We start from the raw sequence: 56,719 nt of genomic DNA, 5'->3' as shown, positions 1-56,719 counted from the left end.
GACCGGTGCCCGCCGGGTGGACCGCGGTCGGCGAGCCGGCGTCCCGGGAGGACTGCCTGGCCCGGATCGGCGAGCTGTGGACCGACATGCGGCCGGCCAGCCTGCGGGCGGCGATGGACGGGTCCCAGCGGTGATCGTCTGCGGCATCAAGGTCTCCCACGACGGCGCGGTGGCCGTGCTCGACGGGCAGCGCCTGCTCTTCAGCGCCGAGATGGAGAAGCTCGGCAACGGCCGGCGCTACAGCGCGCTCGGCGACCTCGACCGGATCTCCGCCGTCCTGGCCGAGCACGGGCTCACCGTCGCCGACGTGGACCGCTTCGTGGTCGACGGCTGGTGGTCGGAGGGCGACGGACCGACGCTGATCGACACCCTGTCCGGCGGCAGGCCGGTCAGCGTCGCCACCGCGCCGTACGCCGCCGACCCGTTCGTCCCGGCCCTGCCGGAGCGGTACACGTTCGACGGCATCCCCGGCAGCCCACTGGCCGGGGGCTACAGCAGCTACCCGCACGTGAGCCACCACCTGTACGCCAGCTACGGCAGCGGTCCGTTCGCCGGCCGGACCTCGCTGGGCCTGGTCTGGGACGGCGGCACGCTGCCCCGGCTGTACCTCGTGCGCCCCGGCCGAACCGTGACCGGCGAGTACCTGGGCCCGCTGTTCGGCCTGGTCGGCGACATGTTCACGTACTTCTGCCTGGCGCTGGAGCCGTTCCACCGGTCGCTGGACGGGCTCACCGAGGTCCAGGTCGTCGAGCACCACCTCGGCACGGCGGGCAAGGCGATGGCCTACGCCGGCCTGGGCGCCGCGGACGAGGACGTGCTGGCGGCGCTCGACAAGCTCGTCGCCGAGCTGGGCGCCGACCTGATCGGACCGGAGGTCGGCACGATGCTGGCCGCCCGCTGCACCGAGCTCTTCCCGTCGCGTTCGGCCGCCGACCTCATCGCCTCCTGCCAGGAGTTCATCGGCCGAACGCTGGTCGGCGCGCTCACGGACGCGGTGGCCCGGCTCGAACTGCCCGAACCGCTGCCGATCTGCCTGGCCGGCGGCTGTGCGCTCAACATCAAGTGGAACAGCATGATCCGCTCCAGCGGGCTGTTCACCGACGTCTGGGTGCCGCCGTTCACCAACGACTCGGGTGCCGCCCTCGGCACCGCCCTCTGCGAGGTGCTGAGCCGAGGGGGCGGGCCGGAGCTGGAGTGGAACGTCTACTCGGGACCGGCCGTCCGGCCCAGCAGCCCGGCGCCCGGCTGGTCGGCCCGGCCGTGCGACGAGCGGCAGTTGGCCGCGTTGCTGCACACCACGGGCGCGCCGGTGACGGTGGTCGACGGGCGGGCCGAACTCGGCCCGCGGTCGCTCGGCAACCGCAGCATCCTCGCCGCTCCGGTGTCTCCGGCCATGAAGGACGAGATGAACCGGATCAAGCACCGGGAGCCGTACCGGCCGGTCGCGCCGATCTGCCTGGAGTCGGAGGCGTCGGCGGTCTTCGACCCCGGCGGCGCCGACCCGTACATGCTCTTCGACCACCGGCTGCGGCCCGGCTGGGCGGAGCGGGTGCCGGCCGTGCTGCACCTCGACGGGACGGCCCGGCTGCAGACCGTCCGGCCGGACACACCGCACACCAGGGTCGGCCGGGTGCTGGAGGAGTACCACCGGATCAGCGGGATCCCCCTGCTGTGCAACACGAGCGCCAACCTGTCGGGACACGGCTTCTTCCCCGACGTGGCCACCGCCACCGCCTGGCGCGGCACACCGTACGTGTGGTCCGGCGGGATCTTGTACACCGACGAACGAAGGACGAACAGTGTCTGAGTCAGAGCAGACGACCGGGTCGCCGGTCCGCGCCTACAACGAGTGGGACCCGCTGGAGGAGGTGATCGTCGGCACCGTCGACGGCGCGCACTTCCCGCCGTACGACACCGCGACGGCCGCGCCGCTCTCGCCGGAGCAGCGCGCGGTGTTCCGGGAGAACGCCGGCAAGCCGTTCCCGGCCGATCGGATCGCCGCGGCCCGCGACGAACTGGACCAGCTCGTCGACATCCTCAAGAACCACGACGTGCGGGTGCGCCGACCGGACCCGCGCGACCACGGCCGGTCGTACGGCGCGCCGGGCTGGACCAGCACCGGTCTCTACGACGCGATGCCGCGCGACCTGCTGCTGGTGATCGGCGAGCAGATCATCGAGGCGCCGATGGCCTGGCGGTCGCGCTACTTCGCGAGCTCCGCCTACCGCCCGCTGCTCAAGGAGTACTTCCGCGGGGGCGCCCGGTGGTCCGCCGGCCCGCGCCCGGAGCTCAGCGAGGAGCTGTACGTCGAGGGCTGGACCGACCAGCCGGAGGGCGAGCCGTTCCGGTCGGTGATCACCGAGTTCGAACCGACCTTCGACGCGGCCGACTTCATCCGGTGCGGCCGGGACATCTTCGTCCAGCGCAGCCACGTCACCAACATGATGGGCATCGAGTGGGTGCGCCGGGAGATCGGCGACGAGTACCAGGTGCACGTCGTCGAGCTGGCGGACGACCACCCGATGCACATCGACGCGAGCCTGATGCCGATCGCACCCGGCAAGCTGCTCGTCCACCCCGACCGGGTGGTCGAGGTGCCGCGCCAGTTCAAGGACTGGGAGGTCCGCCGGGCGCCGGCGCCGGTCATCCCGGACGGCCACCCGCTGTACATGACCAGCAAGTGGATCAACATGAACATCCTGATGCTGGACGAGACCCACATGGTGGTCGAGGCCGAGGACCGGCCCATGCAGGAGCTCGCCGAGAGCTGGGGCATCACGCCGGTCCCCTGCCCGTTCCGGAACTTCAACACCTTCGGCGGCTCGTTCCACTGCGCCACCACGGACGTGCGCCGGCGCGGTGAGCTGCGGTCCTACTTCTGAGTCCGGGACATCGTCGCGATGCCGGTCGGCGCCTCCGTGGGTCGCCGACCGGTTCGAGCACCGAGGGCGAAGGACCGGGAAGGCGAGATGACAGATCAGAGGACGGCCGGGCGGTTCAAACAGCTCCGGCGATCACGGGCGTTGCTGCTCGCGGGCTTCCGCGCCCACCCGGGCCCGATCGCCTGGGGACTCGTCGGCTCGTTGCTGTACGGCACGAGCCTGGTCGCCTGGTCGGTGGCGCTCGGCGCGCTGTGCAACGACGTGGTGATCCCGCGGTTCGACAACGGCCACGTCGCCACGGGCACGATCCTCGCCGTGCTGGTGGCGGTGGCCGCCGTCGGCGTGGTGCAGGGCGCCGCGGGACTGATCCGGCGCTGGACCCTCGTCGTGACCAGGGCGCGCTTCGACGCCACCCTGCGGAACGCCGTCGTCCGGCGCTACCACCGGCTGCCGATGACGTACCACCAGGCCCATTCGACCGGCCAGAAGCTGGCGCACGTCACGACCGACGCGGAAGCGGCGGCGGAGCTGCCCGCCCGACTGCCGGACGTGCTCGGCATGTTGGTGCTGTTCGTGGTCGCCGTCGGGTGGGTGCTGGTGGTCGACCCGGTGCTGGCCCTGGTCGGCGGCATGATGATCCCGGCGCTGCTGCTGGTCAACTCGGTCTACCAGAAACAGGTCGAGGCGCCCGCCGAGGCGGTCCAGGAGCGGCTGGGCCGGGTGACCGAGGTCGCCCACGAGAGCTTCGACGGCGCGGCCCTGGTGAAGATGCTCGGCCGGGGCCGGGCCGAGCGCGACCGCTTCGCCGCCGAGGCGGCCGGTCTGCGCGACGCGAAGATCAAACTGGCCGTCCGCGAGTGGATGCTGGACTCGCTGGTCGAGTCGATCCCGACGGCCACCTCGCTGGTCATCGTCGTCGTCGGGGCGTTCCGGGTGAACAGCGGGGCGATCACGGTCGGCGCCCTGGTCAGCTTCGTCAACGTGTTCGCCATGCTGGTGGTCCCGGTGCGCACCATCGGCAACGTGCTCGGCGACGTGCCGCGCATGCTGGCCGGGTACGCCCGGGTCCGGGCGGTGCTCGACGAGCCGCTGCCGCCGGCCGCGGCGGATCCGCAGCCGCTGCCGGACGGCCCGCTCGACGTACGCGTCCAGGACCTCTCCTTCACCTACCCGGGCGGCGCGGCGGCGCTGTCCGGAGTGAGCTTCCACGTGCCGCCCGGCACCACCGTCGCGATCACCGGCGGTACCGGATCGGGCAAGTCCACGCTGCTGCTGGCGCTCACGGGCCTGGTGGCGCCGACCGGTGGCACCGTGCTGCTGAACGGGGCCGACCTGAGCCGGATCGGCCAGACCGACCGGGTGGCGGCCATCGCCGCCGCCTTCCAGGAACCGTTCCTGTTCGCCGGCTCGCTCGCCGGGAACGTGCTGCTCGACTTCGACGACTCCGCCTCCACCGCGGCCGATCCGCGGCTGGACGAGGCGCTGCGCCTGGCCCGGGCGACCGCGCTGGTGGACGGCCAGCCGAACGGGGCGGACACACCGGTCGGCGAGCGCGGAGTCACGCTCTCCGGGGGCGAACGGCAACGCATCGCGCTGGCACGGGCGTTGGCCCACCGCCCGCGGCTGCTGCTGCTGGACGAGGCGACCTCCGCCGTCGACGCCACCACCCGACAGGAGATCATGAGCGGTCTCGCGACCGGCCTGACCTCCACCACGACGATCGTCGTCACCACCAGCGCCGTGACGCTGGCCCTCGCCGACTCCGTCGTCTACCTGGAGCAGGGCCGGGTGGCCGGTGTCGGCCCGCACGCCGACCTGCTGCGGATCGGCGGTTACGACCGGTTGATCCGGGCCTACGAGCGAGAGCGGGTGCAGGCATGACCACGATCGACCCGGCCGACCCCGAGAGCGTCACGGGGTCGACGACCGCCGTGATCCGCCGCGGCCTGGCGGCCATCCCCTCGATCCGGCAGGGCCTGGGGCTGACGGTCGTCCTCGCCCTGCTCGGCGGGATCGGCCGGCTCGCCGTGCCGGTGCTGATCCAGCAGGTCATCGACCGCGGGCTCAGCACCGGCCACATCGACGGCGGCCGGCTGCTGGGGCTCGGCACGGTGGCCGCGCTGGTGGTGGTGCTCACTGCGGTGGTCAACTGGGCGAGCCTGGTGCGGCTGGCGATCGCCAGCGAACGCGCGCTCTACGACCTGCGGGTCCGCGTCTTCACCCGGGTGCACCGGCTGAGCGTTGCGTACCACTCGGCCGAGGCCCGGGGAAAGCTGGTCTCCCGGGTGACCTCCGACGTCGAGACCCTCAGCATGTTCCTGCAGTGGGGCGGCATCGCCTGGCTGGTGAACGGCGCCATCATGCTGGCCGCCCTCGCCGGCATGGCCTACTACGACATCGTGCTGACGGTGATCACGGTGGTGCTGACCGTGCCGCTGCTGATGCTGGTCCGGACGGTGGTCGGCCGCCTCGGCCCCGCGCACACCGCGGTCCGGGTCCGGGTCGCCGAGCTGCTCACGGTGGTCTCGGAGACGGTCCAGGGCGCCGCCGTCATCCGCGCGTACGGCGTCGAGGAGCCGAGCCTGCGGCGGACCGCGGCCGGCATCCACCGGTGGCGGGACTCGAAGATCCGGGCCGGGTACCTGGGCAGCGTGCTGATCTCCCTCGCCGACCTGTTCTCCGTGGTCGTCGTGGTCGGCGTCGTCGCGGTGGGACTGGCGATCGGCCCGTCGACCGGGCACAGCGCCGGCGAACTGGTCGCGTTCATCCTGCTGGTGACCCTGTTCATGGCGCCGATCACGGAGTTCACCCAGGTCATCGACTTCACCCAGAGCGCGGTCGCCGGGTGGCGCCGGGTGCTGGCCCTGCTCGACATCGCCGACGACCTCGCCGAGCCGGCCGAGGGGCGGCAACTGCCGCCCGAACCGCCCGGCGTGGTCGTGGAGAACGTGGTCTTCGGCTACCCGGGCGCCGGCCGGACGCTGGACGACGTGTCGTTCGAGGTGCCGGCGGGCCGCCAGGTCGTGCTGGTCGGTGCCACCGGATCCGGCAAGACGACGCTGACGAAGCTGATCGCGCGGCTGGCCGACCCGGACCGGGGCCGCATCCTGATCGGCGGCGTGGACGTCCGCGAGATAGCGACCGAATCGCTGCGCTCCCGCGTGGTGGTCGTGCCGCAGGAGCCGTTCCTCTTCGACACCACGGTGGAGGAGAACGTCCGGTTCGGCCGCCCGTCCGCCACCCGGGCCGAGATCGAGCGCGCCTTCCGCGACCTGGGCGCGGAGGCGTTCCTCGACGGACTGGCGGACGGCCTCGACACCCCGGCGGGGCAACGCGGGGAGAGCCTGTCCGCGGGGGAGCGGCAGTTGGTCGCCCTGGCCCGCGCGCACGTGGCCGACCCGGCCTGCCTGATCCTCGACGAGGCCACCTCGGCGGTGGACCCGGAGATCGAGCTGACGCTCATCGAGGCGCTGCGCCGGCTGACCGCTGGGCGCACCTCGGTGACCGTCGCGCACCGGCTGGCCGTCGCCGAGCTGGCCGACGAGGTGATGGTGCTCCAGGGCGGTCGGCTGGTGGAGCGCGGGCCGCACGGGGACCTGCTCGACGCGGGTGGCGTGTACGCCGGGCTCTACCGCGACTGGCAGCAGGCCACCGTCGACAGTGCCCCCGCCTGACCGCTCGGACCCCCGTTCTGGTGACAAGACTCGCCGCTCGGGCCCGCATACGGTGGGTCCGATCGGCCCCGCATTCCTCCTGCTTCCAGGTGGCCCACACCGGCAGGAATCGTTGGCGAAAGGACGAGAAGGTGGCTGAAAGCACCAGCGGAACGCCATTCCAAGGCTTGACGGCCGAGCAGGTGAAGTTCTTCCAGGAGAACGGCTTCATCGGACCGTTCGACCTCTACGAGGAGGACGAGGCCAAGCTCCTCTGGAATCAGGCCATGATCGAGATGGTCACCTCCCAGAACAAGCCGCACGACTCGAACATCATCAATTACGACCGCCATCTGGACTGCGACACCCTGTCCCGGCACATCGCCCATCCCACGGTCGTGCACAAGCTGCGCAGCCTGATGGACCAGGACATCATCTGCTGGAAGACGAACATCTTCGAGAAGCAGCCGGGCGAGCAGGGAACCGGGTGGCACCAGGTCGAGGCGTTCACCGTCTTCGAGTCGGAGACGGTCGCCTACCCCTCGCTGCGCTACACCGAGGAGAGCACCGCGACCACGCAGGAACTGACCGTGTGGACCGCGTTCTCCGAGGCGGACGAGGAGCACGGCTGCCTCCGGTTCATCCCGGGCAGCCACAAGCGGTGGTACTACGACGAGACCAAGCCGATGTCGCGCAACGTGGAGAGCAAGTCCCACGACTTCTTCGGGTACGACTACTCGGAGCTGCAGCTCGACAAGGACTGGGACCCGGACGCCGGTGAGATCGTCACCGTGCCGATGAAGCCGGGGCAGTTCGTCATCTTCCTGGCCAAGTGCATCCACGGCTCGCTCCCGAACGTCAGCGACTCCAAGCGGCTCGGGCTCGCCACCCGCTACGTGTCGCCGTCCGTCCGGGTCTACGAGCACATCGACGGCCTCAGCGGGTTCGGCGACGAGATCAGCCTCGACTACCACGGCAGTGTCCTGGTCTCCGGCGAGGACCGGTGGGGCCACAACCGCATCCACGCCGAGAACCTGAACGGCTTCCCGTTCCCGAAGGTCGACTGATGAGCAACGACGAGTACCGCCGCAAGTTCGCCGACTTCCTCGCCACGCAGCCGATGACCAGCGGCATCACGTACGAGCAGGTGGCTCGGGCGAGGACGCGCGACGAACTGGGAATCAGCTCGCTCAACATGGTCCTGGTCCTGGTGAACTACATCGAGAAGTTCACGAACAACACCGTGACCATGCGCCCCGAATGGGTTTCCCTGCTGGGCGAGGTCGACGGAATCGTCTCCGTGCTCGAACAGATCGACGCGAGCGCGGCGGTACCGAACCGGGCCTGACGCCCGGGAAGCAGAGGCCGGCGCCGGCATTCCACCATCCGCTCGGTAGATCGAAGGAACCATGATCTCGGATCTCGAAAATGTCGGCATCGGCTCGTTCGCGTGCGCCTTCGGCGACCTGGAGAACAAGCCGCAGGACATACCCGATTTCGACGACCTGTGGCAGACCGTGTCGTTCGGCACGGATTTCAACGACATGGGCTGCACCACCTACCGGAAGATGTCCGGGCCGGTGCAGGACTACGTCGTCGACGCCGTGCGCCGGACCCTGCGGGACTCCGGCGCCGGCGTCGCGGACATCGGCCATCTCGTCGTCGCGACCAGCGACACGGCCCTCGCCCTGCTGCCGTCCGACTTCGCGGAGCGGGTGCTGCTCGCACTGGGGCTGGACGACTGCGTCCCGCACCTCGTCTCCTACCAACGGTGCTGCAGTTCGCTGTCCGCGCTGCGGCACGGCCGGGACCTGTTCGCCGATCCGGACGTGACGCACGTGGTCATGGTCGCCCTGGACTTCGTCCCGGTCGACCGCGACCGGATCCTGCCCTACGCCGTGTTCGGTGACGCGGCGGTCAGCTGCCTGCTGACTCGGAACGAACCCGGGCTGGTGCGGCTGTCCGGCTCCGCCGTCAAGGTGGATCCGGAAGGGCTGCGCGGCCGGGACACGTTCGCCTCCCGCAAGGCCGTCGCCGACCGCGCGCTGGCCGTCGTCCTGGGCGAGGGCGGGCGGCGGCTCGGGCAGGTGACCAAGGTGTTCGCGGCCAACCTGCACAAGCCGCTGACCATGTTCAACGCGAGCGCGGTCGGACTGTCGCCGGACCGGCTGCACTTCGCCGAGACGCTCTCCGCCTACGGGCACTGCGGCAACGCCGACTGGATGATCAACCTGGTCGACTACCACGAGCGGGTCGGCATCCGCGGCGGGCAGACGTATCTGGCGCAGTCCATGGCCCCGGGGTTCTACGCCTTCGGGCTCCTGGAAGGGACCGCGCCGTGACCGGGCTGCTGTCCAGGACGGACTGCATCGGGCCGATCCCCGTACCGGCCGACATGACGCGCACTCTGCGCGAGCTCGCCGCGGCGGCAGGGGCCGACGAGTTCGCCGCCCTGTCGATCTGCGCCGGTGTGCTGGCCGGACGGCTGCCGCGCCCCGGCTCGGACCTGCGGGTGCGGGTCACCCGGCAGGAGTTCGACGCGGTCCTGCCGCGGCCAGACGCCCCGCACCCGGCGACCAGCTTCCGTGACGCGCTGCGGCAGGCCGCCCGGTCCGGGACCGCCGCCGCGGTGGAAGCCGGCGACACCCCGGTCGCCGTGACGATCCTGGTCTCCCGGGACGGCCGGAACCTGTACGTCGAATCCATGACCGATTCGTCCGACGTCCCCTCCCCGGAGGCGTGGGCGCAGGCGTTCCTGCAACTGCTCATCGGCATGACGGACGATCCGGACGCACCGATGCTCAGTCATCCGCTGGTCGGTCCGGAGGAGCGCGAGCGGATCCGGCACGGCCTCAACCCGCAGCGGGATCCGCGGATCCGGTACCGCACGATGGCGGAGCCGTTCGAGGCGCAGGCCGAGTGCACGCCGGACCTGGTCGCCCTGCAGGAGGAGGACGGCACCACCGTCACCTACCGCGAGCTGAACGAGCGCGCGAACCGGCTGGCCCATCACCTGCGGGGGCTCGGCGCCCGCCCCGGCACCCGGATCGGGATCTGCCTGCGGCGCGGCATCCACCAGGTCGTCGCGATCTACGCCGCGGTCAAGACCGGCGCCACCTACGTTCCCCTCGACGCCGACCTGCCGGACCGGCGCATCGCCCTGATCCTGGCGGACTCGGAGCCCGGACTGGTGCTGACCGATCCGCTCTGCCGGGACCACCTGCCCGAAGGCCCGTGGGAGATCCACAACGTGGGCCCCGGGCGGTCCTGGTTGGGGCAGCCGACGACGAATCCCGTCCTCGACGACGCCCCGGGGCCGGTGCACATCCTCTACACCTCGGGGACCACGGGCCGCCCCAAGGGCGTGGTCTCCCGGACGGCGGGCACCCTGGCCAACGTCCTCTGGATGCAGCGTCAGTACCCGTTCCACGCCGCCGGGACGGCGCTGTTCAAGGCGTCCCCGGGATTCGACATCTCGATCTGGGAGCTCTTCTGGCCGCTGTACCACGGCGCCCGTCTCGTGATCTGCCGGCCCGGCGGCGAGCGGGACCCCCGGCACCTGGCCCGGCTCGCCCGGGAGTACGGCGTGTCGCAGATCTTCCTGGTGCCGACGATGATGACGGCCTTCCTGGAGGAGATGGCCCGGGCCGGTTCCGAGGCGCTGCGGTGGGTGGTGTGCGGCGGTGAGCCGATGAGCCCGCGGATCCCCGAGGCGTTCGCCGCCGTGCTGCCCGGAAGCAGCCTGGTCAACGCCTTCGGCCCGACCGAGGCCGGGCCGGTCACCGACAACATCGTCGATCCGGGCTCGGTCGGCGGGTCCGTTCCGGTGGGCCGGCCCGCCGACAACTTCCGGCTGACCGTGCTGGACGGCAACCTCGACCTCGTGCCGATCGGCACGCCCGGCGAGGCGTACATCAGCGGCCGGGTCGGCCTGTCGGACGGGTACTGGCGCCAGCCCGCCCAGAGCGCCGAACGCTTCGTCGCGGACCCCTACGGGCCGCCGGGAGCGCGGATGTACCGCACCGGTGACCTCTGCCGCTACCGCGCGGACGGCACGCTGGAGCACCTCGGCCGGATCGACCGGCAGGTGAAGATCCGCGGGCTGCGGATCGAGCCGGGGGAGGTCGAGTCGGTGCTGGCCGCGCACCCCGCGGTCGGCGACTGCGCGGTGATCGCCCACGGGGAGCCGCTCCGCCTGCTCGCCTTCGTCGTGCCGGCCGGTCAGGACTCCGCCACCGGCCTGGACCCGGCGGCGGTCCTCGAACACGTGGCCGGGCTCCTGCCCGCCCAGATGCGGCCGGACCGGGTGGTGCCGGTCGACTACCTCCCGGCGACGGTGAACGGCAAGATCGACCAGGGCGAGCTGATCAGGATCTGGCAGGAGCTGGCCGAGCGGGAACGTCCGGTCGAGCCGCCCGCGGACGAGCTGGAAGCGACCCTGGTCCAGATCTACCAACGGGTCCTCGGCCGTTCCCCGATCAGCGTGTCGGACACCTTCCTCCAGGTCGGGGGCCACTCGCTGCTCACCTTCCGGCTGCTCGACGAGTGCAGGGCGACCTTGCGGGCCGAACCGGACATGACCCAGCTGCTGCACGGAACGCTGCGCGACGTCGCCGCGACGATCCGCAGGACGACAATCCCGTCACCTCGGGACTAGGACGGAGAACGAAGGCTTTGGACAGTCTCACGACCGGCGACTCGGAGAAGATCGCCGACGCGCTGAGCGGCGATCTCATCACCGCCGCGGATCCGCGGTACGACGAGGCCCGCAGGGTCTGGAACGGAGACATCGACCGGCGTCCCCTGCTGATCGCGCGGTGCGCGGACGTGGCGGACGTGACCACCGTCGTCACCTTCGCCGCCGAACGGGGACTGCCGATCGCGGTGCGCGGCGGCGGGCACAGCGTGGCCGGCCAAGGGGTCTGCGACGGCGGCGTGGTCATCGACCTGTCCCGGATGCGCGCGGTCGAGATCGACCCGGGACGCCGACTGGCCCATGTGCAGGGCGGAGCCCTCTGGCAGGACGTCGACAGGGCCAGCCAGGCGCACGGACTGGCCACGACCGGTGGCATCGTCAGCGAGACCGGTGTCGGCGGGCTCGCCCTGGGCGGCGGGATCGGCCACCTCATGCGCCGCTGCGGACTCACCGTGGACAACCTGGTGGAGGCCGACCTGGTCACGGCGGACGGCAGTCTCCTCCAGGTGGACGCCACCACGGACCCGGAGCTGCTGTGGGGCCTGCGCGGCGGGGGCGGCAACTTCGGGACCGTGGTGCGGTTCGGCTTCCGGCTGCACGAGATCGGGCCGACCGTCCTGGCCGGGATGGTCATCCATCCGCTGGACGTCGCGACGGAGTTCCTGACCCTCTACCGCGACCTGGTCGCGGACGCTCCGGACGAGCTCGGGACGATCCTCAACCTCCGGTTGTGCCCGGCGTTGGAGACCGTTCCCGAACGGCTGCACGGCTCTCCGGTCGTGGCCCTCAACGTGTGCTGGTCCGGTGACCCCGACGAGGGGCTGGCGTTCCTGCGTCCGCTGCGCGAGTTCGGGCGTCCGCTGCTCGACACGGTCGGTCCGATGCCCTACCTCGACCTGCAGCGGACGGTCGACAGCACCTCCCCGCCCGGCAAGCACTACTACTGGCGGTCGGTGGACTTCGGGGAGCTCAGCGACCAGGTCATCGCGACCGTCGTCGAGCACGCGTCGCGGATCACCTCGCCGCTGGCGGCCGTGCCGATCTACCACCTCGGCGGCGCGGTCGGTCGGGTGCCGGCCACGGAGACCGCGTTCGGTTCCCGGCACGCCGGTCACAACATCAACATGTTCGGCGCCTGGGAGCCCGACCAGGACGACCGGGAGCGCCACGTCCAGTGGGTCCGGGACTTCAGCGAGGCGATGTCGCCGTACGCGGTCGGACAGTACGTCAACTTCCTCAACGACGAGGGGGGCGACGGCGTTCGCGCGGCCTACGGGGAGCGGTGGCGGCGCCTGGTGGCGCTCAAGCGGCGGGTCGACCCGCAGAACCTCTTCCGCTACAACTTCAACATCGACCCCGGCCGCCCGGGCGAGGGAGACGCATGAAATTCGGCATCATGATCGTCCCGGAGGACCGCTGGCAGACGGCGCGGCTGAAATGGCGCCGGGCCGAGCAGATGGGATTCGATCACGCCTGGACCTACGACCACCTCAACTGGCGCGCGTTCCGCGCCAAGGAGTGGTTCACCATGGTTCCGACGCTGACCGCCGCGGCGGTGGAGACCGAGCGGATCGCCATCGGCGCGCTGGTCTCCTCGCCCAACCTGCGTCACCCGGTGAACCTGGCCAAGGACGTCACCACCATCGACGACATCTCGGGCGGCCGTCTCGTACTCGGTCTGGGCGCCGGCGCGGCGGGCTTCGATTCCACCATGACCCGCCGGAACCCCTGGAGCCGGCGGGAGCGGACCGAGCGGTTCGCCGAGTACGTCGAGCTCACCGACCGGCTCCTGACCCAGCCGGTGACCACGTTCGACGGCAGCTACTACCTCGCGGACGAGGTGCACTCCCAACCGCTGTGCCGGCAGGAGCCCCGCGTCCCGTTCGCGATCGCCGCGTCCGGCCCCCGCGGCATGCGCGTCGTGGCCCGGCACGCGTCGACCTGGGTCACCACGGGTGAACCCAACCTGTTCGCGAGCGCTCCGTACGAGGAGGCCCTCCCCGTCCTCCGTCAGCAGGTGGAGGCGCTGGAGAAGGCGTGCGTGGAGATCGGCCGTGACCCGTCCACCCTGTCCCGGCTGCTGGTCACCGGGCCCACCGTCGGCGGCGTCCTCGATTCTCCCGCCGCGTTCTTCGACGCGGCGGGCAGGTTCGCCGAGGCCGGGATAACGGACCTCGTCGTGCAGTGGCCGCGGCCGGACGAGCCTTTCCGGGGCCGGGTGGATGTCCTGGAGAAGATCGCCGAGGATCTGGATCGCCACCGATCCCGCTGACTCCGCCCAGGAGAAGACACCGTCCGTCGGTCCCCGTCCACCGGTCCAGGACATCGACGCTTTCGACTGAGAAGGGCTGCTTGATTCGATGCGAACCCATTACGTAGGAGACGTCCGTCTCGACGAATCCCGCCTGGCGGAGGATCTCGACCGGATCGATTCGATTCCCTGGTCCGAGGCGTACAGCGATTACGTTTTCGGTGGCGCGTGGAAGAGCTGCATGCTCTGGGCACGGGGCGGGACGTCCGGTGACGGCGTCGTCACCAACTACGACCACGACCAGCCCGCCACCTTCTCCGAGATCGCCGATCGGCTGCCCTATCTGCGGGAACTGATCGAGAACGTCGCCGACCCGGACCGGCTGAACTTCGTGCGGCTGGCGAAGGTTCAGAACAGCGTGATCATCCCGCACCGCGACCTGCTGGAGCTCGGCGGGATCGCGGACGAGACCCGCAACGCCCACCGGATGCACATCCCCCTGGTCACCAACGAGGACTGCTTCTTCAACGAGGGCGACACCGTCTACCGGATGCGCAAGGGCGAGGTGTGGTTCCTCGACGCCTCGGAGATCCACTCGGTGGCGGTGCTCTCCGCGGAGGAGCGGGTGCACCTGATGTTCGACTTCGTGGACGCCCCGTCCGAGAAGCCGTTGACCACGGTCGGGACCGTGAGTCCGGAAGCCGGCATCCCGGCCGACCGGACGGTGGAACGGCCGCCGCTCACCGACGCCGACCGCGCCCGCCTGTTGCGGCTCGCGGACGTGCTGACGCCGGAGACGGCGAACGAGGTCTTCAGCATCGTCATCAAGAAGCACTTCCGGAACGACGGGGGGGCGGACTTCGTCTGGAACACCATGATCGACATCGCGCGCGCCGCCGGGGATCCGGCCGTTCTCGGGCACGTCGAGGAACTCCGTCGTCACTACACCCTGGAACGGACCGCCTGATGATCCGCGTCCGCCGCGCGAGTGGAGAAAGAGCTTGAGAACGCAGCCGAAGATCGCACGCAGGTTCCTGGTCCCCGCCGGCTGGCCGGCCGCCGCGGCGCAGCAGACACTCGAATCGGTGCAAGGGTATTCCCCTGTCGGGAGCGCGGACGGGGAGATGCGTGTCCGGGCTTCCGGCGACAGCTATTTTCTCGCGCTCGGAAGCGGGCGGGGTCCCGTCCGGGAGGAACTGGAGATCGGCATAACCGAGGACGTCTTCCAGGCTCTGTGGAGGACGACCGACGGCCGGCGGGTGCGGAAGAAGAGGTCGTCCATCGCCCAGGACGGAGTCCTCATCGAGGTGGACGAGTTCGAAGGAGTCCACGCGGGGCTCAGGCTGGCCGAGGTGGGATTTTCCGGCGAGGCCGACGCGCGGGCCTTCGTCGCCCCGTCGTGGTTCGGCCAGGAGGTCACCGGCGACGTGCGCTTCGAGAACGCCTGCCTCGCCGAGCACGGAATGGACCTGGTGCGGTCGTACTCCGTGAGTCACCGCTCCCTCGCCTTCGCCGCGAGGGAGGAATGGGCCACGCCCCGGTAGCGCCGCGGCCGGACCGCTCCGATCCCCGTGATCGGAGCGGATCCGGCCCGCACCGCCTGCCGGGCCGGCGCCCCACGGCGACGGCCACCGCTGGCGGCGAGGCCCCCCGGTCAGTGTTTCCGCAGGCCAGGAAAAGTCCTGACCTGCGGAAACACTGAGAGACCGAACCGCGTTCCCCCGGCTCGGGCGGCCCTGCTACAGGTCGTAGTAGAGCTCGAACTCGTGCGGGTGGGGGCGGAGGGCGATGGGGGCGATCTCGTTGGTGCGCTTGAAGTCGATCCAGGTCTCGATGAGGTCCGGGGTGAAGACGTTGCCCGCGAGGAGGTACTCGTGGTCGGCTTCGAGGGCTTCCAGGACGGCGGGGAGGGAGGACGGGACCTGGGGGACGTTGGCGTGTTCCTCGGGCGCCAGTTCGTAGAGGTCCTTGTCGACCGGCTGGAGGGGTTCGATCTTGTTCTTGATGCCGTCCAGGCCGGCCATCAGCATGGCGGCGAAGGCGAGGTACGGGTTGGAGGACGGGTCGGGGGCGCGGAACTCGATGCGCTTGGCCTTGGCGTTGGAGCCGGTGATCGGGATCCGGATCGCGGCGGAGCGGTTGCGCTGGGAGTAGACCAGGTTGACCGGGGCCTCGAAGCCGGGGACCAGCCGGTGGTAGGAGTTCACCGACGGGTTGGTGAAGGCGAGCAGCGACGGCGCGTGCTTGAGCAGGCCGCCGATGTAGTAGCGGGCGGTGTCGGAGAGTCCGGCGTAGCCCTGCTCGTCGTAGAAGAGCGGCACGCCCTCGGTCCACAGCGACTGGTGGACGTGCATGCCCGAGCCGTTGTCGCCGAAGATCGGCTTGGGCATGAAGGTGGCCGTCTTGCCGGCCCGCCAGGCGACGTTCTTGATGATGTACTTGAACAGCATCAGGTCGTCGGCGGCGTGCAGCAGGGTGTTGAACCTGTAGTTGATCTCGGCCTGGCCGGCCGTGCCGACCTCGTGGTGCTGGCGCTCGACCTCCAGGCCCGCCTTGGCGAGCTCCAGGGACATCTCGGCGCGCAGGTCGGCGAAGTGGTCGACGGGCGGGACGGGGAAGTAGCCGCCCTTGTACTTGACCTTGTAGCCGCGGACGTCGCCCTGGGTGGAGCCGGAGTTCCAGGCGCCGGCCTCGGAGTCGATGTGGTAGTACGAGGCGTTGGCGCTGGTGTCGAACCGGACCGAGTCGAAGACGTAGAACTCGGCCTCGGGACCGAAGAACGCGGTGTCCGCGATACCGGAGGAGGCGAGGTACGCCTCGGCCTTCTTGGCGACGTTGCGCGGGTCGCGGCTGTACGCCTCGCCGGTCACCGGGTCCTGGATGAAGAAGTTGATGTTGAGGTGCTTCTCCTGGCGGAACGGGTCGAGCCGGGCGGTGGCGAGGTCGGGGACCAGGGCCATGTCGGACTCGTGGATGGCCTGGAAGCCGCGGATCGACGAGCCGTCGAACATCAGGATCTCGGACGGGTCGAACGTCGCCGCGGGTACGGAGAAGTGCTGCAGGACGCCTGGCAGGTCGCAGAAGCGGACATCGACGAACTTCACGTCGTTGTCCTGGATGAACTGCTTCACTTCGGCGGCGTTGTTGAACATCCACATCCTCCTCGGCGTTGCGAATGGGGCTCACCCTAGGAACGGGCCGTTTCCGAGCGGTGACCCAGTCGTTTCCTGAATGTTAACCGCCGCCGTCGCGCGGGCGGCAAAGACGTACGGTCACGGACAAAACGCCTCACCGGGCCAGGTGGAGGCGGTGAGGTGGTCTGGACCACTGGAGAGGGTCGGGGGAAAGCCCGCGGCGGCCGATTCACTCTCCGGTGGCGGCCGGGCCGAGGGGGGACCGAAGGCCGTACCGGTGCGGCTCGGAGGCCGGATCGGCGCGGCTCGGGGGAGGCGGTGGCCGCCCCCGGCGTTCGCCCGGTTAATGTGGATTCGTGGACACCAGAGAAGCGTTGGGATCGTGGATCGACGGCCCGAAGGCGGCCGCCGAGAAGATGGGTGCCGAGTTCGGCTACCGCGGTGAGCGCCTCGGACTGCCCCGGGAGGGTTCCGGCTCGATCGCCGGTCCGGGCCGGCGGCTGTGCGCACTGGTCGTCGACAGCTGGCTGGTGGCCATGGTCTCCTACGGGCTGATCGTCAAGGGGTCCTCCGCGGCCTCGGCGAACATGTGGACCACCCCGCTGCTCTTCGCGGTCATCGTGGTGCTGCTCGCGACCACCGGGACGACCATGGGCAAGCGACTGTTCGGCCTGCGGGTGGTCCGGCTCGACGGTGGCCGCGCGACCATCCCGCAGGTGCTGCTGCGGACGGTGCTGCTCTTCCTGGTGGTGCCGGCGCTGGTCTGGGACCGTGACACCCGGGGGCTGCACGACAAGGCCGTCGGCACCGTCGAGGTCCGGATCTGAGTCCGGGCCCCCGGCCCCCGGGCCGCCCGAACCGATCCCGGTCCGGCGCGCACACCGGAACGCCGTAACGCCGAACGGCCCCGCCGCGGAAGCTCCGCGGCGGGGCCGTTCTGGTGTCGACGGGGGAGGGGCTCAGCGAACCTGGCCACCCTTGGGCATCCGGGCGCCCTTGGGCATCGGGCCCTTGGGGATGGGCGCCTTGGAGAGCAGGTCGCCCAGCGCGCGCAGCCGGTCGTTGGTCTCGGTGACCTGGGCGGGCGTGATGGCGCGCGGCAGTCGCATCAGGTGGATCTGCAGCTTCTTGAGCGGGACCTCGTCCTTGCCGTCGCCCACCACGATGTCGTGCACCGGCACGCCGTCGCCGACGACCCGGGCCATCTTCTTCTTCTCGGACGCGAGCAGCTGGCGGACCCGGTTCGGGTTGCCCTCACCGATCAGCGCGATGCCGGCCCGGCCCACGGCGCGGTAGACCGCGTCCTGGCTGCGGGTGACGGCCACCGGGGTGGAGCTCGCGCTCCAGCCGCGCCGGATGTTGTTCAGCACGGCGGCGACCGCGCCGGGCTGCCCCTCCATCTGCCCGAACGCCGCGCGCTCGGCCCGGCGCCCGAAGACGATCGCCATGGCCAGGAAGGCCACGATGAAGCCCAGGATGCCCAGGTAGACGGGGTGCTCGATCGCGAAACCAATGGCCAGGAACACGCCGAAGGTCAGCAGGCCGACGCCGGCGATGATCAGGCCGATCTTGGTGTCGACCTTCTTGGTCATGGTGTATGCCAGGCGGATCTGCTTCAGTCGCCCGGGGTTCTCGGATGTTTCCCTCGCCATAACGCTCATGGTACGTGGCGCGGGTACGGGATATCCAAGCCCGGGTACCCGTTCGCCCCGAACCGTGACCCGAGTGCCCCGCTTCCGCCCGGTGTGCCGGCCCCCGACGCGCCCTCCCGACGGCCCCCCGGCGGGCCGAGGCGTCGGTGCCGTCAGCGGTGCGCGGCCTTCGCCGGTCCGCCCGCGGAGACGCCCCCGGGGGCGCCGGCCGGGACGTCGGTCGGCCCGCCGCCGAACTCCCGCGCCGCCGCGTACCTGCGGTTCTCGCAGACGGCGGCCCAGGCGTTCCGCCGCGCCTGGCGCTGGCCGCCCGCCAGCAGCACGCTCTCGGCCAGCCGGAGCGCGGTTCCCACCGACCGGAGTTCCATCCGGAAATCGACCCGCATGCCGTAACAGCTCCCCTCGGACCGAGCGGCCGCGCGGGCGGACCCGTGACCGGGTCCGCGCGGAGGTGCGGACGCGCTCGGAGGTGTGGCTGAGATCAATCGAACATTCGTGGAGACGCCATCGTCCCCACTCCGTGTTACCAGTCCGTGACCTGCCGGTCAAAGTCCGGTGAAGCGAAAGGGGCGGAGCCGTGGCCCCGCCCCTCCGATGGCGTGAAACCGCCGCTGCCGCCCGTCAGACCGAAGCGACCGGGGCCGGCGCGGCCGTCCCGCTCTGCCGCTCGCGGTGCTCCAGCGCCTGCCGGTACAGCCGCCCGGCGCGGTACGAGGAGCGGACCAGCGGGCCGGACATGACCCCGGCGAAGCCGAGCTCCTCGGCCTCCTGCTGCAGCTCGACGAACTCGTGCGGCTTGACCCACCGCTCCACCGGGTGGTGGCGCAGCGACGGCCGCAGGTACTGGGTGATGGTGATCAGCTCGCAGCCGGCCCCGACCAGGTCGGCCAGCGCCTGGCTGACCTCCTCACGGGTCTCGCCCATGCCCAGGATCAGGTTGGACTTGGTGACCAGCCCGGCCTCGCGCGCCTGGGTGATGACGTTCAGCGAGCGCTCGTAGCGGAACGCCGGGCGGATCCGCTTGAAGATCCGCGGCACGGTCTCGACGTTGTGCGCCAGCACCTCGGGGCGCGAGGAGAAGACCTCGGCCAGCTGCTCCGGCACCGCGTTGAAGTCCGGGATCAGCAGCTCGACGCCGGTGCGCCCGGCCTCGCGGGCGGCGGTCAGCGCGTGCACCTGGCGCACGGTCTCCGCGTACAGCCAGGCGCCGCCGTCCGGCAGGTCGTCGCGGGCGACGCCGGTGATGGTGGCGTAGTTGAGGTCCATGGTGACGATGGACTCGGCGACGCGGCGGGGCTCGTCCCGGTCGAAGTCGGCGGGCTTGCCGGTGTCGATCTGGCAGAAGTCGCAGCGGCGGGTGCACTGGTCACCGCCGATGAGGAAGGTCGCCTCGCGGTCCTCCCAGCACTCGAAGATGTTGGGGCAGCCGGCCTCCTGGCAGACCGTGTGCAGCCCCTCCTTCTTCACCAGCGACTGGAGGGCGTTGTACTCCGGCCCCATCTTCGCGCGGGTCTTGATCCACTCGGGCTTCCGCTCGATGGGGGTCTCGCTGTTGCGGACCTCCAGGCGGAGCAGCTTCCTGCCGTCGGGCGCGACAGCGGACACGTGCGACTCCTAGAACTAGACGGGGTACCCCCAGGGTACGCCTGTGCTTGTACGGCCTTCGCCGGGGCCGGGACCCCGCAATCGCAGGGCAACAGGGCTACCGGCAAGTAGATTCCCGGGCTCGGGCCCGGCTCCGGGGCGGGGGTCCGGAACCGGTCACCGGGTTCGGCGTCCGGGCCCGGGGTCCGGGAACCGGTTCCCCGGGCTCAGCGCCCGGTCACCGGCTCCGGCAGCTCGGCGAGCACCTCGGCCAGGTGCTTCTCGACCAGCGGCAGCGCCTCGGCGACGGGGAAGGCCCGCCCGAGCTCGCCGGCCAGCGAGGCGACCCCGGCGTCCCGGATGCCGCAGGGCACGATCCGGTCGAACCAGGTCATGTCGGGGTCGCAGTTCAGGGCGAAGCCGTGCATGGTCACCCCGCGCGCGACCCGGACGCCGATCGCGGCCAGCTTGCGGTCGTCGCCGCGCTGCCCCGCGTTGGACGGCGCGTACTCCGGACCGGCCAGCCGCGGGTCGATGCCCAGCGGCAGGCCCATCCGCAGGGTGAGCCTGCCGATGTCCACCACCTGGGCGGGATCCACCACCGCGTCCGGGATGTCCCCGCCCAGTACCCAGACGCCGCTGCGGCCCTCGACCCGGGTGGTCTCCACGCCGGACGCGGCGCAGGACCGGATCAGCGCCTCCTCCAGCCGCCGCACGTACGCGATCACGTCGATCGGGTCGGGCAGCTTGACGATCGGGTAGCCGACCAGCTGGCCGGGACCGTGCCAGGTGATCTCGCCGCCCCGGTTGACCTCGACCACCGGGGTGCCGTCCAGCGGCAGGTCCGCCGGGTTGGTGCGCTTGCCCATCGTGTACACGGGCTGGTGCTCCAGCAGCAGCACCGTGTCGGGGATCTCGTCGGCGACCCGGAGCGCGTGCAGCCGCTGCTGCTCCTCCCAGGCCACCTGGTACGGGACGGCGCCCTCGCCGATGCCCATCCGGACGAACCGAACGTTCTCGCTCACCGCTGCTGCTCCTTGCCAGGCGTTCGAGACCAACCTCGCCACTGTACGCCCCGGCCCGTACGGACCGTCCAGGCGCCCGCTCAGGCCCCCGACAGCAGCTGGAGCCGCAGGGCGAGGTGGAGTTCCAGCGAGCGCTCGGGGCCGTTCCAGTCCGGGCCCAGCAGCACCTCGACCCGGTCCAGCCGCTGGACGACGGTGTTCACGTGGACGTGCAGCTCCTCCTTGGCCCGGGTCAGGCTGCCGCCGCAGTCGAAGTACGCGCGCAGGGTGCGGACCAGCTCGGTGCCGCGCCTGGCGTCGTAGTCCAGCAGCGGTCCCAGCGTCGCGCCGACGAAGCCCGAGACGTCGTGGCCGTCACCGAGCAGCACCCCGAGGAAGCCGAGCGACCCCGCCGAGGCGCCCTCCCCGTCCCGTCCGAGCACGCGCAGCGCCCGGACGCAGCGCAGCCCCTCGGCGTACGCGGCGGCCAGCGCGACCGGTCCGGCGGCGGGGCGGCCGGCGCCCACGGTGACCGGGAAGCCCGCCAGCCGGGCGAGCCGCTCGGCGGCCTGTTCCGCCGCGCGGCGGGCGGCGTCCCCGCCGGACCGTCGGCCCGCCGCGCACGCGCCGGCCGGGGATCCGCCCGCCGGATGTCCGCCGGCCGTTTCCGGCGCGGCCCCGGCCTGCCCCGGAACCCCGCCCCCGCCGCCGTCCGGGACCAGCAGCACCACTGTCTCGCCGTACTCGGCACTGATGCCGCGCGCCCCGAACAGGTACCGCCCGGCGGCCCCGGCCAGCCGGGAGCGCACCGCACTCGCACCGCCACCGCCACCATCGCCGCCACCCCCGCCCGGCCCCGGCTCGGCGACCAGGACCAGGTGCGGCCGGCCGAGGTCGACGCCCAGCCGGCGTCCGCGCGCGGTCAGCCCGGCCGGATCCCGGTCGGGAGCGGAGAGCAGGTCGGCCAGCAGCTCGCCGCGGACCCGGTTCTCCGCCTCGGCCACCGACCGCCGCAGCAGCAGGAGCAGCGCGGTCACCACGCCGGCCCGTTCGAACAGCCGGCGGTCGGCGTCGTCGAGGTCCGGCCGGCCGCGCAGTACCAGCGTGCCGAGCTGCTCCTGCCCGGCCAGCACCGCGCACACCCAGGCGTCGCCGTGGCGCACCGCTCGGCCCTCGGCCCGGGACGCCGCCGCCGCCTCGGCCGGCCCGGCACCGGGGGCGGCGGCTCGCCCGGCGAGCGGCTCGCCCCCGGTGTCCAGTACGGCTATTCCCCCACCGAGCAGGGCGGCCACGGCCGCGGCGACGTCCGGTACCTCGGCCCCGCGCAGGACCAGGTCGGTGAGCCGGTCGTGGCCCCGCTCGGCGCGCTGGACGGCGGCGGAGTGGGCGCTGATGAGCTCGTTGGCGCTGTTCAGCTCCGTGAGCGCGGCCCGGGTGTCGGCGAGTGCCTTGGCGGTGTCCAGCGCGATCGCGGCGTGGGCGGCGAGGGTGCAGAGCAGCGCGACCTCGTCGGGGGAGAACGCGCGGGGCGAGCGGTCGGCGGCGAACAGCACCCCGATCACCCTCCCGCCGAGCAGCAGCGGGACGCCGATGATCGCCACCAGGCCCTCGTCGAGGACCCCCGCGTCGATGACGTCGGTGTGGTGGAAGCGGCCGTCGGCGCGGTAGTCGGGGGTGGCGTACGGGCGGGCGCTCTGCGCGACCAGGCCGCCGAGGCCGTCGCCGAGGCTGAGCCGCAGGGTCTGGAAGAGGTCGGAGACGGAGCCGTCGGTGACCCGCATGTAGGTGTCACCGGCGGCTTCGTCCGGGAGGGTGAGGTAGGCGGTGTCCGTGCCCAGCAGCATCCGGGCCCGGCGGACGATCGCCTGGAGGACGGAGTCGAGGTCGCGGGAGGCGGCGAGGTCGCCGGCGGTGTCGAAGAGGGCGGTCAACTCGGCCTCGCGGCGGCGGTGCTGGCGCAGGGTCCGGTGGACCCGCAGCGCCTGCCAGGTCGCTTCGTCGATCTCGCTCAGCACGGCGGCGGGCGCGCCCCGCCGGCGCGCGTCGGCCAGTACGTCGGCGAAGTCCTCGGTGGCGGCGCCGGAGGCGAGCAGGTCCAGCAGTCGCCGCAGCGCGGGGGCCGAGCCGGCGTGGAGGTCGTTCATGGTACGGCCGCCAATCGGCAGTGGGTGTTCGTGTCCCGGGGAGGGAAGCGCGATGCTAGCCGCTCGGCCCGGGTGGCCGTAGCCCGCCGGCGCCCGTTCGGTGACGGGCGCCGGCGGGCCGGACGGCACGTCAGGCGGTCGCCGCCTTCCCCACCGCCGCCGCTCCGGGCTCCGCGTCGGCCGCCGCCCCCGCCCCGGTGCCCGCCGCCGCGCCCTCCTCGGCCGTCCGCGCGCCCGGCAGCTCGGCCAGGTCGCGCCCGCGCGTCTCCCGCCCGCACAGCACCGCCAGGACGGTGATCACGGCGGCGATCGCCACGTACACCGAGATCGGGGTCGAGCTGCCGTGGTCCTTCAGCAGCGCGGTGGCGATCAGCGGCGCGGGCGCGCCGGCGGCCACCGAGGCGAACTGCGCGCCGATCGACGCGCCCGAGTAGCGCATCCGGGTGGCGAACAGCTCGGAGAAGAAGGCCGCCTGGGGCGCGTACATGGCGCTGTGGAAGACCAGCCCGACGGTCACCGCGAGCACCAGCGACCCGAAGGACCCGGTGTCCACCATCCCGAAGAAGACGAACGCCCACACCCCGACGCCGACCGCGCCCACCAGGTACACCGGTTTGCGCCCGACCCGGTCGGAGAGCGCCCCGAACAGCGGGATCAGCGCGAACTGGACCGCCGAGGCGATCAGAACGGCGTTCAGGGCGGTCTGCTTGGGGAAGTGCGCGTGCGAGACGGCGTACACGAGCACAAAGGTGGTCATCACGTAGTACGAGATGTTCTCCGCCATCCGCGCGCCCATCGCGACCAGCACCTCGCGCCAGTGGTGCCGCAGGACCGCGACCAGCGGCGGCTGTTCGGGCTTCCCGCGCGCGGCCGCCCGGGCCAGCGCCTCCTTGAACAACGGCGACTCGTCCACGGCCAGCCGGATCCACAGGCCGACCCCGACCAGTACCGCCGAGAGCAGGAAAGGCACCCGCCAGCCCCAGGCCAGGAACGTCGCCTCGGACTGGAGGCCCGTCAGCAGCGAGAGCGCACCGGCCGCCAGCAGGTTCCCGGCCGGTGCGCCGCCCTGCGGCCAGGACGCCCAGAACCCGCGCCGCTTCGCGTCGCCGTGCTCCGACACCAGCAGCACCGCGCCGCCCCACTCGCCGCCCAGGGCGAAGCCCTGCACCAGCCGCAGCAGCGTCAGCAGCACCGGCGCCGTCACCCCGACCGACGCGTAGGTCGGCAGGCACCCGATCAGCGTGGTCGAGCCGCCCATCAGCAGCAGGCTGACCACCAGCAGGCGCTTGCGGCCGATCCGGTCCCCGAAGTGCCCGAAGACCAGCGCGCCGAGCGGGCGCGCCGCGAACCCGATCGCGTAGGTGAGGAACGACAGCAGGGTGCCGGTCAGCGGGTCGCTGTTCGGGAAGAACACCTTCCCGAAGACCAGCGCCGCGGCCGTTCCGTAGAGGAAGTAGTCGTACCACTCGATCGTGGTACCGATCAGGCTCGCCGCCACGACTCTGGACAGTGAGCGGCTCCGTGCTTGGTCCGATACGGCGGTTGTCATGGGGGCACCACTTCCGGGCCGGGGGAGGGACAGGACGGGGGGAGGGGTTGGGCGGGACGGGGGAGGGGCGGGACAGGAGCGGCAGGACGGGGACGTCGCCACAAGGTAGGGAGCCGCGGTGCCCGGGACTATGTGACCGACCCACACATCCGGGCCGTCGACCCTGGCGGCCGGAGCCATCCCCGACCGCTCAGTGCGCCGTCCAGGCGCCGTCGAGCGGGAGCGAGGCGCCGGTGAGGCAGGCGGCGTGCGGAAGGCAGAGGTAGAGGGCGAGCCGGGCCACCTCGGCGGGCTCGATCAGACGCTTGACGGCCGTGCGTTCGAGCAGTACGCGCTCCACGACCTCCTCCTCGGGGATGCCGTGGGCCCGCGCCTGGGCGGCGATCTGGTGCTCCACCAGGGGGGTGCGGACATAGCCGGGGTTGACGCAGTTGCTGGTGACGCCGTACGGCGCGCCCTCCAGGGCAACGGTCTTGCTGAGACCCTCCAGGCCGTGCTTGGCGGTCACGTAGGCCGATTTGAAGGGGCTCGCCCGCAGCCCGTGGACGGAGGAGATGTTGACGACCCGGCCCCACCGCCGCGCGTACATGTGCGGCAGGGTGCGGCGCAGGATGCGGAACGGGGCCTCGACCATCACCCGCTGGATCCGGAGGAAGTGTTCGAGCGGGAACTCGTGCACGGGGGCGACGTACTGGAGGCCGGCGTTGTTGACGACGATGTCGGCATCGGCCGGCAGGGCCTCCACGGCCTCCGGGTCGGCCAGGTCGGTGACGTGCGCGACGCCGCCGATCAGCTCGGCCAGGCGACGGGCGGGGTCGGCGGCGAGGTCGACGACGTGGACCCGGGCGCCGGCCTCGGCGAGGACCTCGGCACAGGCCCGGCCGATGCCGGAGGCGGCTCCGGTGACCAGGGCGGTGCGGCCGTCGAGGGGGCGGGCTGAAGAGGTGTCCATGGCCGAGAACGGTAGGAATCCGAAGCCCGGGCTCCTATGTGACGGTCCTCCACAGCACCTCGGAGAACTGTGGCGTTCTCCGCCATGAGGGCCGGCGGTCGGCGGAAGCCCCGAAAGCCAAACCCGCCCCGAGGGGTCTTCCCCACAATGGGCGCGGATGCTTCACCCGTTCGGAGGATTGCTCGGTCAGAACCACCCATAGCGCCCGAATGCTCGCTACATTCACGCCGATTCCCGACAGGGGGCGTCGCCACAGGCAGCCGAACCGCTGGTGGAGCCGGTGCGGCGTCCGAGAGGTGTTGACTGACTATGCCCCAAAGGCCTGCAACCGACAGCCCGGCGTACGGACCGCTCGACCCGCTCGACCAGCACCGAGGCCCGGTCGGCCGGGCCCTTCCGGACGCCCCCGACGCCCCGACCGCCGACGAACTGCGGTTGCCCGAGCAGGCCACGCCCGACCGGCACGCCCTCGACCGGCCCGGTCCGGACCGTTCCGCCGAGCGCTCCGCCCCGGACCACTCCGCCCCGGACCGTTCCGCCCCCGAGCGCTCCGCCCCCGAACGGCCGCCCACCGAGCGCCACCAGACGGCCGGCACCCAGAACCTCCAACTGGCCGCCCTGATCGAGGAGGCCGGCTTCTCGCACGCCGGTCTGGCCCGCCGGGTCGACCAGCTCGGCCTGGAGCACGGCCTCGACCTGCGCTACGACAAGACCTCGGTCACCCGCTGGCTCCGCGGCCAGCAGCCCCGCGGCGCCACCCCGGCCCTGATCGCCGAGGTGTTCACCCGCCGGCTCGGCCGCCGCCTCACCGCGCAGGACCTCGGCCTGGACGCCTGCGCCCCGGTCTACGCGGGCCTGGAGTTCGCCGAGACGCCGCAGGAGGCGGTGGACATCGTCGCGAGCATGTGGCGCAAGGACAACGGCCCGCAGTCCGAGCTGCGCCGGATCGCCTTCACCCCGGCCGGCCTGGTGGTGCCGAGCCGGGACTGGCTGATCGGCCGGACCGACGAACGGGTCGCCCGCGACGGCTCCACCCTGGTCCGGCCCGACCCGGGGACGGGCGCGCCGCCGACCGACCGGCCCGGGGCGGCCACCGGGCCGGTCGGCCCCGCCGGCGCCGCGGCGCGCGGCCAGCTCCCGGGCACCCACGGCACCCCGGCGGCCCGCACCGCCGCCTCGGCCGGCGGCCCGGCCGCCGCGCCCGCGGGCGGCCCGACGACCGGCCCCGCCGCCGGGTCGGCCGCGTTCGGGGCCAGGGTGCCCACCCAGAGCCGCCGCCCGCCGATCGCGGTCGAGCCGCCGTTCCAGGACCCGGCCCGCGAGTCGCGTCCGGCGCTGCGCGTCGGCCGGGGCGACATCGCCGCCATCCGCGCCGTCGGCGACCTGTTCCGCGCGCTGGACCACGCCTACGGCGGCGGCCACGCCCGCCAGGCGCTGGTCCGCTACCTGGAGAGCGAGGCCGAGCCGATGCTGCGCGGCCGCTACGGCGAGCAGATCGGCCGGGCCCTGTTCGGGGCGGTCGCCGACCTCACCCGGCTGGCCGGCTGGACCAGCTTCGACATCGCCGCGCACGGTCTGGCCCAGCGCTACTTCGTCCAGGCCCTGCGGCTCTCCCAGGCCGCCGGGGACCGCGCGCTCGGCGGGTACGTGCTGGTGACGATGAGCCAGCAGGCCGTCCACCTCGGCCACGGCCGGGAGGCCGTCCAACTGGCCCGGGTGGCCCAGCAGGGCGTGGGCACGGCGGTGCCGCCGACCGTGCAGGCGCTGCTGCACGCCGCCGAGGCGCGCGGGCACGGCCTGCTCGGTGACGTCCGCTCCTGCACCACGGCGCTGGTCCGGGCCGAACGGGCGCTGGCGGCGGCCCGCACCGGCGACGAGCTGCCGGCCTGGGCGCGGTTCTTCGACGAGGCGCAGCTCTCGGACGAGTTCGCGCACTGCTACCGGGACCTCCAGCAGTGGCGGACGGCCGCCCAGCACGCCGAGAAGTCGCTGCGGCTGCGCTCGCCCGCCTACGCCCGGAGCCGGATCTTCTGCCGGCTGGTGCTCGCCACCGCCCGGCTCGGAATGGGGGACCTCGACGAGGCGTGCGGCATGGCCACCGACGCGCTGCGGGCGGCGGGGGAGATGCGTTCGGCGCGGTCGCTGGAGTACGTGCGCGACTTCCACCGCCGCCTCACGCCCTACCGGGGCAGTCCGGTGGCCCGGGCGTTCGAGGAGACGGCCCGTCAGGCGGGGGTGATCTGAGCCCGGGACTCCGACCGGACCGGCGGAGTCACCAGCTCTCGGCGTTCACCCGCGGCCGGTCGCCCTCCACGGCGGCCGGCGGCCGGACGTCCCCGCGCAGCCGCTGCGCGGCGAGCGGGAACAGCAGTACGGAGAGCATGCCGGCCCCGACCAGGGCCGCCGAGGTGGAGGACGGCAGATGTCCGGCGTCCACCTCGATCGTGGTGATCACCACGACCAGCGGCAGCGCCGTCGAGGCGTAGAGGCCGAGCGCTCCCCGGTCGCGCCGCCCCAGGCCGGCGGGTGCGAGCAGCGCCGCGGGCAGCCCGCGCACGGCCAGCAGCAGGAGCAGGAAGACCGGGACGAGCAGCAGGGTGCCCGGATCGCCGAGCAGCGCGTCCAGATCGAAGTTCATCCCGCTGACCACGAAGAACACCGGGACGAGGAAGCCGAAGCCGATGCCCTCCAGCTTGGCCTCGATCACCTCCTCGGCCTCCTCGGGGATGTCGGAGAGCAGCAGTCGGGAGACGATGCCGGCGGTGAACGCGCCGAGCAGCATGTCGAGTTCCAGCCAGATGGCGGCGGCGACCATGGTGGCGAGCACCAGGATCACGGTCCGGACGGCGAACTGGCCGGAGGTGCGCAGGGTGCGGCGGATCAGCCGGGTCATCCAGGCCGGCCGCGGTCGCCGGGCGCCGCCGACGGCGACGGCGGTGATGACCGCGAAGGCGGCCAGGATGACGGCGGTGCGGCCCGCGCTGTTGCCGCTGAGCAGCACGGCGACGGCGATGATCGGCCCGAACTCGCCGACCGCTCCGGTGGCCATGACCAGTGAGCCGAACGGGGTGGGGAGTTCACCGGCGTCGCGCAGGATCGGCAGGATGGTGCCGAGCGCGGTGGTCGTCAGGACGAGCCCGGTGAAGGCGCCGTCCAGCGGGTTCGGATTGACGATCGCGCCCACGACGAGGGCGACCGCCACGGTGACCAGCCACGCGGTGCCGGCCCGGCGGAGCGGTCCGCCGCGCAGTTTGGCGAAGTCGATCTCGTAGCCGGCCAGGAACATCAGCATCGCCAGGCCGAACTGGGACAGCGCGTCGATCAGGTCGTCCACGTGCACCCAGTTCAGGGCGTCGGGGCCGATCAGCACGCCGAGCAGGAGTTCGAACACGACGGCGGGGACGGCGATCCAGCGCAGCAGCCGGTCGGCGATCAGCGGGGCGGCCACCGCGGCGGCGGGGACCAGGATCAGCGAGAGCGGCTGGACCTCGAAGTCGGCGCTCACCGGGCGCTCACCGGTCGGCCGGCCGGGGAGCGGAGGTCGTCCGATCAGCGGTCATATCGGCATATTGGCACGCGGACCGGCGCCGCTCGGGCAGCCGGACGGCGTGCCGCGCGCCGCGCGCTCCCACCCGTCGGTGCGCCCGCCCGCACCCGCGTGCCGAACAGCCCCCGGGGGGTGTCCCGCACAGGACACCCCCCGGGGGCCGGCTCTCCCCGCCGTCAGGCCGCCCTCGCCTCCGGCACGGCGACCGGCAGCCCGAGATCGCGTGCCACGGCCTCGGCCGCGCGCCGCCCCGACACCAGCGCCCCCTGCACGCTGCTGGTGTCCCGGTGGTCGCCGCAGACGTAGAGCCCGGCGAGCAGCCGGACCGGCCGCCGGGTGTTGTGCGGCGGCGGCATGGCGGGCACCGCGTCCGGCAGGTGCCGCACGCTCAGGAACTGCCAGCCGCCGGTGGGCGTGCCGTACAGCTCCGCCAGCCGGGCCCGGACGGCGGGCTCCAGCGCCGCGGGTCCGCCGGCGTCGAAGGTGCGGCGGCCGAGCACGGTGGTGGCGATCAGCGCCTGTCCGGTCGGGGCGAACGAGGGGTGCAGTTCGCTGAGCACCAGCGAGTGCGACACCAGGGACGGCTGTCCGCCCGGCCGGTCGCCGTCCAGCAGCAGGGCGGGCTCCCCCAGGGGGGTGCGGTCGGCCGCGTGGTAGAAGGTCGTGACGGGGTGGAAGTCCGGCAGCCGCAGGCCGGGCAGCAGGTCGGCGGCGGAGCGGGGGTCGGTCGCGACGACGACGGCCTGCGCGCCGATCCGCCCGTGGGTGGCGGTCTCCACACCGTCGGCGGTGATCGAGGTGACCCGGACGCCGGTGCGGACGGTGCCGGCGGGCAGCGTGGCGGCCAGCTGGGCCGGCACGGCCGCGATCCCGCCGGCGGGCAGACAGAGCCGGCCGCGCGCGTAACAGCGGAGCACCAGGTCGGCGACCCGGCTGCTGGTTCCGAGCGCGGGGTCGCTGAGCAGGGCGCCGAGCAGGGGCCGCAGCAGGCCGTCGACGGTGCGCGGAGCGAGGCCCCGGTCGCCCAGGGCCCGGGCGGTGGTGGTCTCCGGCCGGGCCTTCAGCCGGGCCGGCGGGGTGTTGGCGAGGCGGTTGAGCCAACTGCCGAGCCGCGCCTTGTCCAGCGGACTGCCCAGGGGTGCCCGGGCGGTGGCCTGCCGGGCGGTGGTCAGCTGCGGGTCCCCGACCCGGTACCGGCGCCCGCCGTTGTGCACGAGTACGCCCGGCGTGAGCGGGCGCGGATCGAGGCGGTCGAGGTCGAGCACGCGGCGCGGCTCGGGGAAGGCGGTGTTCAGCAGATGGCTGCCGTGGTCGAGTCGGAAGCCGTCGAGTTCGTGGGAGGCCGCTCGACCGCCGATCCGGTCCGCGGCCTCCAGGACCTGAACGACGAGGCCGTGGGCGGTGAGTGCGCGAGCGGCGGCAAGGCCCGCGAGGCCGGCTCCCACCACGATGACGTCCGGGTCGGACTGTCGGCGGGTGCGGCGAGTGAAGTCGTACGTGGGCACGGGTGGCTCCCTCCCTGGTCCCGGGATTTCGGGCCGGTGCAGGCAGCGGGTGCTGGGACACGGTCCGACCGGTGTGATGCCCAGTCAGTGCGAGCGTCAGACCGGCCCACCGGCCCCGAACCCGGTGGGGAAGGGGAGTGGCCGCATCCGGTGGCCGACCGGTCACGGACTGTGTTCCTCCCCGCCCCTGTTCCCGCCCGACGGGCGCGCACGGTCACCAGGGGCGCGCAGCGCGCCTGCCATGTGCTCCCGTGCGCCCCCTCTCGGAGCCCTGCGCCGCAGGTGTCCGGACTCCGCTCCGCATATGCCCCTGGCCAGGGCGGACGTCGTAGCGCGTCTACGCGGCGGGGCGGGACGCGACCGCGCGCGCCCGGCCCCGCCCCGGCACGTCGCGTCAGAGCGCCGCCCGCGCCGCCGAGTCGACGTCCGGGTGTGCGAAGCGGAAGCCCGCGTCCAGCAGTCGGCGCGGCACGACCCGGTGGCTGCCGACCACCTCGACCGCCAGCTCGCCGAGCACCCCCTCCAGCACGGCCTTCGGCACCGGGAACGGCGTCGGCCGGCGCAGCACCCGCCCGAGCGCCGCCGTCAGCTCGGCGTTGGTCACCGGTTCGGGGGCGGTCAGGTTCACCGCCCCGTCGATGTCCTCCCGGTCGATCAGGAAGCGCAGGGCCGCGACCTCGTCGGCGAGCGAGATGAAGCTCCAGTACTGGCGGCCGTCGCCGAGCCGGCCGCCGAGGCCCAGCCGGAACAGCGGGAAGAGCCGTCCGCCCGCGCCGCCGGCGGCGGAGAGCACGAGTCCGGTGCGCGGGTGGACCACCCGGATCCCGGCCCGCTCGGCCGGTCGGGCGGCGGCCTCCCACTCCACGCAGACCTCCGCCAGGAAGTCGTCCCCGGCGGGCGAGGACTCGTCGATCACCCGGTCCCCGGTCTGCCCGTAGTAGCCGACGGCGGAGGCGCTCAGGAAGACCTTCGGCGGTTCGGCCAGCCCGGCCAGGGCGGTGGCCAGGGTCTCGGTGCCGAGGACCCGGCTCTCTCTGATCTCCCGCTTGTAGGACTCGGTCCACCGGCGGTCGCCGACGCCGGCGCCCGCCAGGTGCACGACCGCCCCGACCCCGGCCAGCCCGGCCCGGTCGATCTGGCCCAGCAGCGGGTTCCATCCGATGGCGGTGGTGCCGTCCGGCCGGGGCCCGGTCCGCGAGCGGTGGCGGACCAGCCGCACCACCTCGTGCCCGTCCGCCAGCAGCGAGCCGACGAGTGCCGCGCCGATCAGTCCCGTGGATCCTGTGACCGCGATTCTCATGGGCCCATCCTCGCAGTCGAACGGCGGCCCGCCGGGGAGCGGCGGTCCGGCGGGGGCGCGGGAATTGCCGCGCGCGTCCGGGGCGGGGGTGATTAGCATGCGGCGCATGCGCGAAGACGATCAGCTGACCATCCGCCCCGCCCGGGCCGAGGACGAGCGGGAACTCGCCGCCCTCAACCGCTCCACCTGGACCCCGCTGGCCGAGGTCGCCCCCCGGCCGGACGAGGACGCGGAGGTGTTCGACGAGCGCCACCACCCGGACGAGTTCCTGCTCGCCCTGCTCGACGGCCGGGCGGTCGGCTACGTCCGGGTCGCCCCGCCGACCCCGCTGGCCAGCAACCGGCACGTGCGCCAGATCCAGGGCCTCGCGGTCGACGCCGCCGTGCGGGGCCGGGGCGTCGGCGTCGCGCTGGTCGAGGCGGCCTGCCGGAGCGCCCGGGAACAGGGCGCCCGCCGGATCACCCTGCGGGTGCTCGGCCACAACGCCCCGGCCCGCGCCCTCTACGGACGCTGCGGCTTCGTGGTCGAGGGTTCGCTCAAGGAGGAGTTCCTGATCGACGGCGCCTACGTCGACGACATCTGGATGGCCCGGTCCCTCGACGGCTGACCCGGCCGGGCGGCCGGGACGACCGTTCCCGCACGACCCACTCCGCCGCGTTGACGCACCGTCAGATCGCCTGCGCGGGTGGTGCAGAGTCGTGACAGACCCGACCTGTCTGGAGCGTCACCCGGACGGGTAGGTTACGGCCGTGAGCAACTCGACGCCTCCCGGGTGGTACCCGGTACCGGGTGCGGACGGCACGGCCGGTCATGAGCGCTGGTGGGACGGCACGGCCTGGACCAGTGATGTGCGCCCCGTCCAGGCGGGCGGCGCCCCGATCGCCGACGCCCCGACGCAGGTCGCCTGGCAGAACCCCTCGGGGGGTTCCGCGTCCGCGCCGCCGGCCTACGGCTACGGCGCCCCGCAGCAGGGGCAGCCCGGGTACGGCTACCCGGCGCAGAACCCGCCGGCCTACGGCTACCCGCCTGCCGCCTATCCGCCGCCGGAGCGGCCGAACCGGATCAGGACCGGGACGGCCGTCGGCATCGGGATCGGCGTGCTGGCGGTGGTCGGCGTGGTGGCGGCCATCGCGCTCAACAGCGGCGGTGACGGCCCGGTCGCCAAGCCGACCCCGCCGGTGACCACGGTCACCGTCACCGACACGCCGAGCCCGAGCGCCACCACCCCGAGCCCGACCAGGTCCTCCCCGCCGCCGCCGACCACGCCGCCGAAGCCGAGCCCGGTGCTCAAGGACACCGTGGCGGACCCGCAGCACGCCATCACGGTGCCGGTGTTCGAGGGCTGGGAGGCGAACACCAGCGGCTCCCACTCCACGGTCTTCCTCGGCAGCGGCCAGTACACCTGTCCCGGCGGCGGCAACTGCATCCGGGGGCAGTTCTCGGTGGAGAAGGACACCATCGCCGGCACCACCGCCCGGGCGGCGGCCGAGGCGGCCATGCCGACCTACGCGGCGGCGATCTTCAACAACATCACCGGGCACACCGACGCCGGTTCGTCCAGCACCACGGTCGCGGGCATCTCCGGGTACGCGGTGCGCTGGCACATCACCACCTCGGACGGCAGCAAGGGCTACATCCTGATGGTGGCCGTCCCCGCCAAGGGCGGTGGCTTCGTGGCCTTCGAGGGCGGAGTGGACGACGCCGCGGGCGCGCCCGACCCGTCCGTGCTGGACCAGATCCTCAAGGGCATCAAGCAGGACACCAGTCAGGCGGCGGGCTCCACCACCTGAGCCGCCGCCCGGGCGGGCCCGGCGGCCGTCCGGCCCCGGCCCGCCCGGTCCGGGCGGCGTCAGTCCCCGTACCGCTCCCAGAGCTTGGGGAACCGTTTCGCCATCGTGTCCGGGTCGTCGAAGTCGAAGCCGGCCCCGGAGGGCTGCGCGGGCTGCCGCCCGCCGACCTCCGGCAGCGGCAGCCCGGTCAACTGCTCGTACGCCTCGTCGGCGGCGTAGCCGAGGTCCTCGGCCTCGCCGTCCTCCTCCTCGTCGAAGCCGGGCAGCAGGTCGGCCAGATCGTCCGGCTCGTGCAGCCCGCCCTCGAAGACGTCCCGGCCCTGGCCGATCAGCCAGCACCGGAAGTAGTCGAAGGAGTCCTCGGAGGCCCCGCCCAGCAGCAGGTAGGCCGCGCCCCACAGGTCGTGGCGGTAGGCACGCTGGAACCGGGCCTCGAAGAGCCGGGCGAAGTCGATGACATCGTCCGGTGTCAGCTCGGCGAGCCGCTCCACCAGACGGTCCGCCTGCTCGTCCGGGTCGCCCTCGGCGTCCTCCCGGGTGTCGTCGATGATCTGCCAGAAGTCGGTCTCGTCCATCACCGCTCCAGCATCCCTGTTCGGCCGCACGCGCGCATGCGAAGAGCGGGTGAATCACCCGGAACCACATGAAAAACCCGGAACGGCGCGAAGTCTCCGCACTCCGGCCCGGACATCCGCCGTCGGCGCCCGCCCCGGCGGGACGGAACCCGGCCCCGGACGCGCGGAACCCCGCGCCGTCCGGGGACGGCGCGGGGTTCCGGTGCTGCCGGAGGGGAACCCTCGGGCGGAGTCTCAGAGGCCGAGCTCGACCTCGAACTCGCCGGCCTCCAGGATCTCCTTGACCGCCACCAGGTAGCGGGCGGCGTCGGCGCCGTCCACCAGGCGGTGGTCGTAGGAGAGCGACAGGTACGTCATGTCACGGATGCCGATGGCGGTGCCGCCGTCGGCCTCGATGACGACCGGGCGCTTGACCGTCGCGCCGATGCCCAGGATGGCGGCCTGGTTCGGCGGCACGATGACGGTGTCGAACAGCGCGCCGCGCGAACCGGTGTTGCTGATGGTGAAGGTGGCGCCGGACAGCTCGTCCGGGGTGATCTTGCTGTCGCGCACCTTGCCGGCCAGCTCGGCGGTCTTCTTCGAGATGCCGGCAATGTTGAGGTCGCCCGCACCCTTGATGACCGGGGTCATCAGACCCTTCTCCGAGTCCACCGCGATACCGATGTTCTCGGTGTCGAAGTAGGTGATGGTGCCCTCGGCGTCGTTGATCCGGGCGTTGACGACCGCGTGGGCCTTCAGCGCCTGGGCGGCGGCCTTGACGAAGAACGGCATCGGGGACAGCTTCACGCCCTCGCGGGCGAGGAAGGAGTCCTTGGCCTTGGCGCGCAGCGACATGATCCGGGTGACGTCCACCTCGACCACGCTGGTGAGCTGCGCCTGCTCGTGCAGGGCCTTCATCATGTTGTCGCCGATGACCTTGCGCATGCGGGTCATCTTGACCGTCTGGCCGCGCAGGGCCGACGGGGCGGCAGCGGCCTTCGGCGCGGCGGCCGCGACCGGGGCGGCGGCCGGGGCCGGCACGGCCTTGGCGGCCTCGGCGGCGGCCAGGACGTCCTGCTTGCGGATGCGGCCGCCGACACCGGTGCCGGAGACGGCGGTCAGCGCGACGCCGTGCTCGGCGGCGAGCTTGCGCACCAGCGGGGTGACGTAGGCGTCACCGGCGTCGGCCACCGGAGCAGCCGGGGCCGGGGCGGCAACGGGAGCCGGAGCGGCAACGGGGGCCGGGGCGGCGACCGGAGCCGGAGCGGCAACCGGAGCAGCCGGAGCGGCAACCGGAGCAGCCGGAGCAGCGACCGGAGCGACCGGGGCCGGAGCAGCGACCGGGGCCGGAGCAGCGACCGGGGCCGGAGCAGCCGGGGCCGGAGCGGCGGCGACGGCGCCCGCGGCACCGATCAGCGCCAGCTGGGCGCCGACCTCGGCGGTCTCGTCCTCGCCGACCAGGATCTTCACCAGGGTGCCGGCGACCGGCGACGGAATCTCGGTGTCGACCTTGTCGGTGGAGACCTCGAGCAGCGGCTCGTCGACCTCGACCGTGTCGCCCTCGGCCTTCAGCCAGCGGGTGACGGTGCCCTCGGAGACCGACTCGCCCAGGGCGGGCAGCAGCACCGGGGTGGCGTCGCCGGCCGGAGCGGCCGGAGCGGCGGCGGGAGCCGGGGCGGCGACCGGGGCCGGAGCCTCGGCGACCGGAGCCGGAGCGGCGGCCGGGGCCTCCGCGACCGGGGCCGGGGCGGCCGCGGCGGCCGGAGCCGCGGCGGCGACCGGCGCGCCCGAGCCGTCGTCGATGATCGCCAGCTCGGCGCCGACCTCGACGGTCTCGTCCTCGCCGACCTTGATCGAGGCCAGAATGCCGGAGGCCGGGGCCGGAATCTCGGTGTCGACCTTGTCGGTGGAGACCTCGAGCAGCGGCTCGTCGACCTCCACGCGCTCACCCTCGGCCTTCAGCCAACGGGTGACGGTGCCCTCGGAAACGCTCTCGCCCAGCGCGGGCAGTGTTACTGAGACCGCCATGGTTTCAGCGACTCCTATCAAGTCTTGCGAACTGGAAGATGGGGGGTGTGGGGCGCGATCAGTCGTGCGCGTGCAGCGGCTTGCCGGCCAGCGCCAGGTGCGCCTCGCCCAGGGCCTCGGACTGGGTCGGGTGCGCGTGGATGAGCTGCGCGACCTCGGCCGGGAGAGCCTCCCAGTTGTAGATCAGCTGGGCCTCTCCGACCTGCTCGCCCATGCGGGCGCCGACCATGTGGACGCCGACCACGGCGCCGTCCTTGACCTGGACGAGCTTGATCTCGCCGGCGGTCTTCAGGATCTTGCTCTTGCCGTTGCCGGCCAGGTTGTACTTGACGGTGACGACCTTGTCCTTGCCGTACAGCTCGACGGCCTTGGCCTCGGAGATGCCGACGGAGGCCACCTCGGGGTTGGAGTAGGTCACGCGCGGGACGCCGTCGTAGTCGATCGGCACCGGCTTGAGGCCGGCCAGGCGCTCGGCGACGAGGATGCCCTCGGCGAAGCCGACGTGGGCCAGCTGCAGGGTCGGGGCCAGGTCGCCGACGGCCGAGACGGTCGGCACGTTGGTGCGCATGTACTCGTCGACGAGGACGTAGCCGCGGTCCATCGCGACGCCGTTCTCCTCGTAGCCGAGACCGGCCGAGACCGGGCCGCGGCCGATGGCGACGAGCAGCAGGTCGGCGTCGATCTGCTTGCCGTTCTCGGTGGAGACGCGCACACCGGTCTCGGTGTACTCGACGCCGGAGAAGCGGGCCTTGAGCTCGAACTTGATGCCACGCTTGCGGAAGGCGCGCTCCAGCAGCTTGGAGGAGTTCTCGTCCTCCAGCGGGACCAGGTGCGGCAGGGCCTCGACGATGGTGACGTCGACGCCGAACGACTTCCAGACCGAGGCGAACTCGACGCCGATCACGCCGCCGCCGAGGATGACGGCCGACTTCGGGATGCGGTCGAGCTTGAGGGCGTGGTCCGAGGAGATGACGCGGTTGCCGTCGATCTCCAGACCCGGGATCGAGCGCGGCACCGAACCGGTCGCGAGGAGGATGTGTCGGCCCTCGATGCGCTGGCCGTTGACGTCCACCGAGGTCTGCGAGGAGAGCTTGCCCTCACCCTGGACGAACGTCACCTTGCGGGACGCCACCAGGCCCTGGAGGCCCTTGTACAGGCCCGCGACGACGTCGTCCTTGTACTTGTGGACACCGTTGATGTCGATGCCCTGGAAGGTGGCCAGCACGCCGAACTCGGCGGCCTCCTTCGTCTCGTCGGCGATCTCGGCCGCGTGCAGCAGCGCCTTGGTCGGGATGCAGCCGCGGTGCAGGCAGGTGCCGCCGAGCTCACCCTTCTCGACCAGGGCGACGCTCAGGCCCAGCTGGGCGCCGCGGAGCGCCGCGGCGTAACCGCCGCTTCCGCCTCCGAGAATGACTACGTCGAAAACGGTGCTGGCGTCGTTCGCCACGTCACGTCCTCCATGCAATGGGATGTGGATCGCCGGGCCGGTCGCGGTCCGGTGGGTCGGAAGCCCTTGTGGGGCGCCCAGTCGTGCCGGAAATACATCTTCGCACTTGTTCGCGGCGGCTGATGTCCGGGTCCGCCCCAGGGGTGTCCCGAGGGGCGGTCGCAGGGGTGGGAATACCCCGGACGGAGGGGCATCGTCGCAGCTCAAGGCGGGGTTGACAGGGGGCTGGAGCGGGGTTTTCGGGGCCCTCGCGGCCGACGGTTCCGCACTGTGGAACAAAGTTTCGCCCGCAGCGAACACGGGTGCGGCGCGCGCCCGGGCCCCCTACTCGCAGGTAACCCGGGGTGGAAGCCGGACGGGGTCCGGCGCGTGCGCGCCGGACCCCGTCCTTCGGTCGTACCGTCCGTCAGCCCTTGCCGCCGGCGGCCTTCTGCTCGGCGAAGCGGACCAGGGTGCGCACCGCCGAGGCGGTGCCGCCCCGCGGGGTGTAGCCGAACGGCGCGGCCTCGTGGAACGCCGGGCCGGCGATGTCCAGGTGCGCCCAGTCGATGCCCTCGGCCACGAACTCCTTCAGGAACAGGCCGGCCACCAGGCCGCCGCCCATCCGGTCGCCCATGTTGGCCAGGTCGGCGATGGTCGACTCGGTCATGCCCTTGCGCAGCTCGGCGGGCAGCGGCATCGGCCAGGACGGCTCGCCCACCTCGCCGGCGGCCGCGTGCAGGCCCGCGCGCAGGTCGTCGTTGTTGGCCATGACACCGAAGGTGCGGCTGCCCAGGGCCAGGATCATCGCGCCGGTCAGGGTCGCCACGTCGACGATGACGTCCGGGCTCTCCTCGCCGGCCCGCACGATGGCGTCGGCCAGCACCAGACGGCCCTCGGCGTCGGTGTTGAGCACCTCGACCGTCTTGCCGCCGTACATCCGCAGCACGTCGCCCGGGCGGGTCGCGGTGCCGGACGGCATGTTCTCGGCGAGCGCCAGCCACGCGGTCACGTTGACCTGGAGGCCGAGGCGCTTGGCGGCGACGACGGCGGCGAACACCGCGGCGGCACCGGCCATGTCGCACTTCATGGTCTCGTTGTGGCCGGCCGGCTTCAGCGAGATGCCGCCCGAGTCGTAGGTGATGCCCTTGCCGACGAACGCCAGGGTGGCCTTCGCCTTCGGGTGGGTGTACGCCACCTTCACCAGCCGCGGCGGGTTGGCCGAGCCGTTGCCGACGCCCAGCAGGCCGCCGAAGCCGCCCTTGAGCAGGGCCTTCTCGTCCAGCACCTCGACCTTGAGGCCGTGCTCCTTGCCGGCCGCCTGGGCGATCGCGGCGAAGGACTTCGGGGTCAGGTCGTTCGGGGCGGTGTTGACCAGGTCGCGGGCGCGGTTCATCTCCTCGCCGACGGCCAGGGCGCGCTCGACGGCCGCCTTGGCGTCCTTGCTGCCCTTGCGGCTCGACAGCACCAGCAGCTCGCCGACCGGCTCCTTGCCGCCGTTGCCGTTCTGCTTGTAGGCGCCGAACGCGTAGGTGCCGAGCAGCGCGCCCAGCGCGACCGCCTCGACCTCCTCGGCCGACTCGGCCGGCAGGGCCAGCGCGACCTTCTTGCCACCGGCCAGGGTGCGGGCGGCGACACCGGCGGCGCGCCGCAGGGCCTCCAGCTCGTACCCGCCCTCGACGGCCTCGCCGAGGCCGACCGCGAGCACGAGCGCGGCCTTCAGGCCGGCCGGGGCGGGCACCTTCACGGCCTCGCCCTCGGCGCCGGTCGCGCCCAGGGTGGCCAGAACCTCGGCCAGCTTGCCCTCGAACGCCTCGGCCACGGCCTCGGCGCCCGGGGCCAGCACGATGCCCTTGGAGCCCTTCGCCACGCCGATCACCAGGGCGTCCGCGCGCAGCGAGGCGGCGGCGGAGGTGCTCACAGACAATGCAGTCACGTAATGCGTCCTGTTCTTTCGCGGTCCACGACCGGTCGCGGCGCGATTGCCGCACCGGCGCAGCCCGGAACCGCCGGTTGGGCCGACCGGCCGGTGCTGTCGGACCCGGGACCCCTGGCTGCGCGCGCCCACCGCCGCGGCGGTCGCGCACACCAGAGGCCCCGGCGCCGCGACGGGCGCCGGACGGGCAGGACCTGCGACGGCGCAGGGCTGCGGTGCTCCCCGCATGGTAGTCCGCATGGTGGGATCACGCTCCGCCCGGTGTACCGCCTTTCGGCACCGGGGTGTTGGGGTTCTCATCGGTGCAGCAGCGCGAGGGCCAGCAGCGCACCCGTCGCGGCGGTCTCCACCGTCGCGCCGAGCACGTCCCCGGTGATCCCGCCGAACCGCCGCACGCACCGCCGCAGCAGCGGCCCGGCGGCGCCGGTGCCGATCACAACTGCCAGCGGAAGCACGAGGGCTGACCATCCGTCAAGAAGGCCGACGAGTCCGAGCAGGGCCGCCGCGGCTCCCGTCGAGGCGAGCGCCGCACCCGGCGTCACGGTGCTCGCCACCATCGCGCCCAGCCCGCCGGGACGGGCCGCCGGCACCGTGCGCAGACAGCCCCAGGCGAGCGCGCAGCGCCCGGCCACCGCGGCCGCGAGCACCGCGAGCGCGCCCCGCAGCGGGGACCGGTCGAACTGTCCGGCCAGTGCCGCCGCCTGCGCGAGCAGGACCAGGACGAGGGTGAGCACGCCGAACGGGCCGATGTCCGACTGCTTCATGATCCGCAGCGCGTCCTCGGCGGGCTTGCCGCTGCCCAGGCCGTCCGCGACGTCCGCCAGGCCGTCCAGATGGAGCCCCCGGGTGAGCGCCGCGAGCACGCCGACCGCCGCCACCGCCGCGAGCGGCCCGCCCGCGCGCCAGGCCACCAGGGCCCCCGTCGCGCCCGCGAGCACCCCCAGCACCACGCCGACCAGCGGCGCGGCCACCATCGCCCGCCCCCCGGACACCCGGTCCCACCGGTCGACCCGCACCGGCAGTACCGACAGGGTCCCGAACGCGAACCGCAGCCCGTCCCGGATCCCGTCCCGCAGCCCGTCCCGCACCGTCGACCACCCATCCCTCCGGTACCCGGCCGGGCACCGCGCGTGCCGAGGGCCCGGAACCCGTCGGTCGTGACGGATCCCGGGCCCCGGCCCTGCCTGACGTACGTGTTACAGCTTCCCCAGCAGCTCCGCCGCCGTCGGCAGCCGCGCCGGTTCCTTGGGCGCCGGCGGCACGTACGCCGTCGGCAGCTGGTCGGCCAGCGCGTCCGCCGCGGCCTGGAGCAGCGGCAGCGCCATCAGCGCGCCGACCCCCTCGCCCATGGTGATCCCCTGCTCCTGCAGCGGCGTCAGGGTCAGCCGGTCGTACGCCTTCGCCTGGGCCGGCTCGCCGCTGGTCTGCCCGGCCCGCCACCACTCCGGCGCCCGGAACGCGATCCGCTGCGCGACCAGCGCGCAGGCCGCCGAGACGACTCCGTCCAGCACCACCGGCAGCTTCCGCACCGCGGCCTGCAGCAGGAAGCCGGTGACCGCCGCGAAGTCGGCGCCGCCGGTGGTCCCGAGCAGGGCCAGCTGGTCGCCCAGCACCGGCCGGGCCCGCCGCAGCGAGTCGCGCACGGTCGCGCACTTGACCATCCACACCCGGTCGTCGACGCCCGAGCCGCGCCCGGTGACCGCCGCCGCGTCCGTCCCGCAGAGCGCGCCGACCAGCACCGCCGCCACCGTGGTCGAGCCGACCCCGAGGTCGCCCAGCACCACCAGGTCGGTCCCGGCGTCCGCCTCCTCGTCGGCGACGGCCATCCCGGCCCGGAACGCCTTCGCGGTCTCCTCGGGGCTCAGCGCGTCCTCGACGTCGATCCGCCCGGAGCCGCGCCGCACCCGGTGCGTCGTCACCTCGTCGGGGAAGTCCGCGGCCTCGGCGTCGACCGCGACGTCCACCACCCGCACCTGGGCGCCGAAGCGCCGGGCGAGCAGCGCGACCGGCGCGGTGCCGTCGAGCACGGCCCGCACCCGGGCGGCGGTGCCGCCCTCGGCGGGCAGCCGGGAGACCCCGACCCGGGCCACCCCGTGATCGGCGGCGAACAGCACCACCTTGGGCGCCGCCAGCGGCCGCAGGGGGGAGCGCCCCTGCACGGAGGACAGCCAGGCGCCCAGCTCCTCCAGCTTGCCGAGGCCGCCGAGCGGCCGGTCCAGCTCCTGCCAACGCTCCTCGGCGGCGCGCCGGGCGCTCTCGTCGGGGCGCTCGACGAGCGAGGAGAACGTATCGAGATCCACGGTCGTGTCCATCGTCCGGAAGGCTACACGCCGCGGGTCTTCAGCCGACGGCGGGCTTGACGGTGAGAACCTGCCCCGCCACCACCAGCAGCACACGCTCGGAGGCGTCGGCGACCGCCATGTTGAGCCGGCCCAGGGTGTCGCGGAACCGGCGGCCGGCCGGGGTGGCCGGGACGACGCCCATGCCGACCTCGTTGCTGACCGCCACCACCCGCCGCCGGGTCCCCGCCCAGGCGGCCGCCAGCGCCGCGCAGCGCCGCTGCACCTCGGCCTCGCCGCCGTCCGCCCAGACCGCGTCGTCCCAGGCGCCGCACTCGTCCATCACCGAGGTGAGCCAGAGCGCCAGGCAGTCGATCAGCACCGGCGCCGGATCGGCGGTGTCGGCCAGGACGGCCTCCAGCCCGCAGGTCTCGGCGGTGCGCCAGCTCGCCGGGCGCCGGTCCCGGTGCAGGGCGACCCGCTGCGCCCACTCCGTGTCGCCGTCGCGGGTGCCGCCGGTGGCCACGTACAGCACGTCGTCGTACCGGGCCAGCAGCTGTTCGGCCCGGGTCGACTTGCCTGACCGCGCGCCGCCGAGGAGCAGGGTGCGGGGGAGCGGGGCGTCGAGTGTCATGCGGCCATCCTCGCGCACGGCGCATACCGAAGATCCGGCCGGGCAACCTGAGGGCAGGTCCTCTCGTTCCGGGTCGCGCCTGGCATGATCCGAACGAGAGGGTCCAGGGTGCGCAGCGCATCGCTGGTCGTCGGCGGGAGGAGCCGGGCATGGTCTGGACGTGGCGGTACGAGAAGGCGGACGGCAGCGTGGTGGCCCCCGGCAGCGGGCAGGCGGAGGAGTTCGCCGGCCAGGGGGACGCGGAGAGCTGGATCGGGGAGAACTGGAAGCAGCTGGCCGAGGACGGCGTGGACCGCGCGGTCCTGCTGGACGACGACCGCGAGATCTACACGATGAGCCTGCACGAGGGCTGATCCGGCCCGGCCGGGGGGCCGCTCGCGGTGCGCGGGCGGCCGTTCCCCCTGGGGGGCTACTTCATCCCGACGACGTGCAGCAGCGCCGCGACCTGCCGGTACGGGTCGGTGCGGCCGGCCCGCTCCTCGGCCTCCAGCAGCTGGGCGAGCTGTCGGCCGTCGACGGGCGGGGCGTCGTCGGGGGTGGTCTCGGTGAGGACCCGGACGCCGTACCAGTGCCGCAGCGGCACGGACACCTCGGAGAGGGTGACGGCGAGGTCGCCGATCCGGTCGGCGCGGGCCGCCAGACCGAGGCGGTTGTAGTACCGGTCGCTCTCGAAGGACTCCAGGGCCGCCCGCCAGTCGCCGGCGGCGGCGGGCCGCAGGGCGAGCGCGTCACGGTTGCGGACCACCAGCGAGAGCAGCCCGCCCGGGGCGAGCAGCCGGGCCAGCGAGGCGATCATCGGATCGGGGTCCGGCAGGTACATCAGCACGCCGTGGCAGAGCACCACGTCGAAGCTGCGGGCCCCGAACCAGCGCCCGCACTGGTGCCCGTCGCCGATCAGCAGCTGGATCCGCTCCCGGACCGCGTCGGGTTCCCCGGCCAGCGTCTCCTGGGCGGTGCCGAGCGCGGTCGGGTCGGAGTCGATGCCGGTGACGTAGTGGCCGGCCCGGGCCAGCCGCAGGGCCTGGGTGCCCTGGCCGCAGCCGATGTCGAGGACGCGCTGGGCGTCGCGCCCGGTGAGCTGCTCGGCGAGCTGCCGGGCGACCATCTCCTGCCGGACGAGGTTGCGCAGGGTGCCGGAGCGCCCCGGCGCGGGGCCGGTGCCGCCGGCGAAGGAGCCGCTGCGCGAGGGCAGCCGACGCTCGTGGCCGTGCCGGTCGTACCCGTCGCGGTCCTGGGCGAGCCGGTCGTGGCCGCCGCCCCCCTGGCCGGGGAGCGCGTACAGGCCGGGCCCGTCCCACAGGGGAGGGGCCCAGCCGGAGTCCACCGGTTCGGCGGTCAGGGCTTCTCCCCGCGCCGCACCTGCGGCTTGGGCAGTCGCAGCCGGCGCATCTGCAGGATGCGCATCAGGCCGTACGCGACCGCGCCGCGGGTGTTCTGCCCGGCGAAGCGTTCGGCGAGCTGCTTGCGCAGGCCGAAGCCGAGCCGGACGAAGTCCAGGATCACCAGGAGGAAGAAGAGCAGGAACAGCAGCGTGGAGAGCTTCTGGAGGGCCGGCACCTTGACGATGCTGAGCACCAGGATCAGCACGGCGGCGGGCAGGAAGAACTCGGCCATCGACCAGCGGGCGTCCACGTAGTCGCGGGTGAACTTCCGCACCGGGCCCTTGTCGCGGGCCGGCAGGTGCCGCTCGTCGCCGTCCATCAGCGCCTGGCGCTGCTTCTCGCGCTCGGAGCGCATCCGCTCGCGGGCCTGGCGGGATGCCTCCTTGCGGTCCTTGGGCACGGTGACCCTGGTCCGGCGGTTGGTCTCGGCCTCGCTGCGCTTGGGCGTGGGCCGCCCCTTCTTCGCCTGCGGGTCGCGGGTCTGCGTCTTGCCGTCCTGCTTCTCCAGCACGGTGGCGGAGGCGGCGGCTTCATCTGAACGGCGTCGGAACACACCACCAGCCTACGGGGTGCGGCGGGCCTTCTTCCGGCCACCCGGGAACCGAACGGGTATCGATCGCGTCCCGGACCGGCCGCGATGCCCCCGGACCGGGAGTCCTGGGAGTCCCGTAGGGGATCTCTCCGCTGACCGGCGGGTGGAATGAGGGCGGTATCCACCCCGCGGATGAGGAATCCCGGCACCGACCTGTAGCAGGCTTGTTGCAGGCAGGTGCACTGCGGCGACGGGCTCGCTGCACATACACTCGTCGTGTCTGGTAAGAGACTGAGACCGCAGGCCGGAGAAGGGGGCACCCGAGGCCCATGAGCGACGGAATCATGAAGCGTATGGGGCTGATCTTCCGCTCCAAGGCGAACAAGGCTTTGGACCGGGCGGAGGATCCGCGTGAGACGCTCGATTATTCGTACCAGAAGCAGCTCGAACTGCTGCAGAAGGTGCGTCGTGGCGTCGCGGACGTGGCCACCTCGCGCAAGCGTCTGGAGCTCCAGCTGAACCAGCTGCAGCAGCAGTCGGCGAAGTACGAGGACCAGGGCCGCAAGGCGCTCTCGCTCGGCCGGGAGGACCTCGCCCGCGAGGCCCTCACCCGCAAGGCGAGCATGCAGACCCAGATCAACGACCTGGAGGTGCAGTACCAGCAGCTCCAGGCCGAGGAGGAGAAGCTCACCCTCGCCTCCCAGCGGCTGCAGGCCAAGGTCGACGCCTTCCGCACCAAGAAGGAGACCATCAAGGCCACCTACACCGCGGCCCAGGCGCAGACCCGGATCGCCGAGTCCTTCTCCGGCATCTCGGAGGAGATGGGCGACGTCGGTCTGGCGATCCAGCGGGCCGAGGACAAGACCGCGCAGATGCAGGCCCGGGCCGGTGCGATCGACGAGCTGCTGGCCTCCGGCGCGCTCGACGACGCCAGCGGTCTCGGCCGCAAGGACGACATCGAGGCCGAGCTGGAGCGGGTGGCCGGCGGTTCCGACGTCGAGCTGGAGCTGGCCCGGATGAAGGCCGAGCTGACCGGGGGCTCCCCGGCCGCCCCGCAGGCGATCGAGCAGGGCCGCCAGCAGGACGCCGCGCCGCAGCAGCAGGACAACCCGCGGATCAACTACAACAAGTAGGCGAGCCGCAACCGACCTGAGCTCCACCCCGGAGCACCTCCGGGAACATCCCCAGGAACAGGGAGACGCACGGCATGATCATGAGGGTCATGGGTGAGGGGCAGTTCCAGGTGGGCGAGACCCATCTGAACCGGCTCAACGAGCTCGACGACGAGCTTCTCACCGCACTCGAGTCGGGGGACGAGGAACAGTTCCGCCGGGCGCTCGTCGAGCTGCTCGGCGCCGTGAGGGAGTTCGGCACTCCGCTTCCGGACGATTCGCTGGAACCGTCCGACCTGATCCTGCCGGACCCGGAGGCCACCATCGAGGACGTCCGCGAGATGCTGCGGACGGAGGGCGACGGCCTCATTCCGGGCATTCCCGAGTAGCCGCCGTCTCGCGCCAGACACCGGGGCGGGCCCCCTCCGTGCGGAGGGGGCCCGCCCTTGTCGGTGCCCGCGCGTGCGCCGGCCGCCGGTGCGGCGGGCCGGCGACGGCGAATCGTTACGGCAGGGCCAGCATCCGGTCCAGCGCCGCCTTGGCGTACTTCTCGGTCTCCGGGTCGACCTTGATCACGTTCGGCACCCGGCCCTCGACCAGCGACTCCAGCGCCCACACCAGGTGCGGGAGGTCGATCCGGTTCATGGTCGAGCAGAAGCAGACCGCGCGGTCGAGGAAGACGACCTCCTTGTCCGGGTGCGCCTTGGCGAGGCGGCGGACGAGGTTGAGCTCGGTGCCGATGGCCCACTTCGAGCCGGGCTCGGCGGCGTCCAGCGCCTTGATGATGTACTCGGTCGAGCCGACCTGGTCGGCGGCGGCGACGACCTCGTGCCGGCACTCCGGGTGCACCAGGACGTTGACGCCGGGGACCCGCTCGCGCACGTCGTTCACGGAATCCAGGGTGAACCGGCCGTGCACCGAGCAGTGGCCGCGCCACAGGATGATCTTCGCGTCCCGCAGCTGCTCGACGGTCAGGCCGCCGTTCGGCTTGTGCGGGTTGTAGAGCACGCAGTCGTCCAGCGAGAAGCCCATGTCCCGCACCGCGGTGTTGCGGCCCAGGTGCTGGTCGGGCAGGAACAGGACCTTCTGGCCCTGCTCGTACGCCCACTCCAGGGCCCGCCGGGCGTTGGAGGAGGTGCAGATGGTGCCGCCGTGGCGGCCGGTGAACGCCTTGATGTCGGCGGAGGAGTTCATGTACGAGACCGGGACGGTCACATCGGCTATCCCGGCGTCGGTCAGGACGTCCCAGCACTCGGCGACCTGCTCGGCGGTGGCCATGTCGGCCATCGAACAGCCCGCGGCGAGGTCCGGCAGGACGACCTGCTGGGCGTCGCCGGTGAGGATGTCGGCCGACTCGGCCATGAAGTGCACACCGCAGAAGACGATGTACTCGGCCTCCGGGCGGGCGGCCGCGTCCCGGGCGAGCTTGAAGGAGTCACCGGTGACGTCGGCGAACTCGATCACCTCGTCCCGCTGGTAGTGGTGGCCCAGGATGAAGACGCGGTCGCCGAGCGCGGCCTTGGCCGCGCGGGCGCGCTCGACGAGGTTCGGGTCGGAGGCCGGTGGAAGGTCGCCGGGGCACTCGACGCCGCGCTCGCTGTTCGGGTCGGCCTGGCGGCCGAGCAGCAGCAGAGCGAGCGGCGTCGGGGTGGGGTCGACGCCGTAGGTCTCGGTGATGGTGGTGGTCACGGGCGAGTGCCCTTCTGTGCGGCCGATCAAGCGGTGCAGCCTTTTCGTCTAACTGACGCAATCTATGATAACCGGTTAGCGTCAGAGTGACGATGGCCATCCTGTCGATGTGACGAGAACCGCTCGCCGGTTCGGAGCCTTCCCGGACCCCACCGGCGTGGCCGGAACCGGATCCGGGACCGGCCGGGTTTCGCTGGTGGCATGAAGGCAATCGCGATCCACCGCTACGGCGGCCCCGAGGTGGTCGAGTACACCGACCTGCCCGACCCCAAGGTCGGTCCGGACTCGGTGCTGGTGCAGGTCAGGGCGGCCGGGGTGAACCCGGTCGACGGGAAAGTGCGGGACGGGCGGCTGGACGGTCTGTTCGACGCCCACTTCCCGCTGGTGATGGGCTGGGACGCGGCGGGCGTGGTCCGGGCCGTCGGCGGCGGCGTCACCGAGTTCGCCCCCGGCGACGAGGTCTACGGCTGCGTGCGCAAGGACACGGTCGAGCACGGCACCTACGCCGAACTGGTGGCCGCCCCGGTCCGCACCCTGGCCCGCAAGCCGGCCTCGCTGGACTGGGCGCAGGCCGGCGGACTGCCGCTGGCCGGGCTGACCGCCCTCCAGTCGCTGCGGGCGGTGGGCGCGGGTCCCGGCGACACCGTCCTGGTGCACGCCGCCTCCGGCGGGGTCGGCCACCTGGCGGTCCAGATCGCCCGCGCCCTCGGGGCCCGGGTGATCGGCACCGCCGACGAGCGCGACCACGCCTATCTGCGGGAGCTCGGCGCCGAGCCGGTCCGGTACGGCGAGGGGCTGGCCGACCGGGTCCGGGCGCTGGCCCCGGAAGGCGTGGACGCCGCCCTGGACCTGGTCGGCGGCGACGCCGTAGAGGTCTCGGCCGGACTGGTCGCCGACCCGGCGCGGATCGCCTCGGTGGCCGACTACGGCGTCAGGGCCCGCGGCGGCCGGTACGTCTGGGCCCGCCCGGACGCCGCCGGACTGGCCGAGCTGGCCGCGCTCGCCGACGAGGGCCGGCTGACCGTGACCGTCGCCTCCACCTTCCCGCTCGCCCAGGCCGCCTCCGCCCAGGCGCTGAACGCCGAGGGCCGCACCCGGGGCAAGATCGTCCTGCTCGTGGGCTGAACACCGCCCCCGGCCGCCGCACGGACATCCTCCCGTTGTCATCCGTCAGCGGTGAACTCGCTCCTGACATCCGCCAGAATGGAGCGGAACCGTTTCGGCGGGCCGCCTCCTTCCCCCGGCGGGCGGAACCCCGCCCCGATCCCGACGCCGCACGACCCGTGGAGCCCCGCACCGATGAGCAGCAGCCGAGCGAACGAGACGGTCGGGACCTCCCTGGACGAGACCGACCGCCTCCTGCTCGCCCGGCTGGCCGGGGACGGCCGCGCCTCGTACGCCGAGATCGGGGTCCAGGTGAACCTCTCCGCCACCGCCGTCCGCCGCCGGATCGACCGGCTGCGGGCGCGCGGGGTGGTCCGCGGCTTCACCGTGGTGCTCGACCCCTCGGTGCTCGGCTGGCAGACCGAGGCGTTCGTCGAGGTCTACTGCCGCGAACGGACCGCCCCCGAGGAGATCCTCGCCAGCCTGCGGCAGTTCCCCGAGGTGGTCGCCGCCTGGACGGTCACCGGCGATCCGGACGCCCTGGTCCATCTGCGGGCCGCCGACATGCGCCATCTGGAGGCGGTCATCGAGCGGATCCGCCGCGAGCCCGGCGTCCAGCGCAGCCGATCCTCCGTGGTCCTCTCCCAGCTGATCGGCTAGCGGGAGGAGCCCGCCGACGGGCCCTGGGGAACCGCCCCGTCCGGCCCGATTCCTCCCCGCGCAGGATTCCTGCGCGCGGCCCGCCGAAGACGCCCGAAAGCTGCCCGACCGGCCGCGTTCCGACGCGCGGGAACGCCCCGGGGCTGCCTACGCTGATCATGTCCGGCCGTACGGTGCCAACCCCCGTGCCACCGGGCCCTCCCCGACCCCCACAGCCGAGAGGGACACCCGTGTCCGCAGCCCCCGACCGCATGCACCGGCCCGACAGCGACCTGGTCGACCTGGTTTTCGACTACATGCGCGACCGGCTGCAGTACGACCCCGTCCCGCTCGACCACCCCGGTGACGGCGAGCACCTGCGGACCCAGCTGTCCGGCCTGCTCAACCAGGACGGCAACGACCCGGCCGACGTGCTCAAGCTCTACGACCACGAGCTCTCCCGCGCGGTGATCTCCGCCGACAGCCCGCGCTACCTGTCCTTCATCCCGTGCGCCCCCACCAAGGCCGCGCTGCTGTTCGACATGGTGGTCTCCTGCGCCTCGCTCCAGGGCATCTCCTGGCTGGAGGCGGCCGGCGCGATCGCGGCCGAGAACCAGGTGCTGCGCCTGATAGCGGACCGCGCGGGCATGCCGGCCTCGGCCGGCGGCACCTTCGTCTCCGGCGGCTCGGCCGGGAACCTCTCCGCCCTGGTCGTCGCCCGGGACACGGCCCGCCGCCGGCTCGCCGAGCAGGGCCGGCCCAGTGGGCCGGAGGTCCGGCTGCGGATCGCCGTCGCCGACCAGGTGCACTCCTCGGTCAAGAACACCTTCAACATCATCGGCGTCGAGGCGTTCAAGGTCCCGACCGTCGACCGCCGGTTCACCGGCGAGGCGCTGCGCGCCGCCCTGGCCGCCGACCCGGACCCGGAGACGGTGATCGCCGTCGTCGGCACCGGCGGCACCACCAACGAGGGCATCGTCGACGACCTCCAGGGCCTGTCCGAGGTCGCCCGCGAACGCGGGCTGTGGTTCCACGTGGACGGCGCCTACGGCGGCGCGGGCCTGTTCGCCCCCTCCGTCCGGGAGCGCTACAACGGCATCGAGCACGCCGACTCCTTCGTCGTCGACCCGCACAAGTGGCTGTTCGCGCCGTTCGACTGCGCCGCGCTGATCTACCGCGAGCCCCAGCTCGCCCGCGCCGTGCACACCCAGGACGCCTCCTACCTGGACGTGCTGCACACCGAGGGCGACGAGTGGAACCCCACCGACTACGCCTACCACCTGACCCGGCGCGCCCGCGGCCTGCCGCTGTGGTTCTCGCTCGCCGTGCACGGCGTCCAGGCGTACACCGACGCCATCGAGGCCGGCCTGACGCTGGCCCGGGACACCGCGCAGCTGATCCGCGACAGCGAGCACCTGGAGCTGCTGTTCGACCCGCAGCTCTCCGCGGTCTGCTTCAAGCGCAAGGGCTGGACCAACGACGACTACTACCGCTGGTCGCAGCAGCTGCTCGCGGACCAGATCGGCTTCGTCACCCCCACCGGCTGGGACGGCGAGACGGTCGCCCGCTTCGCCTTCCTCCACCCGGGCACCACCATGGAGATGGTCAAGGAGATCCTCGACACCATGGAGTGACGCCCGCGGCGCTCCGGCGCGCGCCGCGCACCCCCGGCGCCCGCACCCCGGCGCCCGCCCCGCGACGCACCGACCCCCGCCCGGCCCCGGCCCGGCGGGGGTCGCGCGCGTCCGGTGCCGTCGCGGCCCGGGAGAGCCGGCGCTACAGCAGCCCGCCGTTGGGCACGTACGGCGCCGGCGGGCGCATCCCGCGCAGCCCCAGGTACCCCCGGCCCTCCACCGACAGTCCCAGTTCGAGGCCCACGTCCAGCGCCCACTCCTGCTCGGCGGTCAGCGCCTCCACCCTCGCCTCCACGCCCTCCGGCACCCGGGCCAGCGCCTCGCGCAGCAGCCGGGTGGCGATCCGCTTCGAGGTGGCCGCCAGCAGCCGCACCTCGCCGCCCTCCCGGTAGCAGTAGCCGCTGCCGGCCAGGGTGTCCGCGACCAACAGCTCCTCGCAGTGCGCGAGCAGCAGCTCGTGGTCCGGGCCGTGCGCGGCGCCGCGCAGCCGCCGGTCCACCGAGTCCAGCAGGTGCCGGTGGGTGGCGTTGCCCGGGTGCACCGGGAGGTCCCCCGGGTCGACCAGCCGGGACCGGTCCACCCGCCCGGTCAGCTGCATCGCCGGGTGCAGGGTGAACCCGGCCAGCCGGTACCGCCGCACCGCCGCCGGCGACGGCGAGGCGCAGAGCATCCCGCGCAGACAGCCGCGCCCGTGGGCGAGGGCGCGCTCCAGCAGCAGCCGCCCCACCCCCTTGCCCTGGGCCTTCGGCAGCACCACGAGCAGCGCCAGCACCCAGACGCCCTCGCGGCGCAGCGCGAGCACCGCGCCGACCGGCTCGCCGTCCAGGACGGCCAGCCAGCAGCCCTGCGGATCGGTGCGGGCGAGGTGTCTGGTGCGGGCCAGCTGGAACACGGACGGCGCGGGCGGCCCGGTGACCGGCGGCGCGTCCGGGAGCGAGGCGAAGGCGGCGGCGGAGATGTGCCGGACGGCCTCCGCGTCGGCGGCGGAGTCCTGGAGCGGGCGCAGGAGCATGCCCACCATCCTGACGGCCGGACCCGCGCCGGCGGGCCGGTTCGCCCGGATCGGTCCGAGCGGGATGCGGCCCCGGGCCGCCGGTGTGCGAGCATGGAAGGCGTATGGGGAACGGGTGCACGCCCGGCCCACGGAACACCGCCGCCGTGAATCCACCGAAAACACTCCGTCGTCCGGGAAATGAATCCGGACGGCTGTCGGTTGGCACTGGAGGCAGACCGTCGTCAAGACCGGGAGAACGCAGATGACCGTCCAGGACGAGACCACCGTCGAGAGTGGCATCCTCCTCACCGATGCCGCCGCGGCCAAGGTCAAGGGCCTGCTGGAGCAGGAAGGCCGGGACGACCTGGCGCTGCGCGTCGCCGTCCAGCCCGGTGGCTGCTCGGGCCTGCGCTACCAGCTGTTCTTCGACGAGCGCTCGCTCGACGGCGACGTGCTGAAGGACTTCGACGGTGTGAAGGTCGTCACCGACCGGATGAGCGCCCCGTACCTGGGCGGCGCCACCGTCGACTTCGTCGACACCATCGAGAAGCAGGGCTTCACGATCGACAACCCGAACGCCACCGGCTCCTGCGCCTGCGGCGACTCGTTCAGCTAGTCGGTCCGGCCGGTTCGCCGGTCCGACACGAAGGCGGCTCCCGGAATCCGGGAGCCGCCTTCGTCGTGTCCGCGCCCCGGGTCGGGGCTGCCGGAGGGTCAGGGAGTGCCGGCGATGTCCGGGACCACCGGGTCCGGGCCGATCTTGGCGTCCGCCTCCAGCGGCACCTCCTGGCCGGTCGCCAGATCGGTCACCGCGCGGCCCTGGAGCGGCTGCTTCAGGTCGGCCGTCACCGTCTGCCGCTTGGCCAGTTCGGCGCACGCCTGACCGGCCGGGACCGGCGCCGCCGTGGTCACCCGGACGTCCACCCGGCCCGGCTTGGACTCGTCCGCCTTGAGCGCGTACCGCTGGCAGATCCCGCCGTAGAACCAGACCGTCAGCTTGCTGCCGTCCACCCGGTAGGTGATCGCCGGGTGCACCGGTGAGCCGCTCCCGGAACCGTTCGGCGGCGGCTCGCCCACCGCGATCCCGTTGCCGCCCGGGGGAGTGGGCGCCGGGGTCGGGGTCGTCGCCGGTGCCGGCGGCTCGGTGGCCGGCACCGGAGCGGTCGGGGCCGGGCTGGCCGGGCGCGGGTCCGGGGCGGTGGCCGTCGGATCGGCCGGCGGCGGGGTGACCGCGGCCGACGCGGTCGGGGCCGAAGCGGTCGGAGCACTCGGATCGGTGCCGCCGGTGGCCGCGCCGGGGGAGGCGGAGGAACTCGCCGTGGCCCGCTCCGCACCGGAGGCCGCCGTGTCCGAGGCCGCCTTGTTCCCGTCGTCGCACCCGGCCAGGACGGCCGCCACCGCCAGCGCCAGACCCGCCAGCGCTGTCGCGCGCGCCCGGCCGGTCCGCCTGGGCATGGTCTCCAGATCCATCTGAACTTCCTCCCGAGGGTTCGGCGGCGCGCCTTGGCGGCCGCACCGCGGGGATGTGACGTGGCCCGGACGATTCCGGTTCCCCGTCCGCCCCCGCGGCCCCCCGGGACCCTCGGGATCCCTGCTCAGGGCCCGTACTCGGGCATCGACGCGACCACGCGCCGGGCCCGGGAGGGGACGCTGAAGCCGGAGCCGGCCGGCGCGCTGTCCTGCGGGCCGGTCGCCAGCAGCGGCCAGAACCGTCGCAGCCGGCGCGAGGAGTCCACCAGCGCGTCGAGCGACTCGCCGTCGGCGTCGCCGAGCAGCGCGGGCGGGACCCGCGACGGGTGGTGACTGGGCAACATCGGCCATCAACTCCGATCCACCTGCCGCGGCGGCGTCGCCGCGGTCCGGTCGGGGCCGGGAGGGGCCCCTGACTCCGACCCTAGGCCGGGCGTCCGGCAGCCACCAGAGCTACCCCGGGGTAGTACACCTTCGGGGGTGGCGGGTGACAGCGGGCGGCCGGGAACGCACCCGGCGTCTTGCTGGGGTCCGGGGCCCGCCGGGTACCGTGGGTGGGTTCCACCCCCCTGCTGTCCCATGGCCCCGCTGCCATCCTGAGGAGACCCCGTGCGTATCGCCGTCGCCGGCTCGATCGCGACCGACCACCTGATGACCTTCCCCGGCCGGTTCGCCGACCAGCTGGTCGCCGAGCAGCTGCACACCGTGTCGCTGTCCTTCCTGGTCGACACCCTCGACATCCGCCGCGGCGGCGTCGCGCCGAACATCGCCTTCGGCATGGGCGTGCTCGGCCTGCGCCCGGTCCTGGTCGGCGCGGCCGGCGCGGACTTCGCGGAGTACCGCAGCTGGCTGGAGCGCAACAACGTGGACTGCCGGTCGGTCCACATCTCCGAGACCCGGCACACCGCGCGCTTCATGTGCACCACGGACGAGGACCACAACCAGATCGCCTCGTTCTACACCGGTGCCATGGCCGAGGCCCGCAACATCGAGCTCAAGCCGATCGCCGACCGCGTCGGCGGCCTCGACCTGGTGCTGATCGGAGCCGACGACCCGCAGGCGATGGTCCGCCACACCCAGGAGTGCCGCACCCGCGGCTACGCCTTCGCCGCGGACCCGTCCCAGCAGCTGGCCCGCCTCGACGGCCACGACATCCGCCAGATCGTCGACGGCGCCGCGTACCTCTTCACCAACGAGTACGAGGCCGCGCTGATCGAGTCGAAGACCGGCTGGGACACGGAGGAGATCCTCACCCGGGTCGGCACCCGGATCACCACCCTCGGCAGCAAGGGCGTCCGGATCGAGCGCAAGGGCGAGTCCCCGATCGTGGTCGGCTGCGCCCCCGAGACCGCCAAGGCCGACCCGACCGGTGTCGGCGACGCCTTCCGGGCCGGCTTCCTGGCCGGCCTCTCCTGGGGGCTGGAGCTGGAGCGCTCCGCCCAGCTCGGCTGCATGCTGGCCACCCTGGTGATCGAGACCGTCGGCACCCAGGAGTACGAGCTGCGCCCGCACGACTTCCTGCAGCGCTTCGTCGCGGCCTACGGCGACGAGGCCGGCGCCGAGGTCCGCGCGCACCTGGTCAACTGACCCGCCGCACCAGGTAGGCCGAGCCCCGGTCGCCGCCGTACTCGGCGGCCGGGGTCTCGCCCAGGAACTCCTGGCCGCGCATCCCGCACCAGGCCGGCACGTCCAGCCGGGCCGCCTCGTCGTCGGCCAGCACCACGACCGTCCCGCCCACCGGGACCTCGCCGAACCGCTTCGCCAGTTCGATCACCGGCAGCGGGCACCGCTTGCCCAGTGCGTCCAGGACCAGCGGGCCCCCGTCGGGCTCCCGGGCCCCGGCGGGTGCGGGCAGGTCCAGGCCCAGCGGCGCGCGGACGCCGGCCACCAGCTCCGGCAGCACGGTCAGGAAACGGTCGACGTCCGCCCCGGTGGTGCCGAACGGCAGCGAGATCCGGACGTTTCCCTCGGTGAGCACGCCCATCGCGGCCAGCACATGGCTCGGGGTCAGCGTGGACGAGGTGCACGAGGAGCCGGAGGAGACGGCGAACCCGGCCCGGTCCAGCTCGCCCAGCAGGACCTCGCCGTCCACGTACAGACAGGAGAAGGTGACGATGTGCGGCAGCCGCCGCACCGGGTCGCCGACCACCTCCACCTCGGGCACCAGCCGCGGCACCCGGGCCCGGATCCGCTCGACCAGCTCGTGCAGCCGGGCGTTCTCCCGCTCCGCCTCGGCCCGGACCGCGCGCAGCGAGGCCGCCGCCGCGACGATCGCCGGCACGTTGACGAAGCCCGGCACCCGGCCGGCCTCCCGCTCGTCGGCGGGCAGCGGCGAGCTGTAGCGGACGCCCTTGCGCACCGCGAGCACCCCGACCCCGGCCGGCCCGCCCCACTTGTGCGCGCTGGCGGTGAGCAGCGACCAGCCGGCCGGCGGGTCCACCCGCCCGGCGCTCTGCGCGGCGTCCACCAGCAGCGGCACCCCGCCGAGGAGCGCGGCCACCTCGGCGACCGGCTGCACCGTGCCCACCTCGTGGTTGGCGGACTGCAGCACGGCGAGCGCGGTGTCGGGCCGCAGCGCGGCTGCGAAGACCTCCGGGTCCACCCGGCCGTGCCGGTCCACCGGTACCGAGGTGACCTCGCCGCCCTCGGCGAGGTGCCGCTCGGCGCTGTGCAGCACGCTGGAGTGCTCGACGGCGGAGTGCGCCAGGTGCGGGCCGCGCCGCCGGTTGCCGCGCAGCGCGCCCAGCACCCCGAGCTGGACGGCCTGGGTCCCGCCGGAGGTGAAGGCGATCTCGTCGGCCCGGCAGTCGAACACCTCGGCCACGGTCTCCCGGGCGGCGTCCAGCAGCATCCGGGCCCGGCGCCCGGAGCGGTAGAGCCGGGCCGGGTCGGCCCATCCCTCGTCCAGGGCGGCGGTCAGCGCCTGCCGCGCGACGGGGTGGAGCGGTGCGGTGGAGGCCACATCGAAGTACACGGTGACATTTAACGACACTCCCGGGTGGGACCGGGGCTCCGCGGGCGGCTCACCCTCCGTCAGTCGATCATCCGGAATGTCCGGATCGTCCGCGTCCGACGGAGCGTCACCAGGTTGTCCGAGGTCATCCCTCGATCGGGCGTACGGACCCCTAATGCCTAGGATGACCTGCGGCGCAGCCCCTGCCGGGCCTGATCGGGTGTTCGGGCGGCGCGTTACTGGGACCTGCCCGTCAGCAGCGCATAAGGCTGGAGTAGGGTTTGGCCCGCATAAGCATTCAAACCGTGCCCGTGGTCGGGTCGCCGGGGAGGGAAAGCCTCCCCGGGGCGACGCGAAGGCGGGCGAGACTTCGGGAAGGCGCTACGTGAGTCCCAACGGCTCCGACCGCTCGCCGCGGCGCACGATGCGGCGGAAGCTGCCTCAGGCGCTGGCACTGGGCCTCGTCATCGCGACCGCCACCGGCTGCTCGGCCAACGACCTCCCCAGGCTTGGCCTCCCGAGCCCTGTCACCAAGGAAGGGCCGATGGTCCTCCACATGTGGCAGGGCTCCTGGATCGCGGCGCTGGTGGTCGGCGTACTGATGTGGGGTCTGATCATCTGGAGCGTGATCTTCCACCGGCGCAGCCGCACCGGTGTGCAGGTCCCCCCGCAGACCCGGTACAACGTGCCCATCGAGGCGCTCTACACCG

Annotated in this window: 51 protein-coding genes (2 of these 51 cut by a window edge); 26 read left to right on the top strand and 25 right to left on the bottom strand. The window is 73.1% G+C overall.

Going from position 1 to position 56,719, the window contains the following annotated elements:
* The 13 genes from ACIQ9P_RS02565 to ACIQ9P_RS02505 all read left to right on the top strand — a co-directional run.
* Nucleotides 1-134, top strand: the 3' portion of a protein-coding gene (locus ACIQ9P_RS02565) for an MbtH family protein (RefSeq protein WP_402348456.1). It extends 73 nt beyond the left edge of the window; only the last 134 of its 207 coding nucleotides appear in the window; the start codon falls outside the window, past its left edge; its stop codon occupies nt 132-134.
* Complete coding sequence (locus ACIQ9P_RS02560; RefSeq protein ID WP_402348453.1) at nt 131-1,807, top strand: carbamoyltransferase N-terminal domain-containing protein; 1,677 nt, start codon at nt 131-133, stop codon at nt 1,805-1,807. Before ACIQ9P_RS02565 ends, ACIQ9P_RS02560 begins: the two co-directional genes overlap by 4 nt.
* Complete coding sequence (locus ACIQ9P_RS02555; RefSeq protein ID WP_402348450.1) at nt 1,800-2,882, top strand: amidinotransferase; 1,083 nt, start codon at nt 1,800-1,802, stop codon at nt 2,880-2,882. Before ACIQ9P_RS02560 ends, ACIQ9P_RS02555 begins: the two co-directional genes overlap by 8 nt.
* 87 nt (nt 2,883-2,969) lie before the next feature.
* Nucleotides 2,970-4,763 carry an ABC transporter ATP-binding protein gene (locus tag ACIQ9P_RS02550; RefSeq protein WP_402348448.1) on the top strand — a complete coding sequence of 598 codons (1,794 nt, stop codon included), beginning with the start codon at nt 2,970-2,972 and terminating at the stop codon, nt 4,761-4,763.
* Nucleotides 4,760-6,556: an ABC transporter ATP-binding protein gene (locus ACIQ9P_RS02545; protein ID WP_402348445.1), complete on the top strand. Its 1,797-nt coding sequence runs from the start codon at nt 4,760-4,762 to the stop codon at nt 6,554-6,556. The genes ACIQ9P_RS02550 and ACIQ9P_RS02545 overlap by 4 nt, the downstream gene beginning before the upstream one ends.
* A 167-nt stretch (nt 6,557-6,723) precedes the next feature.
* Nucleotides 6,724-7,602 carry a chlorinating enzyme gene (locus ACIQ9P_RS02540; RefSeq protein WP_402348442.1) on the top strand — a complete coding sequence of 293 codons (879 nt, stop codon included), beginning with the start codon at nt 6,724-6,726 and terminating at the stop codon, nt 7,600-7,602.
* Nucleotides 7,602-7,883, top strand: coding sequence for a hypothetical protein (locus ACIQ9P_RS02535; protein ID WP_402348439.1), 282 nt, complete (start codon nt 7,602-7,604; stop codon nt 7,881-7,883). The genes ACIQ9P_RS02540 and ACIQ9P_RS02535 overlap by 1 nt, the downstream gene beginning before the upstream one ends.
* A gap of 61 nt (nt 7,884-7,944) precedes the next feature.
* Nucleotides 7,945-8,877, top strand: a complete 933-nt coding sequence (locus tag ACIQ9P_RS02530) for a hypothetical protein (protein WP_402348436.1) — start codon at nt 7,945-7,947, stop codon at nt 8,875-8,877.
* The gene (locus tag ACIQ9P_RS02525; protein WP_402348433.1) at nt 8,874-11,192 is read left to right on the top strand and encodes an amino acid adenylation domain-containing protein; all 2,319 of its coding nucleotides are present in this window, start codon (nt 8,874-8,876) and stop codon (nt 11,190-11,192) included. Before ACIQ9P_RS02530 ends, ACIQ9P_RS02525 begins: the two co-directional genes overlap by 4 nt.
* Nucleotides 11,193-11,209: 17 nt before the next feature.
* The gene (locus tag ACIQ9P_RS02520) at nt 11,210-12,616 is read left to right on the top strand and encodes an FAD-binding oxidoreductase (protein ID WP_402348430.1); all 1,407 of its coding nucleotides are present in this window, start codon (nt 11,210-11,212) and stop codon (nt 12,614-12,616) included.
* Entirely contained in the window at nt 12,613-13,503 is an 891-nt protein-coding gene (locus ACIQ9P_RS02515) for an LLM class flavin-dependent oxidoreductase (RefSeq protein WP_402348427.1), read from the top strand. Before ACIQ9P_RS02520 ends, ACIQ9P_RS02515 begins: the two co-directional genes overlap by 4 nt.
* An 88-nt stretch (nt 13,504-13,591) precedes the next feature.
* A complete protein-coding gene (locus tag ACIQ9P_RS02510) occupies nt 13,592-14,449 on the top strand; it encodes an aspartyl/asparaginyl beta-hydroxylase domain-containing protein (protein ID WP_402348425.1) in 858 nt (285 codons plus the stop codon).
* Between the two features lie 34 nt (nt 14,450-14,483).
* Entirely contained in the window at nt 14,484-15,026 is a 543-nt protein-coding gene (locus ACIQ9P_RS02505; protein WP_402348422.1) for a hypothetical protein, read from the top strand.
* A gap of 195 nt (nt 15,027-15,221) precedes the next feature.
* On the opposite strand, the gene glnA is transcribed toward ACIQ9P_RS02505, so the two are convergent.
* A complete protein-coding gene (gene glnA, locus ACIQ9P_RS02500; RefSeq protein WP_402348419.1) occupies nt 15,222-16,634 on the bottom strand; it encodes a type I glutamate--ammonia ligase in 1,413 nt (470 codons plus the stop codon).
* Between the two features lie 338 nt (nt 16,635-16,972).
* Here glnA and ACIQ9P_RS02495 point away from each other — a divergent pair, with 338 nt between their 5' ends.
* The gene (locus ACIQ9P_RS02495; RefSeq protein ID WP_402348416.1) at nt 16,973-17,443 is read left to right on the top strand and encodes an RDD family protein; all 471 of its coding nucleotides are present in this window, start codon (nt 16,973-16,975) and stop codon (nt 17,441-17,443) included.
* Between the two features lie 132 nt (nt 17,444-17,575).
* On the opposite strand, the gene ACIQ9P_RS02490 is transcribed toward ACIQ9P_RS02495, so the two are convergent.
* From ACIQ9P_RS02490 to ACIQ9P_RS02460, 7 genes are all read right to left on the bottom strand, one after another.
* A complete protein-coding gene (locus tag ACIQ9P_RS02490; protein ID WP_400741891.1) occupies nt 17,576-18,277 on the bottom strand; it encodes a DUF4191 domain-containing protein in 702 nt (233 codons plus the stop codon).
* A 143-nt stretch (nt 18,278-18,420) separates the two neighbouring features.
* Nucleotides 18,421-18,654 carry a hypothetical protein gene (locus ACIQ9P_RS02485; protein ID WP_402348413.1) on the bottom strand — a complete coding sequence of 78 codons (234 nt, stop codon included), beginning with the start codon at nt 18,652-18,654 and terminating at the stop codon, nt 18,421-18,423.
* A gap of 235 nt (nt 18,655-18,889) precedes the next feature.
* Nucleotides 18,890-19,873, bottom strand: a complete 984-nt coding sequence (gene lipA / locus ACIQ9P_RS02480; RefSeq protein ID WP_402348410.1) for a lipoyl synthase — start codon at nt 19,871-19,873, stop codon at nt 18,890-18,892.
* A gap of 206 nt (nt 19,874-20,079) precedes the next feature.
* Complete coding sequence (gene lipB, locus ACIQ9P_RS02475; protein WP_402349835.1) at nt 20,080-20,850, bottom strand: lipoyl(octanoyl) transferase LipB; 771 nt, start codon at nt 20,848-20,850, stop codon at nt 20,080-20,082.
* Nucleotides 20,851-20,957: 107 nt separating this feature from the next.
* On the bottom strand, nt 20,958-23,000 hold the full coding sequence (locus tag ACIQ9P_RS02470) for a helix-turn-helix domain-containing protein (RefSeq protein ID WP_402348407.1): 2,043 nt from the start codon (nt 22,998-23,000) through the stop codon (nt 20,958-20,960).
* A 130-nt stretch (nt 23,001-23,130) separates the two neighbouring features.
* Nucleotides 23,131-24,549, bottom strand: a complete 1,419-nt coding sequence (locus tag ACIQ9P_RS02465) for an MFS transporter (RefSeq protein ID WP_402348403.1) — start codon at nt 24,547-24,549, stop codon at nt 23,131-23,133.
* A 190-nt stretch (nt 24,550-24,739) separates the two neighbouring features.
* Nucleotides 24,740-25,501, bottom strand: a complete 762-nt coding sequence (locus tag ACIQ9P_RS02460) for a 3-hydroxybutyrate dehydrogenase (RefSeq protein ID WP_402348400.1) — start codon at nt 25,499-25,501, stop codon at nt 24,740-24,742.
* Between the two features lie 309 nt (nt 25,502-25,810).
* On the opposite strand from ACIQ9P_RS02460, the gene ACIQ9P_RS02455 reads away from it, so the two are divergent.
* On the top strand, nt 25,811-27,745 hold the full coding sequence (locus ACIQ9P_RS02455) for a regulator (protein ID WP_402348397.1): 1,935 nt from the start codon (nt 25,811-25,813) through the stop codon (nt 27,743-27,745).
* A 28-nt stretch (nt 27,746-27,773) separates the two neighbouring features.
* Here the strand turns inward: ACIQ9P_RS02455 and ACIQ9P_RS02450 are convergent, their stop codons facing one another.
* From ACIQ9P_RS02450 to ACIQ9P_RS02440, 3 genes are all read right to left on the bottom strand, one after another.
* Nucleotides 27,774-29,006, bottom strand: coding sequence for a cation:proton antiporter (locus ACIQ9P_RS02450; protein ID WP_402348394.1), 1,233 nt, complete (start codon nt 29,004-29,006; stop codon nt 27,774-27,776).
* Nucleotides 29,007-29,224: 218 nt separating this feature from the next.
* Entirely contained in the window at nt 29,225-30,553 is a 1,329-nt protein-coding gene (locus ACIQ9P_RS02445; protein ID WP_402348391.1) for an NAD(P)/FAD-dependent oxidoreductase, read from the bottom strand.
* Nucleotides 30,554-30,947: 394 nt separating this feature from the next.
* Nucleotides 30,948-31,853 carry a TIGR01777 family oxidoreductase gene (locus tag ACIQ9P_RS02440; RefSeq protein ID WP_402348388.1) on the bottom strand — a complete coding sequence of 302 codons (906 nt, stop codon included), beginning with the start codon at nt 31,851-31,853 and terminating at the stop codon, nt 30,948-30,950.
* Nucleotides 31,854-31,959: 106 nt separating this feature from the next.
* Here ACIQ9P_RS02440 and ACIQ9P_RS02435 point away from each other — a divergent pair, with 106 nt between their 5' ends.
* Nucleotides 31,960-32,460 carry a GNAT family N-acetyltransferase gene (locus ACIQ9P_RS02435; RefSeq protein ID WP_402348385.1) on the top strand — a complete coding sequence of 167 codons (501 nt, stop codon included), beginning with the start codon at nt 31,960-31,962 and terminating at the stop codon, nt 32,458-32,460.
* Nucleotides 32,461-32,602: 142 nt separating this feature from the next.
* Complete coding sequence (locus tag ACIQ9P_RS02430) at nt 32,603-33,643, top strand: DUF2510 domain-containing protein (protein WP_402348381.1); 1,041 nt, start codon at nt 32,603-32,605, stop codon at nt 33,641-33,643.
* A 59-nt stretch (nt 33,644-33,702) separates the two neighbouring features.
* Here ACIQ9P_RS02430 and ACIQ9P_RS02425 read toward each other — a convergent pair whose 3' ends face one another.
* From ACIQ9P_RS02425 to cobU, 7 genes are all read right to left on the bottom strand, one after another.
* Nucleotides 33,703-34,218 (bottom strand): DUF4240 domain-containing protein, encoded by a 516-nt coding sequence (locus ACIQ9P_RS02425; RefSeq protein ID WP_402348378.1) that lies wholly within the window; start codon nt 34,216-34,218, stop codon nt 33,703-33,705.
* Between the two features lie 234 nt (nt 34,219-34,452).
* Complete coding sequence (gene sucB / locus ACIQ9P_RS02420) at nt 34,453-36,225, bottom strand: 2-oxoglutarate dehydrogenase, E2 component, dihydrolipoamide succinyltransferase (RefSeq protein ID WP_402348375.1); 1,773 nt, start codon at nt 36,223-36,225, stop codon at nt 34,453-34,455.
* Nucleotides 36,226-36,283: 58 nt separating this feature from the next.
* Nucleotides 36,284-37,690, bottom strand: a complete 1,407-nt coding sequence (gene lpdA, locus ACIQ9P_RS02415) for a dihydrolipoyl dehydrogenase (protein ID WP_402348372.1) — start codon at nt 37,688-37,690, stop codon at nt 36,284-36,286.
* 388 nt (nt 37,691-38,078) lie between these two features.
* Entirely contained in the window at nt 38,079-39,587 is a 1,509-nt protein-coding gene (locus tag ACIQ9P_RS02410; RefSeq protein WP_402348369.1) for a leucyl aminopeptidase, read from the bottom strand.
* Between the two features lie 296 nt (nt 39,588-39,883).
* Nucleotides 39,884-40,675 (bottom strand): adenosylcobinamide-GDP ribazoletransferase, encoded by a 792-nt coding sequence (locus ACIQ9P_RS02405; RefSeq protein WP_402348366.1) that lies wholly within the window; start codon nt 40,673-40,675, stop codon nt 39,884-39,886.
* A 108-nt stretch (nt 40,676-40,783) separates the two neighbouring features.
* Nucleotides 40,784-41,899, bottom strand: a complete 1,116-nt coding sequence (locus tag ACIQ9P_RS02400; RefSeq protein WP_402348363.1) for a nicotinate-nucleotide--dimethylbenzimidazole phosphoribosyltransferase — start codon at nt 41,897-41,899, stop codon at nt 40,784-40,786.
* Nucleotides 41,900-41,927: 28 nt separating this feature from the next.
* Entirely contained in the window at nt 41,928-42,500 is a 573-nt protein-coding gene (cobU, locus tag ACIQ9P_RS02395; protein WP_402348360.1) for a bifunctional adenosylcobinamide kinase/adenosylcobinamide-phosphate guanylyltransferase, read from the bottom strand.
* Between the two features lie 149 nt (nt 42,501-42,649).
* Here cobU and ACIQ9P_RS02390 point away from each other — a divergent pair, with 149 nt between their 5' ends.
* The gene (locus tag ACIQ9P_RS02390) at nt 42,650-42,853 is read left to right on the top strand and encodes a hypothetical protein (RefSeq protein WP_402348357.1); all 204 of its coding nucleotides are present in this window, start codon (nt 42,650-42,652) and stop codon (nt 42,851-42,853) included.
* Nucleotides 42,854-42,909: 56 nt separating this feature from the next.
* Here ACIQ9P_RS02390 and ACIQ9P_RS02385 read toward each other — a convergent pair whose 3' ends face one another.
* Together ACIQ9P_RS02385 and ACIQ9P_RS02380 are read right to left on the bottom strand one after the other, a co-directional pair.
* Nucleotides 42,910-43,605, bottom strand: a complete 696-nt coding sequence (locus ACIQ9P_RS02385) for a class I SAM-dependent methyltransferase (protein ID WP_402349832.1) — start codon at nt 43,603-43,605, stop codon at nt 42,910-42,912.
* A 230-nt stretch (nt 43,606-43,835) separates the two neighbouring features.
* Complete coding sequence (locus ACIQ9P_RS02380; protein ID WP_402348354.1) at nt 43,836-44,435, bottom strand: DUF3043 domain-containing protein; 600 nt, start codon at nt 44,433-44,435, stop codon at nt 43,836-43,838.
* Nucleotides 44,436-44,743: 308 nt separating this feature from the next.
* Here ACIQ9P_RS02380 and ACIQ9P_RS02375 point away from each other — a divergent pair, with 308 nt between their 5' ends.
* Together ACIQ9P_RS02375 and ACIQ9P_RS02370 are read left to right on the top strand one after the other, a co-directional pair.
* The gene (locus ACIQ9P_RS02375; protein WP_402348351.1) at nt 44,744-45,547 is read left to right on the top strand and encodes a PspA/IM30 family protein; all 804 of its coding nucleotides are present in this window, start codon (nt 44,744-44,746) and stop codon (nt 45,545-45,547) included.
* A gap of 74 nt (nt 45,548-45,621) precedes the next feature.
* The gene (locus tag ACIQ9P_RS02370) at nt 45,622-45,915 is read left to right on the top strand and encodes a hypothetical protein (protein ID WP_402348348.1); all 294 of its coding nucleotides are present in this window, start codon (nt 45,622-45,624) and stop codon (nt 45,913-45,915) included.
* A gap of 115 nt (nt 45,916-46,030) precedes the next feature.
* Here ACIQ9P_RS02370 and nadA read toward each other — a convergent pair whose 3' ends face one another.
* Nucleotides 46,031-47,215: a quinolinate synthase NadA gene (nadA, locus tag ACIQ9P_RS02365; RefSeq protein ID WP_402348345.1), complete on the bottom strand. Its 1,185-nt coding sequence runs from the start codon at nt 47,213-47,215 to the stop codon at nt 46,031-46,033.
* Nucleotides 47,216-47,416: 201 nt separating this feature from the next.
* Here nadA and ACIQ9P_RS02360 point away from each other — a divergent pair, with 201 nt between their 5' ends.
* From ACIQ9P_RS02360 to ACIQ9P_RS02350, 3 genes are all read left to right on the top strand, one after another.
* Entirely contained in the window at nt 47,417-48,340 is a 924-nt protein-coding gene (locus ACIQ9P_RS02360; protein ID WP_402348342.1) for an NADP-dependent oxidoreductase, read from the top strand.
* A gap of 174 nt (nt 48,341-48,514) precedes the next feature.
* Nucleotides 48,515-48,979 (top strand): Lrp/AsnC family transcriptional regulator, encoded by a 465-nt coding sequence (locus ACIQ9P_RS02355; protein WP_402348339.1) that lies wholly within the window; start codon nt 48,515-48,517, stop codon nt 48,977-48,979.
* 230 nt (nt 48,980-49,209) lie between these two features.
* Entirely contained in the window at nt 49,210-50,592 is a 1,383-nt protein-coding gene (locus ACIQ9P_RS02350) for a pyridoxal phosphate-dependent decarboxylase family protein (RefSeq protein WP_402348336.1), read from the top strand.
* 142 nt (nt 50,593-50,734) lie between these two features.
* Here the strand turns inward: ACIQ9P_RS02350 and ACIQ9P_RS02345 are convergent, their stop codons facing one another.
* On the bottom strand, nt 50,735-51,604 hold the full coding sequence (locus ACIQ9P_RS02345) for a GNAT family N-acetyltransferase (RefSeq protein WP_402348333.1): 870 nt from the start codon (nt 51,602-51,604) through the stop codon (nt 50,735-50,737).
* 244 nt (nt 51,605-51,848) lie between these two features.
* On the opposite strand from ACIQ9P_RS02345, the gene erpA reads away from it, so the two are divergent.
* Entirely contained in the window at nt 51,849-52,202 is a 354-nt protein-coding gene (gene erpA, locus ACIQ9P_RS02340) for an iron-sulfur cluster insertion protein ErpA (protein WP_030391519.1), read from the top strand.
* Nucleotides 52,203-52,300: 98 nt separating this feature from the next.
* Here the strand turns inward: erpA and ACIQ9P_RS02335 are convergent, their stop codons facing one another.
* Both ACIQ9P_RS02335 and ACIQ9P_RS02330 read right to left on the bottom strand, forming a co-directional pair.
* The gene (locus tag ACIQ9P_RS02335) at nt 52,301-53,056 is read right to left on the bottom strand and encodes a hypothetical protein (protein WP_402348330.1); all 756 of its coding nucleotides are present in this window, start codon (nt 53,054-53,056) and stop codon (nt 52,301-52,303) included.
* Between the two features lie 125 nt (nt 53,057-53,181).
* Nucleotides 53,182-53,400 carry a hypothetical protein gene (locus tag ACIQ9P_RS02330; RefSeq protein WP_402348327.1) on the bottom strand — a complete coding sequence of 73 codons (219 nt, stop codon included), beginning with the start codon at nt 53,398-53,400 and terminating at the stop codon, nt 53,182-53,184.
* 265 nt (nt 53,401-53,665) lie between these two features.
* Between ACIQ9P_RS02330 and ACIQ9P_RS02325 the strand changes: the two genes are divergently transcribed.
* A complete protein-coding gene (locus tag ACIQ9P_RS02325) occupies nt 53,666-54,643 on the top strand; it encodes a carbohydrate kinase family protein (protein WP_402348325.1) in 978 nt (325 codons plus the stop codon).
* Here ACIQ9P_RS02325 and ACIQ9P_RS02320 read toward each other — a convergent pair.
* Entirely contained in the window at nt 54,636-56,030 is a 1,395-nt protein-coding gene (locus ACIQ9P_RS02320; protein WP_402348322.1) for a cysteine desulfurase/sulfurtransferase TusA family protein, read from the bottom strand. The two genes, ACIQ9P_RS02325 and ACIQ9P_RS02320, sit on opposite strands and share 8 nt — an antisense overlap.
* A 364-nt stretch (nt 56,031-56,394) precedes the next feature.
* Between ACIQ9P_RS02320 and coxB the strand changes: the two genes are divergently transcribed.
* On the top strand, nt 56,395-56,719 hold the start of the coding sequence (gene coxB, locus ACIQ9P_RS02315; RefSeq protein ID WP_380302470.1) for a cytochrome c oxidase subunit II. It continues 530 nt past the right edge of the window; the window shows 325 of its 855 coding nt (coding positions 1-325); its start codon is at nt 56,395-56,397; the stop codon falls past the right edge of the window.

Origin of the sequence: Kitasatospora sp. NPDC094019, assembly GCF_044764505.1 — a bacterium.
Lineage (GTDB): Bacteria > Actinomycetota > Actinomycetes > Streptomycetales > Streptomycetaceae > Kitasatospora.
The sequence above is the reverse complement of the archived record's forward strand: the minus strand, read 5'-3'. Positions and strand labels throughout refer to the sequence as shown.

Coding starts and splice junctions, on each gene's coding strand:
- ACIQ9P_RS02470 (WP_402348407.1), bottom strand. CDS start 23,000: ATGAACGACCTCCACGCCGGCTCGGCCCCCGCGCTGCGGCGACTGCTG.
- ACIQ9P_RS02465 (WP_402348403.1), bottom strand. CDS start 24,549: ATGACAACCGCCGTATCGGACCAAGCACGGAGCCGCTCACTGTCCAGA.
- ACIQ9P_RS02455 (WP_402348397.1), top strand. CDS start 25,811: ATGCCCCAAAGGCCTGCAACCGACAGCCCGGCGTACGGACCGCTCGAC.
- ACIQ9P_RS02435 (WP_402348385.1), top strand. CDS start 31,960: ATGCGCGAAGACGATCAGCTGACCATCCGCCCCGCCCGGGCCGAGGAC.
- ACIQ9P_RS02485 (WP_402348413.1), bottom strand. CDS start 18,654: ATGCGGGTCGATTTCCGGATGGAACTCCGGTCGGTGGGAACCGCGCTC.
- ACIQ9P_RS02510 (WP_402348425.1), top strand. CDS start 13,592: ATGCGAACCCATTACGTAGGAGACGTCCGTCTCGACGAATCCCGCCTG.
- ACIQ9P_RS02530 (WP_402348436.1), top strand. CDS start 7,945: ATGATCTCGGATCTCGAAAATGTCGGCATCGGCTCGTTCGCGTGCGCC.
- ACIQ9P_RS02490 (WP_400741891.1), bottom strand. CDS start 18,277: ATGAGCGTTATGGCGAGGGAAACATCCGAGAACCCCGGGCGACTGAAG.
- ACIQ9P_RS02440 (WP_402348388.1), bottom strand. CDS start 31,853: ATGAGAATCGCGGTCACAGGATCCACGGGACTGATCGGCGCGGCACTC.
- ACIQ9P_RS02550 (WP_402348448.1), top strand. CDS start 2,970: ATGACAGATCAGAGGACGGCCGGGCGGTTCAAACAGCTCCGGCGATCA.
- ACIQ9P_RS02385 (WP_402349832.1), bottom strand. CDS start 43,605: ATGGTCGCCCGGCAGCTCGCCGAGCAGCTCACCGGGCGCGACGCCCAG.
- ACIQ9P_RS02345 (WP_402348333.1), bottom strand. CDS start 51,604: ATGCTCCTGCGCCCGCTCCAGGACTCCGCCGCCGACGCGGAGGCCGTC.
- erpA (WP_030391519.1), top strand. CDS start 51,849: ATGACCGTCCAGGACGAGACCACCGTCGAGAGTGGCATCCTCCTCACC.
- ACIQ9P_RS02360 (WP_402348342.1), top strand. CDS start 47,417: ATGAAGGCAATCGCGATCCACCGCTACGGCGGCCCCGAGGTGGTCGAG.
- ACIQ9P_RS02515 (WP_402348427.1), top strand. CDS start 12,613: ATGAAATTCGGCATCATGATCGTCCCGGAGGACCGCTGGCAGACGGCG.
- ACIQ9P_RS02375 (WP_402348351.1), top strand. CDS start 44,744: ATGAGCGACGGAATCATGAAGCGTATGGGGCTGATCTTCCGCTCCAAG.
- ACIQ9P_RS02335 (WP_402348330.1), bottom strand. CDS start 53,056: ATGGATCTGGAGACCATGCCCAGGCGGACCGGCCGGGCGCGCGCGACA.
- ACIQ9P_RS02425 (WP_402348378.1), bottom strand. CDS start 34,218: ATGGACGAGACCGACTTCTGGCAGATCATCGACGACACCCGGGAGGAC.
- ACIQ9P_RS02370 (WP_402348348.1), top strand. CDS start 45,622: ATGATCATGAGGGTCATGGGTGAGGGGCAGTTCCAGGTGGGCGAGACC.
- lipB (WP_402349835.1), bottom strand. CDS start 20,850: ATGGGCATCGGCGAGGGCGCCGTCCCGTACCAGGTGGCCTGGGAGGAG.
- ACIQ9P_RS02330 (WP_402348327.1), bottom strand. CDS start 53,400: ATGTTGCCCAGTCACCACCCGTCGCGGGTCCCGCCCGCGCTGCTCGGC.
- ACIQ9P_RS02390 (WP_402348357.1), top strand. CDS start 42,650: ATGGTCTGGACGTGGCGGTACGAGAAGGCGGACGGCAGCGTGGTGGCC.
- ACIQ9P_RS02535 (WP_402348439.1), top strand. CDS start 7,602: ATGAGCAACGACGAGTACCGCCGCAAGTTCGCCGACTTCCTCGCCACG.
- ACIQ9P_RS02460 (WP_402348400.1), bottom strand. CDS start 25,501: ATGGACACCTCTTCAGCCCGCCCCCTCGACGGCCGCACCGCCCTGGTC.
- cobU (WP_402348360.1), bottom strand. CDS start 42,500: ATGACACTCGACGCCCCGCTCCCCCGCACCCTGCTCCTCGGCGGCGCG.
- ACIQ9P_RS02545 (WP_402348445.1), top strand. CDS start 4,760: ATGACCACGATCGACCCGGCCGACCCCGAGAGCGTCACGGGGTCGACG.
- glnA (WP_402348419.1), bottom strand. CDS start 16,634: ATGTTCAACAACGCCGCCGAAGTGAAGCAGTTCATCCAGGACAACGAC.
- ACIQ9P_RS02400 (WP_402348363.1), bottom strand. CDS start 41,899: ATGGACACGACCGTGGATCTCGATACGTTCTCCTCGCTCGTCGAGCGC.
- sucB (WP_402348375.1), bottom strand. CDS start 36,225: ATGGCGGTCTCAGTAACACTGCCCGCGCTGGGCGAGAGCGTTTCCGAG.
- ACIQ9P_RS02355 (WP_402348339.1), top strand. CDS start 48,515: ATGAGCAGCAGCCGAGCGAACGAGACGGTCGGGACCTCCCTGGACGAG.